Below are 41,099 nucleotides of genomic sequence, written 5' to 3' on the forward strand. Positions count from 1 at the left end.
ATATTATCCATAAGAGACTTTCCTTCTTTCTTTGTATATTTTGTTTTTGCTTACTTAATATATTATCAGAGGAAAGTCTCTTTTTCCATTTCTTATCTCAAATAACCCTACAGTAATTTTACACTAATCCATTAAGTTTTATATAATTGACACCCAATTAATATTTCTGGATAAATTGTTTTGAATATATACATCTAAATGCGGAATACTATATCTGATTAATAAGGAGGGAATAATTATGAAGCTAATTGCTATAGGAGATACTGCACCAAACTTTTCATTAGAAGACAATCATGAGCAATTTATAAATTTATCAAATTATAGAGGTAAAAATATATTGCTTTCCTGGCATCCTCTTGCCTGGACACCTATATGTACAGATCAGATGAGATCACTTGAAAACAACTGGGATAAATTTCAAAAGCTAAATACAATACCCTTTGGCATAAGCGTCGACGCCCAGCCGTCAAAAAAGGTATGGGCAACTGCACTTGTACTTGAACATCTAAACATTCTTGCGGATTTCTGGCCCCACGGTAAAGTCACTCAGGATTATGGGCTGTTTGTTGAAAAAGACGGTACTTCTCAAAGAGCAAATGTACTAATAGATGAAAACGGTATTGTAAAATGGGTTAAAGTATATCCACCAAATCAATTACCTGATATAAATGAAGTTTTTCAGATATTATCCAATATGCGGCTGGCTGTAAAATAGTTATTTGCAACACAGAATTAATGCTTACGGTGAAATCTTCAAAGACATACAGTCTATATTCTGTAAGCATTATATTTTTTCTGTTAAATATTTTTGGGTTCAGTTACAGTTTTCTTAAACAAAACATTTATTCACCTGAGTCCTAAAATAATTTATTCAGAAATATAACTATCAAAGCCTTACTCAACTACCACCGCTGTCCCAGAAGCAGTTACCATAATCATATTTCCACCCTGTCCCAGCACTTCATAGTCAATATCCACACCAATAACTGCATTGGCTCCAACGTTAGATGCCCTGTTCTCCAATTCCCTCAATGCCTGCTCCCTTGCCTGTATGAGTTCACTTTCATAAGATTTTGAACGTCCCCCAAAAAAATTGGTAAGCCCTGCTGCAATATCTTTGACAAAATCCACCCCGGAAATCACTTCACCAAAAATAATTCCCCTGTATTCCAAAATCTTCTTCCCTTCTATGATATTTGTAGTCGTAACAATCATTTTTTCATCTCCTTATTTTAAAATCAAGCGTTTATTTTGATTATTTTTAGATTAATTTTCAACTGAGCTGTGTATCAGAATCATAACATATTTTCCCCAGGAAATCCATCTATATTCTCTTTTATTATTCCAATGCACCAATAACAGCCACAAAAAAACTCAAGGTTACTTACCTTGAGTTTTGATATAATCATGTTGTTAACATGAACTCCCACATGTAGCTATAGCTCCCAACGTTGCATTGTTGATAGCAAGTGTACCAACGGTAACTGCACTAGTAACAGTTGCAACTACAGTATAGTTGCAGCAGTCATCAAAACAGTTGCAGTCACAGTCGCAAACGAAAAATGAGAATGTCTCGCTGGCAACTAATGCCACCAAATCAAAAGTTGATGCCGGTCCTACAGGAATAGGAGTAACTTGATTTCCACACTGTTTAAACACCTGGAAGCTCACAGTACCAGTAAAGGCAACAGCTGCAACAAGATTGCTGGAAAATTCAAGTTTAACACACGGATCCTTTAATCCCCCGGTATTCAATGTCAAAGATGTGAGGGTAAAGGTAGTACCCAAAACTGTGGCAGCAGGCAGAGTAGTTGAATTAGGGCAACTGCATTTTATAATAGTCTTACAATTGTTTTCTTTTTTTATATTATTACACGGATCACAGTTGTCTTTATAAGATCTAGACAAATAATTCATAAATGAAATCCTCCTTTTTAAAATAAAGTAAAGTATTTATAAATGTAATTGACAATTTTGTCATTGGCTTCTACTATAATATATGATGTGGTGAAAAAAAGGTGATGGTAGTTAAGATTATTTCTCTATTTTCAGTACTGATTACAAATTTTTATAAAAATCTGTAAAAATAAAAAAGCTAACATATCATCAGCTTTTTTATCCCTAATTATAAATTTATAGTTTATTCTATTCTGTGAATTTTTTCAATAATTCAGCTGCAAAATCCTCTGCTGCTTTCATATCTTTTTCATTTGGTCTTCCTTTGGCTATACCCCCCAAAATTTTGAAGGGCCCGAAAGTATCAAAGCCCTTGCAGGCAAAACTTCCAATTACATCAAAACCTTGGGTTACAAGTATACTCTTAAGTGAGTTGTTATAGTTTTCCTTACCCTGTCCACTGGTGGAAAAAATAAATGCCTTCTTATTTTCAAATTTTCCAAGGTGATCTATAAGATCCAATATGCCTTTGTGAAATCTTCCATAAAATATCCCCGACCCAAGTCCTATCAGATCATATTTGCTGAATTCAATTTCATCAGCTTCCTCTGCCTTAATCAAATCTCCTTTTAAAACATCATTAATTTTAAAGGCAATTTTTTCTGTATTCTTATGTTCCGTAGATTCGTAGATTATCAGGCTGTTCACTGCACATCAATCCTTTCCTTAATTTATTATATATTAAAATATCCACCATCTGTCTCCTGTCACTTAAATTCACTCCCCAAACTGGCTTGGTTTATTTTTTTGCTTTGAAGTATATCTCAAGGCCAAAATCAATAATATACAAACATATTTAAAGCCTGCTGCATAACATATATTAGTATATTATTGTAGAGGTGATTTAATGTATAACATACGGCCTGAAACTTTCGATTTCAGATCTATAAAGGGCATTTCTTCAAAGCAGCTGGATGAACATTATAAATTATATGTAGGTTATGTAAACTCACTAAATAAAATCTGGAATACTCCCTATATAGCTGCCAACTATGAAGACAGCAATCCAACCTATTCAACCATGCGAAGTCTAAAACGTGGTGAAACATATGCACTGGACGGTGTAAAACTTCACCAGCTCTATTTTGAAAATATGACCGGGGGCAGTAATACTCCGGGAGGTTCCATACTCAATATTATAAAAAATCAATTTTCTTCCTATGACAATTTTATATCCTATTTTACAAATGTAGGTTTATCCATCAGGGGCTGGGCAGTACTATCCATTGACTCCCTTGATAACAAACTTCATATAATAGGAAGCGATTCCCACGATAATGGAGCTGTATGGCTTTCCTACCCCATACTGGTCATGGATGTATACGAACACGCATATTTCATGGATTTCGGGACAGACAGGAAAAAGTATATTTCCACATTCATTAAAAACATAAATTGGAGTGTACTGAATAGTAGGTTCAAAAAATACATTTCAATGCAGTCCATGAATATAAAGCCCTATAGATACTGCCCATTTAAATATTTCAACATGTAAATATGTAAACAAAAGCAAGGCCTGAGAATCACTCCATATTTCCAGGCCGAATTGTTTAACTTTTTTGTTTATCCTTTATGTCCTTTATATTGTTCAATGTCTCTTTTACGTTTTTTTCAAAGCCTTGCTCTGAAGGAGCATAATATTTCCTATCTTTTAAATTATCCGGCAGACACTGCATATCTGTTGTTTTTTCCTTAAAATCATGGGCATATTTGTATCCTTTGCCATATTCCAAATCACGCATAAACTTAGTTGGTGCATTTCTAAGATGCATAGGAACTCCCTGGGAGATGGTATCCAGTGCATCTTTTTTTGCTTTATTATAGGCCAGATAAAGTGAATTTGACTTCGGGGCATAGGCCATATACACCACTGCCTGAGTAAGATTTACGCTGCATTCGGGCATACCTATAAAATGAACTGCATTGTATGCAGAAACTGCCACGGCCAGTGCTCCAGGATCCGCCATTCCTACATCTTCCGACGAAAAACGTATTATTCTCCTTGCCACATACAGCGGATCTTCTCCGGCTTCCAGGATTCTTGCCAGCCAGTAGATGGATGCATCCACATCACTATTCCTCATGGATTTGTGCAGTGCTGAAATCAAATTGTAATGTTCTTCTCCATTTTTATCGTAGAGAAGTATCTTTTTACCTATACACTGCTCTACTGCTTCCCTTGTTACCTGAGATGTACTCACATTGTCCAGACAACTCATTACTGAAATTTCCAGTACATTTAAGGCACATCTTGCATCTCCATTGGAATACATGGCTATGGTTCTCAATATTTCATCCGTAATACCTACCTTTAAATAGCCGAATCCCCTTTTATCTTTTATCGCCCTTTTCAGCAGACTCACAATATCTCCTATATCAAGGGGATGAAGTACAAAAACCCTGCACCTGGACAAAAGAGCTGAATTTATTTCAAAAGAAGGATTCTCAGTAGTTGCACCTATCAAAATTATGTTTCCCTTTTCTACATGGGGAAGAAAGGCATCCTGCTGGGCTTTGTTGAATCTATGAATTTCATCTACAAAAAGAATGGTTCTCACGCCCATACTTCTATTTTTTTCCGCTCTTGCCATAACTTCTTTTATTTCCTTTATTCCAGAAGTAGCTGCACTGAAATTTATAAATTTAGCTTTGGTAATAGAGGCAATTATCATGGCCAGGGTGGTCTTTCCAACTCCCGGAGGTCCCCAGAATATCATGGAACTTATATTGTCTGTATGTATCAAGTTGCTGAGTATTTTCCCTTTTTCCAGTATATGACGCTGTCCAATATAGTCCTCCAGTTTTCTGGGTCTGACTCTCTCCGCCAGTGGAGAAGAGAATTTTTTATCAAACATTGAATTTTGAACATAATCCATATTAACCACCTACTTTTTTGATGTTGTAAACAGCATAAATGACCATAGCTGCACCAATGACTTGAAGCCAGCTTATGGATTCCCCCAATATTAAAAAGGAGAGCAGCATAGCTGTGGGTATCTCAAGATTTCCTATTATTGAAACCTTTAAAGAACCTATCTCCTTAATTGCTGCATACAACAAGGTTACCGGTATAATTTCACATAACACAGCAAGCATTATTACACATACAATCAATTGAACACTTAAATCCATTTTAAATGATTGGGCTGGAAATCTTAGAACCATCAAAGACAGCAATGAAAAAATAATTGAATAAAAATTCATGGTAAGAGGGTTCAATTCTATCATATATTTTTCCGAATATATATTCATAAAGGTATAAAATAGTGCAGCTAAAATTCCGAATATACATCCTTTTATAGGGAAATTCCCAACTCCATTGATAAGTCCCAGAGTTAGAAAACAACCTGCAAAAGCTATAAGAACATCACATAGCTTATTGAAATTTAAAGTGTTTTTTTCAAATACAAGAGAATAGGTGAAAACCATTATAGGATAGGTATACAGCAGAATGGTCACCACTGAGACATCTAAATAATTAAATGCACCATAGTAAAAAACAGTCATAAACGTATTCCCCACTATCCCCAGCACAGCAGTATGATAAAGTCCCTTTCTGTCTATCTTCAACATACTTTTATCTATAAAAAGCATGGCAAAAAACATTATGGGAATTGATATTATGTACTGAAATATCAATATATTTATTGAATCCATACCTTCTTCAAAAGCTATCTTTATTATAATACCGCAGGAACCAAACAATACAGCAGACAATGCTCCATATAAATACCCTTTTCTCATGAGCTACCTCTAATCATCAGATACATTTCAATATTACTTATATCCTATATGATATCATAAGAAATATATCAATTAAAATATATTTGTATTTTACCGCAATAATTACAGATATAAGGATGTATTTGCAGCTATTTCATCATAATCAGTTTCTATTATATATTTTGCCCTTTGTACTACAAATAATTTTATCTTATAATCAAATTTATATAACAGGTGAAGATGGAAAGAAGTAATCAAGTATATCACAAAGAGAAGCAGTGGTTGGTGTAAACTGCTAGGTGTGCTTTATGAAATACATTCCTGAACTGCAGGTTGAATTTAAGTAGACTGAGCCGTTTAACTCGCGTTAAGAGTAAGAGATAGACAATAATTTGTTTCTAAAATAGGGTGGTACCACGATTAAGCTTCGTCCCTTAATCAGAGGTACTTTTTTTATTTTTACTATCAAATGATTCTTAGGTTCAGATGGAATTTGCTTGTTCGGACAAAATTTTAGAAACACATTATGGTTTAATTAGGGTGGTACCACGAATATTCGTCCCTTGGCCAGGGGCGTTTTTTTTATTATCCAATTAACAATGGACGATTGACAATACTCTATAATTTGATATTTGAATTTATATAAAAGGGGGTTATAAAATGAATATATCACTAATAATCATAATTCTATATATATCAATGCTGTTTGTAATAAGTTTTTTTGCCAGGAAAAGAGCCTTGAAGGGGGGTGAAAGCTATACTTTAGCTGGAAGACAGCTGACCACTCCTCTTGTAACCTGTTCTCTAATAGGGCTTGCCATAGGTGGTGCATCCACTATAGGTGTTGCTGAACAGGCCTATAACATAGGTATGTCCGCAGGCTGGTACAATGTGGCCTGGGGGTTTGGAGCCATTGTAATGGGAATCTCAGTTGCGGGGAAATACAGGGAGTTCAACGTATCCACAGTACCGGAATTATTTGGAAAATTTTATGATGAAAAGGGAAGAATTATATGCGTTGTATGTCAGATAATTATTCTCCTGATAATTGTGTCACTTCAGTACATCGCAGGAGGATCCATTTTGTCTTCGCTGCTTCCCGGAGTATTCACATTAAAAACGGGTATGATAATAAGTGCCTGTGTATTTATAGGCATAACTTTCATAGGCGGGATGTGGTCTGCAGGATTGTGCAATATGTTCAACGTTCCCATAAAATATGCGGGAATCATATTGTGCACCATACTGGCAGTAGTTTCAACGGGAGGATTTCAAAACATAAAGCTTCACCTTCCTCAAAATATAAATTATTTCAGCCCCGTAGAAGGTACTGGAATATGGATAATCTTAAGCTGGTTTCTCATAATGATCACACAGGTTATGTCCATGCAGGGACCTGTACAATTAGCTTTTGCCGCCAAAGATTCCAGGACAGCAAGAAGGGGATTTATAATAGCAGGACTTCTAATGATTCCCATAGGTTTTTTGTGTGCCATAATAGGAATTGCTGCTAAAACTGCTTTTCCCGACGTAAGTGCCACTCTGGCACTGCCTAAGATGATATTGTCCCTGAACCCTGTAGCAGCAGGTCTGACTTTGGCAGCTCTATGGGCTGCGGATGTATCTACAGCTTGTAACTTACTTTTAGGCGCATCTACATTATTTACCCAGGACATATATAAGTCCTTTGTAAATCCAAAAATAGATAGTGAAAAGCTCATTGTAATGAACAAGATATTTGTAGTTTTAATAGGCATACTGACCTTCATGCTGGCTTTATCCATGTCAGGCATATTAAAGACCATATCAATAGGTTTGAGTCTCTGTACATCTTTTACCATAGTATTTTTATTTACCGTATTTATTCCCAAGCTGTGCAGAAAAAGTTCCGCTTTTTATACCACTTTAGCCAGTATACTAGTACTGTTTTTATGGCAGATTATGCCTTCCTTTAGAATTTTTCCACATGTGATATTTATGGAATGGCTGGTGTGCCTCTGCACTTTTATGCTGATATCACTACTGGATAAAAGGACTATATCCATGGATAACCAAAATAAATCCATTGAAAATATAATATAATTTAAATGGATAAAAAATAATTTAAAACAGCACTGATTCCCAAACTTTTGAAAAGTTTGGGAATCAGTGCGTTCGGATCACTTAATCGATTATAGTTCCTGGATTAAGAATTCCATTGGGATCAAATGTCTTTTTAATTCCTTCCATAACTTCAATCTCTTTTTGGGTAAATTGAAGAGCCATATGTTTCTTTCTTGTCTTTCCAGTTCCATGTTCTGCCGTTATTGTACCACCGTATTTTATGGCGGTTTTATACATATCTTCTTTTAATTTCTCATAATAGGAGGGCAGTTTCCCATTTTCCCCCATGATGAAATTGTGGATATTTCCATCCGCAATATGTCCAAGAGAGACAATATGGTTGTTGTACTTTTCCCCCAATTCGGTTATGTCATCAAAAAAATCAGGTACGGCTGATGGAGGAACAGCTATATCAAGAGCATCTGATATATTGTCCTTGTATGGCCCATAGGCATTGCTTCTTATTTCAAGGATATTCCTCTGTTCCTTTGCGGTCTCTGCTATAATGCTGTCCACTGCATTGTACTTTTCGCATATTTCTACAATTTTTTCACTATTTGAATACAGCTCATCCTCAGTGGGCTCATCCAGCATAAATATCAAATCCACCGCACCCTTTTGGGCAGGCCATGTACTTCCCAGCTGTTCTGCAGCTTTATCTGCAATAACTCTGTCCATGTATTCCACAGCCAGAGGCGTAATGCCTTCCTGCAGTATTTTAGGAACTGCATCACAAGCTTCTCTTCTCGTATTGAATGAAACTAAAAGTGTACCGTTGTATTTGTTTTTCGCATAGAGTTTCAAAGTGGCTTTTGTAATTATTCCCAGAGTACCTTCATTGCCAATCATCATATGAAGCAGATCATAACCCATATTATTTTTTATAAGTTTTCCTCCAAAATTGACTATTTCCCCTGTTGGAAGAACTACCTCCACCGCCTTGACATGATTTCTCATAATACCGTGCTTTACAGCTTTTGTTCCTCCTGCATTTGTTGCAACCATTCCACCTATTTGTGCTCCCTCGTCTCCCGGATGTATGGGGAAAAACAATTTGCTTTCATTTTCCAGTACTTCCAGCAAATCAGCTAAGGTAACTCCTGCCTCCACGGTTATCATTAAATTCTTTTCATCCAGCTCGACAATTTTATTGAGCCTTTCAAGAGATAAAACCATACCTGGTTTTACAGGTATCGCTCCACCTACGACTCCAGTACCGCCGCCCCTGACGGTTACCGGGATCAAAGTTTTATTTGCATATTTCAATATCTGTGATATTTCCTCAGAAGATCCGGGTTTCACTACAATAGAATCCCTCGATGCTTCAGGTCTGAGCAAGGGCTCAGTTTCATCATAGAGATAATTTTGCATTTTAGACAGATCATCTATGACCCAATCTTCTCCTACAATTTGTTTTAAACTTTCAATTACTTCCTTTTTCAATATTGTTGCCCCCTTTTTACTAATTGTTGTTTTAATTCTTGTTTTTTATACTGTTTATCAATTCAGGTATTACTTTATACATATCAGCTACTATTCCATAATCAGCTACATTAAATATGGGAGCTGATGGATCTGTATTAATTGCCAGAATAAATTCCGATTCCTTCATTCCAGCCAAATGCTGCGGTGCCCCTGAAATTCCACAAGCTATATATATTTTAGGTTTTACTCTGTTTCCACTATACCCTACTTGAAAGTCCTTGGAAATAAATCCATCATCCACAATACTTCTGCTGGCTCCCACCAGACCTCCAAGTAAATCCGCCAGTTCCTGAATCATTTCAATATCTTCAGCTTTCTTAAGCCCCTTGCCTGCTGCCACTACCACACTGGCATCTGAAATATCAACCTGCTGCTCTTTTAATTCACTTATAACTTTTACCAATTGCTCTTGCGGCTTCACTGCATCTACCTTTACTATCTCACCTTCGTTCTGCTCATTTCTTTTTGCCTCATCAAATTCCTTATACCTTACTGTAGACATCTGTGGATAAGTATCTGTCTTTATATGTGCCAGTATATTTTCACTAAAAGCAGGCCTTATCTGCACCAGCTTCCCATCTTCATCTATTTCAAGGCCTGTACAGTCTGCAGTGAGCCCCGTATTCAATGCTGCTGCCAGTCTTGGTGCCAGAGATCTTCCAAGACTGGTAGCTCCTATGAGAAAAATTTCCGGTTTTATCCTGTCAATAAGTTTAACCAGATTTATCTTATACACCAATTCCTCAGGTTCATTGAATATATCATCTTCTATATAAAATACTTTATCAGCACCTCTGTATATAAGCTCTTCGGCTCTTATTCCATTTGGTCCCAGAAGTACACTGTAAACGGGAGCATTCAATTTATCTGCAAGTTGTCTGGCTTTCCCAAGAAGTTCATAACTTACATTATGGATTTGACCTTTTTTTTGCTCTGCAAATACCAATACACCACTATATTCCTTTCCCATAATATCAATCCACCACCTTTTTTTCTTTAAATATGTTCACAATTTCCTCTATTGCCTGAGAGACATTCTCTCTATATATCTTTCCTTCTCTTTTTGCTATAGGGGGAACCTCTATCTTTTTAACCTTCGTAGGGGATCCATTGAATCCAACTTTTCCCGCATCCAAACTCTCATCTACCAAATCTTCAAATTTTATAATTTCTATTTCAGCTTTTCTGGCCTTCATCTTGTTTTTAAAGGAAGGAAGTCTTGGAACATTTATATCTTTCGTAACTGTAATGAGGGCAGGAAGCTTTATACTTTTCAAATATGTCCCCTCCCATATTTCAGAACATACCTTGATTTCATTCCCGTCTGCATCCTGAATTTTACTTATGTAACTTCCATGAGGTATATTCAAAAATTCCGCAACTTCAGGCCCGACCTGTCCTGTATCACCATCTACAGTTTTCTCCCCTGCAATTATCAAATCATAATCACCTATTTTTTTAATTGCACTGGACAAAATGGTGGAAGTGGCCTTGGTGTCTGATCCTCCAAATTTCACATCACTTACAAGTACTCCACGGTTAGCTCCTCTTGCAATGCACTCTTTTAAAGCTTCTTTTGCACTTGGTGGTCCCATGCTTACAGCTGTGACGGTGGAGTCAATTTTTTCGCTTATCTGCACCGCTGCCTCCAGGGCATTCAAGTCAAAAGGATTGATTTCTGTGCCCGCAGATTTTCGATCTACCACCCCTCTTTCACTGTCAAATTTTACTTTTTCCATATCTGGAACCTGCTTAATTAGAACTATGATATTCATGAAATATCCCTCCATCTTTTCTATAGTCTTAATAATACTGTAATAGATATACTAATTAACTCTTATAGATTAAACAACTAACATGCAGATTAATGGATTCCCTGCTGAATTAAAAGCATAAAAAAAACAGCTCTTTCTCGCTGGGGCGAAAAAGTCTGTCGCGGTACCACCCAAATTTTATACTTAATTTACATAACGGTTCATACAAAACCGGCTAGACCTACCAATACTTCAATATCTTCAGCCTGCAGCTCCTGGGTGAGTTTCAATATGCTCATTTATGGGCTTTCACCTGACCCCATTCTCTTTAAAATATACACATATCTACTTAGTCCTATCAAAGCTTTTGTTCATTAAGTGGTAGTTTACTATAGATTTTTGCCAATGTCAACATATATTTTAAAATTTTCATAAATCCCCATATCACAATACAGATAAACACTTTTTTCAATATGAAATATATACTGAATCCAGCTTCTTTTTATCCATAATATTACAATTCGTTTATAAAAACTTGAGTTTTCACATATATTAATGGTATAATAGAAAACATTAGTAAGCTTTGAATTTATTTTTAAGGCTTAATAACAATTTAAGGGGGAAAATAAATTGAATAAAAAAACCTTAGCTGTTATTATGAGCTTTGCATTGGCAGTAATGACATGCGGAAACGTTTTTGCTTCACCATCCGCAAATACATCAAGTGAATTAAAGCAGGCTCAGGATAACAAAAGGCAATTGGAAGCAAAGGTGGGGAATTTAAACGAGCAAATCAATTCAGTGATAGAAAAAATTGAAGCGAATAAAAAAGATATGAATTCGATTGCTAATAATATAAAAAACACACAGGCTAAACTGGAAGATGCTAAAAATAATTCCCTAACACAAAACAAACTTTTCAAAGAAAGAATACGAGCCATGTATATAAATGGCACCGATGGATATCTGGCCATCATGTTGTCTTCCAAAGATTTAAGTGATTTTTTATCTAGAGTTGATACTATTACAAGAGTTATAAAATTCGATAACAGCATTATCGCTAAACTGAAGAAAAATGAACTGACTATAGAAAATGAAAAGAAAACTTTAAATGCTGAAAACAACAGGTTACAATCTTTAAGGGCAAGCAATGAAACTGTTCTTGCAAAATTGAATAATGACATAAAACAGCAAAAACAACTGCTTTCCAATGCAACGAAAAAAGAGCAGCAGCTGCTTGCTGAGCAAAATTCAGAAATTGAACAAGCTTCTCACTCCACCGTAGCTATGGCTGGTTCCCAGAGTTTATCCCGTGGAAGCATCGGGTCGGCTCCTGCCTCTTCTTCCAGAGTCATTACAATGCAGGCAACTGCTTACTGTGATAATGGTTATACTGCTTCTGGAATGCAGACGAGAAGAGAACCAGGTGGATATAGTACTATAGCTGTGGATCCAACGGTTATTCCCCTTGGTTCCAAAGTATATGTAGAGGGATATGGCTATGCTATTGCAGCAGATATAGGCGGAGCTATTAATGGAGGCAGGATAGATTTATTTGTACCTTCTCAGGCTGAAGCCCAGAGCTGGGGAAGAAGATCCGTAAATGTATATATACTTAGCTAATTAAATTTTTGATGACCCGTCATTACGTATATAATTACGTTTTTTCATATCAGATGACAAGTGAGTGTTTCTCTCATCTGACAATATACTCTCAATGTATTTCGCATATCATCATATATTGAGGGTATATAAAAAAAGAGCTGTATGTCTTCGTAAAAGATATACAGCTCTTTCTATATACCCATTATCTCGTACACATATGCTTTACTAATATACAATACAAGTTTAAAATGATATTAAACAGTTACATATTTGATCAAGTGATTCTTAGGTTCAGATGGAGTTTGCTAATAAGGAATACTTATCTCCAACTTTGAGAAAAGCAGATGTCCCAAATCTTTGATTTGGTGACAGTCGCTTTCACAGAGTGCGTGGGAGTATTAGCAATGGTAGCGTTCGGATAAAACTCAGGAGGTTGTATTATGAATATTGAATTAGATAAAAAGGCACCGGATTTTTCTCTAACAGGATCTGATAAAAAAAATCATAAATTAAGTGATTATCTCGGTAAAAAAGTAATACTATATTTCTATCCCAAGGACAACACTCCCGGCTGCAGTAAGGAAGCCTGCTCTTTCAGGGACAATATGGAGAGCATAAATAATTTAAATGCGGTTATTTTAGGAGTAAGCAGAGACTCCCTGGACTCCCATGACAAATTTATAGATAAACTAAATATTCCATTTATTCTACTCTCAGATTCAGAAGAAAAAGTATGTAATTTGTATGGAGTCCTTAAGGAAAAGAACATGTTTGGAAAAAAGAAAATAGGAATTGAAAGAAGCACCTTTGTAATAGATGAAAACGGCATAATAAAAAAGATCTTTAGAAAAGTCAAGGTAGATGGACACATAGATGCAATTATGAATTTTTTGAAGGGGACTGACCCCATAACAAAAAATGGCAAATAATATTTGCCATTTTCTGTAAGAGGGTCAGTCCCTATTTTGTCCTATCATATCTTGCATACATCAGAAGTGCTACTGCTGCAAAAAACAGCGGTCCCACTATCATCCAGATGGTATCTTGAAGATCTCCATCTACTGCAGGTTGAATTATGGTAAAAAAATTGGCAAATCCTACCGTAAAAGTAACAACTATAGTGGCAATCCAGGTTGAAGCTTTGCTCTTGTAAATTTCAAAAGGTTTTTCTATCTCCTTTTTCTTCTTGAAAGCTATAAATGCACCAGACAGAAAAATATACGGCAGTGTCATTGCTACATTGGTCATCAACACAATTCTTGAGAAGAACTGGGCGGCAGCATCTCCTCCAAAAGATACCAGTGCTACAAATAACACCACCACTATACACTGTATCCACATGGCATTTATAGGCATTCCATCTTTGATTTCTGACATTTTCCCCGGCCACAATTCTCTAGGTGTGCCTTCTATAATTTGTTTTAAAGGCGAATAACACAGAGTAAAGAAGGCTCCTGTCAATGCCAAAAACATGGACAATCCTACAAACCTGGCCACCCAGGCTCCCATAACAAGAGAAGCAGCCTGATCCATATTGAAACTCTGTCCCAATTGATAACCTAAATTTTGCATTACCACATAGGCTGCATTGGCCATATGAACTCCTTTTGTTGACAATACATCATTCCAGTTGGTAAATATACCACACAAAAATATGCCCAGTGAATATCCCACTGTAATAATTAAAGCCGCTATAGTAACTCCCTTGGGGAAGGTCACTTCAGCTCTCTCAGTCTGATCAACCAATCCCCCGGTTACCTCAATGCCTCCATAGGCAAATATGGCAAAAACCAAAAAAGATAACATTCCAATTGATGATTGATATCCCGGATTAGGGGATTTTATGAAAGATTGAGTTGAAGTCACTGCTTCTGCCAGATGACCTCCATTTGCTGCAAGTACAATCAGAGCTCCAACCAACAATACTATATTCAAAAGTACAACTGCAGTTCCTCCTATAGAGGTCACCTTCGTAATTTTCTCCAAACCCTTTGAGGCTGTAAATGTTACAGCTATTATCCAGATTATTCCTAAAATTCCTATGGTCTGTGTAGAATTAAGCCCGAAGATTCCCCAGGTAGAAGTTACATCTTTTCCAAATATGGCATTTGAAAATGGAATCCATATGGTAGAACATATATTCACCATCCATATTATATAAGAAGCAAACCACATAAATGTTCCCACAAAAGCATATTTAGGCCCTACCGATTTTTCCATCCATGAATATATGCCGCCTCTTTCATTTTTGAATGCCGCACCATATTCCGCCATCATGAAAGCATATGGTATAAAAAATGTAAGCCCGGATAAAATATACCAGGGGATTGCTCCATATCCCATCAGATAAAATGATCTGGGCATATTGGCGAAACCAAACACAGAAGTGAATATCATCAATATAAGAGCCATCATTTTCATCTTCTTCTGGCTGTTTACGTTTACATCTGATGATGCCATCATATTACCTCCTTTACGATACTATATTATTTTTATCTCCTTAATTATTATATCTTGTCTCATTTTTTTTGCAATACTTAATTTAAATTAAGTATTGCAAAATATTTTCCAATTGTCCATAGCACCATAAAGATGAGTTTTTGATAGGATTAGGAAATAGTTTCCCCTTATTCTGAATATTATGTAAAATTTACAAGATAGAAATTTACAAGAAACTTTCATATCTATTTTATTTCAACACATCTAAAATAAGATGTCTATAAAGTTTCGGCACCACATTCAATGAATATGGCAAGTTCAACCTTTCAGTATATTTATGCAGATCTTTCCCAGAGCCCCCAAAAATTATTACCGGAATATCAAAATTTTTTAATTCATTTATTGGAAGTCTGTAAATCATATCGTATCCCACCATGTCGGAAAGAAGCTTGTCTATTGAAATATCATCTGCACTGATACCCGTATAACTTGCATCAGATATGCCCATGAAAAAATTTGTTTTTATAATCTTCTCCTGCAGTTTTTTTTCAGCATATTCCAGAGTATCTTCTACAGCATTCATAAATCTGCTGCTGTTGTAATTTTTACTTTCCAAATATTTATGCGGATAATAGGGTGGAATTATGGAAATTATTATCATTGGCTTTTTCTCTTCATATAATTCGTAGGTCTCTCGTACTATATTTACAGCTATAGTTTGATTGTCTTTTTTTTCATTTTTCCATATTTGAATTTTTTTTCTCATATGATTGCTAAAGTCTTCGTGTTTATCCTTAACTTCAGAAAGAATTTCACTATAAGTCATCACACAAGGATGGATGGACTTTATTTCTATTTTTCTGGAAGATTTTTCTGAAAACCCTTCTTTTTTTCTTAAAAGATTATCCAATGCATTTGAAAAAGCTTCAACAGCCAGATCTTTCATACTTTCAATAAATTCTTCATACCCCATTTTAAGGGTCAATACATTATAATAAGCTGCAGCATAAAGAGGACTCTGAACTGAGTAGAGCTCTTTTAAATCCATCTGTTTAAGACACATGGGAGGTGGAGTTATTTCACCATAGGCAGCATCTGAGAATTTTTCACTGCATTCAAGTAGCCTGTTTATTTCCGATACCATCAAATTAGGATTTATTCCGTTTAAAGAATCTCCCACATGAGTTTCTTTACCCACGCAAAAAAACAGCGGCATAATTTTTCCTACACTTCCTATGTACAACCTTTTGCTTATTTTTTCACTTTTTTCAGGTATACTAGGTTCAGATATTACCATACCACAGTACTCATACTTTCTATTTTTTTTCAATTTAAGAAGAAAAGGCAATGCTGCAAGCATCCCTTCTGAATTGCTTTCTTCTCCTGGAACTATCAGAAGTATCAGGTTTCCTCTAAAATTTCTGTTTACGCTAAACTCTTTTATAAGTTCCATATTAAGAGCCAGTCCAAATTTCATATCTGCAGTTCCTCTGCCAAATATCCAGTCGCCGGATTTAGCATCTTCTGCAGCATCTTTATCTAATTCCAGCTCTGAAATTCTCTCCGTACACTTTTCCACATCAAAAGCTATGGATTTCAAATGCCCAAATTCCTCTACACCAACCACATCCAGATGTCCTGACAGAATAAGTGAATTCGGAGAATTTTCTTTTCCATTCACCACCGCCCATATAAAACTTCTTCTCAGAGGATCATCAGGAATGTTTTCCCTGCCGATATTATGGCTGTTTTCCTTAAAATAGGGTATTTCAAAAAGTTCTTCATATATTTTATCTGCCATAAAACTTTCCTGCCTTGTTCCAGATAGGCTTGGTATAGCCACCAGCTCTTTCATCCTATTGTAAACATCTGTCTGAAAGCTCATTTTCCATTCTCCTTTTCATATCCATTACAGAATATCAACTACGATTTAACAGCACATATACAAAGATTAACTATGCATATTTTTTTATAAATATTATCAATATACCTATTTTACAAGATAGTATCCAGAAATTCAATGAGAAATATTTATATGAGAAAATTTTATATATGTCAGTAAAATAAGTTTGAATATCCATACATAATTTATAAATTTATCATGACACTAAGATAGAGCAAATGAAATTTATATGGAGATTTTATTCATAATTACAAACTGCAATTATAAATTCTCAGAAAAAATCAAATTCTCTCTTCTTGAAAATAAATTTTCTTGCAATAAATCAATCATTTTTGTATTAATTTATTAAATTTTGCTGAAAAAATTTATTTTATAAATTTCTATTTTTTGCTCAATATTCTGCCCAGAAGGAGTTCATACACTGGTTTAGAATTCAACATGTCTGAAAATATATAAGCAACCATAGAGACCAGTGATACAGATAGAAGATTGGTAAAAGCCCCCGTCATTTCCGTGATGAGCACAATACCTGTAATTGGAGATTTTACAACTGATGAAAAATATCCAGCCATGCCAAGTATTATCAAATTATTTATATAACTGGAATTAAATCCAAAAGCAATATGAATTATATCCCCATAAATGCCGCCTATAAGTGCCCCTATTACCAAAAGTGGTAAAAATATTCCCCCTGGAGTTCCCGAACCATAAGATGACATGGTGAATAAAAATTTTGCCACCAGTATTATGACCATCATCTGCAGAGTTACATTTGAATTTGCAAGCATGGCAACCAAATCATGTCCTCCCCCCAATACCTGAGGTAAAACAAGTCCCACCACTCCTGCTATTAGAAAAGCTATTATAGGCTTGTTCTTTGCAGTAAGCCATTTTTTACTATTGTAAATATCCTGGGATTTTAAAAGTGCTTTATTAAATAGAACCCCACATAAAGCTAAAATTATTCCAAGTACTACTACATAACCATAGCTTTCTAGCGGTATCACTTTTATGTACTTAAAATTAAATACAGGTGACATCCCCACAAATTGTTTAGCTATAAAATCTGAAATAATAGATGCTGAAAAAGCAGAAACCAGTATTTTAGGTGAGAAACTTTTATGCATTTCCTCCAAAGCAAAAATGCACCCTGCCAGAGGCGCATTAAAAGCAGCTGCAAGTCCCGCGCTGGCACCACCGGTCATTAAAAATTTTTCTTCCAGATCCGTTCCTCTAAACAACCTGCCAACGCCTTGTCCTACTGCTGCCCCTATTTGTACGGAAGGCCCTTCCCTTCCCAGGGATAAGCCTGCCCCGATAGCCATAACTCCTGTTATGAATTTTTTCAATAATACCTTGTACCAATTCATACTCAGTTTTCCTATCAAAATCCCCTCTACCTGAGGTATGCCACTCCCAGCTACCATGGAATCACTCTTTACTATACATCCCACTATGTAGCCTGCAGCTATAAGTGCACCAGTAACTACAGGAACAAGCCACAGGTTTTCAAGCTCCCTCGCGTAAATAAAATGAGCAAAGACAAGAGATTTTTCAAGAAGGCACCTGTAAAATACTGCTACAAGTCCTGCCAGGACACCTACCAGCATACTTTCTAAAATTATTTTTACCCTGCAATCATACCAAAGCTCTATTCTATCTACAGTGCTGCTTTTCATATATACCTCCGCAAAATCCGTACTAAAAATCGAATCTTAAGTACAAAATAACTTAATTTATTCTTCATTATATCCAAGTGCTGCCGATATTTCAGCAGCACATTCAATTACAGCCGTAATTTTTTGATCAACATCTTTGTTTAAAAGTCTATTCATAGGACCGGTCATGGAAAGTGCAGCAATAACCTTACCATCTACAAAAAAAATAGGTGTAGCTATGGCACCCAGCCCTTTCTCCCTTTCTCCTCTACTTACGGCATATTTGTTTTGGCGTACTTCCTCTAAGGATTTACTCAAAGCTTCATCATAACTTCCCAACAAAGTTTTTATTTTTTCATCTGGTAAGGCAGCCAGCAACACCTTACCAGGTGCTCCTTTTTCCAGGGGCAGTATACTTCCAATATTCATAACCAGTCTCAGACTCTGTTTAGATTCCACTCTCTGCACGCAAACACGCTTATTGTTATTTCTCACATACATGGTGACACTTTCATTAAATTTATCCCTCAATTTTATCATATATGGAAGTGCAACCTGAGTGAATTCTTTTTTCAAAATACTTATGCTTATATTTCCCAACTGAACAATTAAGCTACCCAAATAATATTTTTTACTTATTGGATTTCTCTGTAAATATCCCCTTCTCTGAAGAGTACCAATAAGTCTGTGAACCGTACTTGGAGATAAATTAATTTTATTTGCTATTTCCATCAAAGATAATTCCATACCATCAAAAATGAAACACTCCAATATGTCAAAAGCCCTCTCTATGGATCTGGTACTCGAATTTGATTCCGCCATATTAATTCACCTCTTAATAATTTTACTTACATTTATTAATATACCATCCATATAATTAATATTTCATCCTAATTTTCCAATTATCAATATAACATTCATGTCTATCTGTGTCAAGCAAATACAATTGGAGCTTAAAAATAGGCATAAGCAAACAAAATTACCTAAATAAATATTCAGGAAAATATATTAAGAATTTCAAACTAATGGTCTATTCTCAATAACTAATTTAAACACTCCATTTTTTCCATCCTGCATTCCCTTAGGTAAAGTTATATCAACTTGTACTTTTTCTTCGGGAATAATTTTGCCATTTTCGATTTTCATCCAGCAGTCATGACCTGGTAAAACACGATCTGCAAGGCCTTTTATCCTACATATACTCTGCCTGCTCTGTTCATTATTCAAGGACATATCCACTTTTTCTCTTAACAGCTCCACCCTGTTTTTTACTGCATCACCAGCAATAATCCACTTTTCGCCATCTGCTTCGAGTACCAATGACATCCCTCCAGAAGTATGTCCTGGTGTAAATATAGCCTTCATACCAGGATAAACTTCATCTCCATCTTCAGATATAATGATTTTTTTCCTATCTCTCAAATATTTTACAGATTCCTCTGTTGTAAAAATGTCTTCTTCCGTAGTAGCATATTTCCACTCAGCCTCACTTATAATAAAACTTGCATTTGGAAACAAGGACGCATTGCCGCAATGATCAAAATGCAAATGACTTAAAAAAACACTGTCGATTTGATTTGGTTCTATTGATAATTTTCCAAGTGCCCTTAAAATATTCGGGCGAATTCCCTGAGCTCCCGTATCAAATAAAATATTCTTGTCTTTAGTACGTATAAGTACTACATTGCTCCATCCCAATGCACTTATAGTGGACTTGCCTGGAAATGCCTTACATAATATATCCACCTTAAAATTCATATATACAACCCCCCGATTTTTAAATAGTATTTACTTAAAATTATTATACATATAGTTAAAAATCATGCTTCAACTTTAACTTTAGATTCTTTTATTTTTCTCAATGATTTTACCAGTTCAGGCAGAACTTCAAGGCAGTCTCCTACTATTCCCAAATTTGCAATTTTGAAAATAGGGGCATCCTTGTCTTTATTTATGGCTATTACATAAGCTGAAGGTGCTATACCTGCTAGATGCTGGATAGCACCTGAAATTCCACAGGCAATGTATATCTTAGGTGCTACTGTTTTACCTGTTTGTCCAACCTGTTGGCTGTACTCAGCCCACCCCAAATCCACGATAGCTCGTGTAGCTCCTACAGCTCCACCTAAGACCTGAGCAAGTTCCTCTACAAGTTTCATATTTTTAATACTGCCCATTCCCATTCCTGCAGAAACTACAATATCTGCATCAACTATGTTAATTTTTTGAGAATCAGACAAAATAGTCTTTAAAATATTCAATTTAATATCCTTGGGAAAATTTACCTTAGGGTATATGATCTTACCACGCCTGGAATTATCCGCTTTTGATGCTTTCAACACCTTAGGCCTTACCGTGGCCATCTGCGGTCTTCTAAAAGGGCAGGCAATTGTAGCCATTAAATTCCCTCCAAAAGCGGGCCTAGTTTGAAAAAGCAGGCCTGTCTTACTGTCTATTTCCAGTTTAGTACAATCAGCCGTCAAACCTGTATTCAATTGTGAAGCTATTCTAGGTGCTATGGATCTACCAAAAGCCGTAGCTCCGATAAGCAATATTTCCGGCTTACACTCTTTTATTATCTGCGTCGTCAATTCAGGATAAATCTCTTCATTTAAATCTTTCAACATGATGTTATCTACAGCAAGCACTTCATCTGCACCGTGGGCAATAAGAGCTTTTGCATTATCCTTAACATTATATCCTAAGAAGATAACTGAAACCTTAGTCTTTAAACTTGAAGCCAGTTCTCTGGCTTTTGCCAGTAATTCATAAGTCACAGTTTTGGTGTCTCCGTTAAACTGCTCCGCTAACACACAAACTCCACTATAACTGCCTCCGCTTTGTTGCCAATTACCATTATCTTTCTCTATTAGTATTGCATCAAATTTACATGCTTCTATACAAGCTCCGCACAGAGTACAATTTTCTCCTATTTCTGCTTTTTTATCTTTCATGCTTATAGCTCCATATGGACATTGGCGCATACAACTTTTACATCCTACACATTTTTCACTTATAATAGAAATACTTGACATATGCTACTTCTCCTCTCTTTAAATTATTGAATATCCATTATCATGAGTTTTTTAGCAAGTGCTTCCGCTTGCTCATGAGATGTACCATTTAAAAATTCAGTCTTTATATTATGATCCGGCACAAAAGTTTTCCTGACTTGAGTAGGTGAACCTGTCAATCCTATAAAATTATCAGATGCCCCAATATCAGAACTATCCCATACAGATATCTTGGCACTTATAGATTTTCTGAGACCTGCTATGGTAGAAAGTCTTGGTACATTGATCTCTTTTACTACAGTTATGAGAGCTGGAAGCCGCAACTGCACTTTTACATATCCCTCATCTGCATTTCTTCTACATATAATCCTGTTATTTTCTATACTATCTATTCTGCTTACATATGTGGTATGTGGAATCCCCAACTTCTCAGCAAGATTAGGTCCTACTTGTGCAGTATCACCATCCGTAGCCTGTTTACCGCAAATAATAAGATCATAATCCCCTACTTTTTTTATTGCTTTTTCCAGTGCATAAGCTGTAGCCAAAGTATCTGAGCCTGCAAATTTTCTATCGCTTAAAAGTATCGCCCTGTCAACTCCAAGGCTTATAACTTCTCTCAACATATCTTTAACTCTAGGTATACCCATACTTATGGCAGTAATTTTACCACCATATTTTTCTTTTAATCTTAGAGCCTCCTCTATGGCATAAGTATCAAGAGGATTAATTATATTGTCATTTCTATCACGAATTATAGTATGAGTTTCAGGATCCAATTTTATTTCAGTAGTTGAAGGAACCTGTTTCACACAAACCAGTATATTCAATCAAATCACCCACTTTTCATTAATATTAATTTTAAAAAATATTTCCCGAATTTAGTATAAAATCTGGATCAAATATCTTTTTAATTTGTTTCATTTTTTCAATATTATCTTTACCATACATTTCAAATAACATGCTGGTTTTCAGTTTCCCAACCCCATGCTCTGCAGATATGGTTCCCCCAAGTCTCACTACATGATCTGACCATTTAAGGTACATTGATTTTCCCTTGTTATAATCATCATCATTCCTCGGAAGTATGTTCACGTGGATATGATTGTTTCCAATGTGCCCAAACATTACCGCTTGAAGTCCCGATCTAGAGATAAAATCATTATAATAATCCACTATTTCATTAAGCTGGCTATCAGGAACAGCCATGTCTGTTCCCAGCTTTGTAATATGCGGGTTTTTCTTTTTTCTTTCACTTATAATAAGATTAACGCATTCCGGAGTAGCGTGTCTAAACGCGATAAGCCTGTCTAAATTTACTGGATTAGCAGCTAGCCAGGTATTTTTCTCATTTCCACCACATTTTACAATTATATCGCCAACTTTCAGCATGGCTTCGGCCATTTTTTCAGTCGTACCACCATGAAGTTCAATATAAATAGCCGTATGATAATTAACAGGTATATCCTGCATTTGCGAAAAAGCCATCGTAACTTCCTTTTGTTTTCGTATAAGCTCAAGGGCATTACTATTAAAATATTCTATAGCTGCAATTTTTACATCTAGTTCAGCTTCTCTGACAGCATATACAAAATCTATTGCAGATTTTTCAGAAGGGAAAAATGAAGTAACTCCCCATATTTGATCTGGAAGAGGAACAAGTTGTAATTCCAACTCGGTGATAACACCAAGGGTTCCTTCAGAACCTATGAAAAGATCTAAAAGATCCATATCTTTTTTTACATAGTATCCTGATGCATTTTTTACATCGGGCATAGTATAATAAGGAAGCTTTCCCTTTATTTCTCTTCCTGAATCCGTTTTTAACGTGAACTCCAAATTTTTAACTTTATCAGCACCTCTTGTCAAGGTAGTCCTAGAACCATCGGTAAGTACAACACGAGCTGAATTTACATAATTTCTTGTTGCTCCATAGTGAAAAGATCTGGCACCTGAAGCATTACAAGCCGCCATGCCTCCTATGGATGCTGAAGATTCTGTAGGATCCGGAGTAAAAAACCATTTTCCACTTTTCTGAAACAATTTAAGTGCATTGATGGAATCCTCTGACCATTCCTCAGTATCAAAATCTACATCGCCTAAAGCTTTACGAATTTCAGAAAGCAAAACTCCAGGCTGTACTGACAGCATGAAGCATTTTTTCGTTTTATCATACCTGAGGCCCTTAATTTTATTCATTTTGCTGATATTAAGTATAATTCCCCCAGAGGGCACTGCTCCTGCTGTAATTCCCGTAAGTGCTCCTTGAACTGTAATTTTCATCTTATTCTTTTTGGCATAAGATATTATTCGTACTATATCATCTTCACATTTGGGAAATGAAATATAATCAGCTTTTCCTACAGTACGGGATTCATCATTTAAATATTGCTCATATTCACTTTCCATATTTTTAACAAGCATATCATTCATAATATTCCTCCTTGTAAACTTTTGATATTTTAACTTTTCATCAAGAATAAGTTAGAGCAATTAAATTGAGTGAACGACCTTCAAATAATTTTCTATTAAATATTGATTTCTGTCAAACCTGCTTATTTGGTATAATCTCATTTCTATCATACTTCGCTTGATTTTGTCTCCATTTCTTATCAAGATATCCAACCATTAGAGGACATAATATAGCACATACTATTACCGATGCTGCGATTTGGGTAGTTGCAACAGCTGCATATGGTAGCAGGCTTTTATCAACTTCAGCTACGAGTCCGGGTACAACCATTGAAGTTCCAGCCGTATTCGCCACTCCAAAACCAAGAGCCCTGTTACTTCCTGTAAATATCCCATACAAAGCATATGTAACAAAACCAGTTACCACAAATGTAAATAATCCAAGCAGGATTCCGGAAATTCCTGCATTAATGACATTTGTGAGATTTATTCCACTTCCAAGTGCAAATCCAAAGAATGGAATCAGCAGTCCTGAACCGCTAGCTAAAAATTCCCTCATATTTTCATCTGCATTTCCCAAAAATATACCAACTGCAACTGGAACTAGAATAGCTATAAATGAATATATAGGAAAATCAGCCAAACCACCTACCCCCATGAAAAGCATGGTGACAAATGGTCCCACATTCAATGCCACTAGAGATATTGCACCTTCATCTGTATCATTTCCATATTGGGCTGCCATTGCTCCATACATTCCTCCGTTTGAATTGGCCACTGCCGGAATTATTGCAAGAGGAGACAACCCCAATATACCTGAAAGTCCAAATTCCCTTCCAATAAACCAGCCTAAAATTCCACCTATTAGTATTTTAGGGACAGTTAATATTAACCCTTTATATATAGGTGTACCCAGCTTATGTATATTTATTTTAGCGGAAGAACACAATATAAAAAGAGCTATTAAACAAGGTGATCCGTTTTTAAATAAAGCTGTAGTAAAACCTCCTATTTTTAGTGCATTTGGCAAAAATGTATTTATCAGAGCACCTAAGATAAGAGGTACTACAATCATTCCTCCCGGTACCTTTTTCATTGTTTTTAATATCTGCATTATAAATTCCCCACCTTTCAATTTTACATTTTACTCAATATACTTTGTTTAAGTTTATTTGTAATATTGTTGTATACTGGCAAAATGTTAGATAAAGCTACTCCCCTATATGACAAATCAGAATTATGATTTCCCCTAACCATCGATTTACATAGATATTTATGAAATCGTTTTTATCAAACGTCAAAAAATATACTTATTTTAAATTCATAAAACTACCTCTGTTTTCACTTTCGATTTAATGTACATGAGCTACACTAAATCGAAAATAAAAAACAATATATCAGAATAATTTAAAACATTTTTACTATAATTTTTCCACTCTTTTTGTCGTTATAATGTCGGAACCCAGATTTAAAATATTTTTTACCACAATCTGATGCATTTCCACTGGTGCTTCTAATTCTACTTTTTTTATTTCTTTTTCCACATCAAATATCCTATCTTTAGGTATTGGATCCTTTGTTCTCACACTTACTAAAAGTTCCTCTCCATTTTTAACTTTTACCAGAGTTGCAATAGTTCTCCTGGGATCCTGTATCTCTTGTCTTGCATATTTTTCCCCTCTTTTACAGGTTGCCCCATTGACACTTATGATATTTCTGTCATCATAATCAATTGTAATCTCACAACTATTAGGACATACTATGCACGTCAAATCTCTCTTCATACCTCTACCCCCACCTTAATATCTTCTTGAGACTTGATATCTTCTCTTTCAACTTTCAAATGTATCATTACTGCAGGATTAAGTTTTTTCAATTTAGCAGTTTTTATAACTTTCTCTCCCTGCATAACTTTTATGATTTTATCTTTAAATGGTTTTCTCACTCTCAAGGACAATTCCAAATCTTCATTTCCGCTTATTCTATTTGGTATAATATTACCAATAGTCCCATCCGAGCCTACATTTATTGCACTTCCTTCCATAACGCCACCCTTAAGTTGTCTGGCAACGGATTCAGCAGCTTTTTCTCCCTCCAAAGATACATAGTCCACCAGATCATGGACATGCAGCACATTTCCTGCTGAATATATTCCGAGAACACTGGTCTGCAAATTTTCATCTACAAGAGCACCGTTACTTCTTTTATCAAGTTCAATACCAGCTTGCAGTGACAATTCATTTTCAGGTATCAACCCAACTGACAAAATCAGAGTATCACATTTATAGTTTTTTTCAGTACCCACTATAGGCTTTCCGTTTTCGTCAAGCTCACTGACTGCAACCTCCTGAACTCTATCCTTACCTATTATATTGGTAACAGTATGACTTAAATAAAGTGGTATATTGTAATCATTCAGACACTGCTGAATATTTCTCGGAAGGCCACTGGGGTAAGGCAGCTTTTCAAATACTGCAATGACATGAGCACCTTCCAGTGTAAGTCTTCTCGCCATTATGAGACCTATATCGCCGGAACCAAGGATAATAATATTTTTCCCGACCATAAGATTATTTAAATTTATATAGGACTGGGCAACTCCTGCCGTAAAAATTCCCGCGGGTCTTGTTCCCGGTATACTTATAGCTCCTCTAGTTCTTTCCCTACATCCCATTGATAAAATTACAGCCTTTGCTTTATACTTTTTTAATCCATTCCTGGTTGCAGCCGTAACTTCTTTATTTTTTGTAAGTCCTATAACTGTGGCTTCTGTCTCTATTTCTACATTTTTTTCTATTGCTTTTTGTATAAATTTATCCGCATATTCAGGTCCGCTGAGTGCTTCCTTAAATCTTAAAAGCCCAAAACCATCATGTATACACTGCTTAAGTATTCCCCCAGGAGCTTTTTCCCTCTCCAATATAAGTACATCATCTATTCCATCTTCTTTTAGTTTCACAGCTGCAGCAAGTCCTGCAGGGCCTCCGCCTATAATAATTACATCTTTTTCTATTATATCCATTACCTAACCCTCCCTTCAAATAGATATCCATTCTTCCTTGAGTACCTCATTTCCTCTGGTTTTAAATTATGTTCTCTCATCAAAAGTTTTACAATTCTTGTCTGGCAGTATCCTCCCTGACATCTTCCCATCATGGACCTGGTTCTATTTTTAATTCCTGTCAGTGTCTTAACTCCCAATGGATTATGAACTGCTTCTAATATTTCATGTTTTGTCACCGTTTCACATCTGCAGAATATTTCACCGTAATCTGGATCCTGCTTTATGAGTTCAGCTTGTTTCTCATCCGATTGTTCATTGAATTTCAATATTCCCCTTCTAATTGGATTGAATTTTTCATTTTCCTGCAGAGTTTCTCTTTTAGCTATAATATTCACTACATCTCTAGCTATTGGAAGGGCACTTGTAAGCCCAGGAGATTCCATTCCTATTAAATTGATTACATTCGGCACATTCTTTCTCTCTCCAATTACAAAATCTGCATATCCACCTTTTTCCTTGCTTACCAATTTGGGTCTTATACCTGAAAAATTCCTTATAAGGTATTTCCTCTCTATTTGTGGAAGTATTTTCCTACCGCCTTCTATAAGCATATCCATTACTTTCTGGGTAGATGAATAATTGTCATTTTCATCTATATAAACTGCGCTTGGTCCTATAAGCACATTTCCATCTACTGAAGGAGTAAGATGAATACCAAGTCCCCCTTCCTTTTTATTTGGTACAGGATAAGCCGGCATAGTTAGATATTTACTAAAATTTTTATCCAGTATAAAATATTCGCCTCTGCAGGGATATATTGTATAATCTTCTATTCCAACCATCCTGGCAATCTTATCTGAATTTAGCCCTGCACTGTTTATCACCCATCTGGTTTGAAAAATTTCATCTTCTGTAGATACTTCATAGCCTTTTTCTATCCTCTTTATTCCCCTTACTTCTCTTCCCAGGAAAAATTCTACTCCATTTTGACACGCATTCTCTGCCAACGCTATAGTATAAATTATGGGATTTACTATACCTGTCATCGGTGAAAACAATGCTGCTTTTCCTTTTATATAAGGCTGCTTTTCCCTTATTTCTTTTTCAGATATTATTTTTAATCCCGGGACTCCATTTTTTTCACCTTTTTCTTTTAATTCTTCCAGTCCTTCTAAATCATCCTTTGTAAATCCTACTACTAATTTTCCTGTTCTTTTAAACGGTATGTCCAATTCTTTTGCTACCTTGTCAAATCCAAGACATCCCTCTACACAGTATTTAGCCATAAGTGTTCCCGGCCTGCTGTTAAATCCTGCATGAATGACACCACTATTTCGGCCGCTTGTTTCACAAACTACATCTAATTCCTTTTCCAGAACAGCTACCTTAAGCTTATAGCGTGAAAGCTCTCTGGCTATCGAACTGCCTATTACACCAGCTCCTATTATTAACACATCATATTTATCCCTCATAATTTCACCTCATCTTAATGTTTTAGAATGCTTTTTAAAACATTTTCAAAAAATAATAATTTACGTCTTCTAATTTCCACACCATAAAAATCGTTTTCATCATGTATAAAAACATATCATTTCCTCTATAATTTTTCAATTGTCTTTAATACATTATCAAAATTATACACCTAAAATTTAATCATTTGTAATGTTGATTGAATATTACAAATGATTAAACAATATAATTATAATATTAAAACTATGAACTTTCATTCAAAAGCCTATCCTACCAGCTGACAATTTTCCTTTAAGGAGTTATAATTCTTAACCAGCTTGTAACCTGCTTCCAAGGCGCGTTTATTCAAATCCTCTGTTCCTTTTGGAACCCTGCTTAATACAGCAAATTCAAGAGATTTTTCTGAAGCTATATGCAAAATACTATTAATAGCTCCCACTGCAATTATATTAGCTACCATTGATTTACCTATTACCTCATTGGCAGTTTTCAATATAGGAACTTGAATAACCCTCTTAGCTTTATTAGTACTTGGTACCATTACCGACGAATCTATGAGCAGTATTCCATCTCTATCAAGTGATCCTATATATTTACTACATGATTTTTGAGTTAAAGTCAACAAAAGATTTGTTCTTAAAACTTTGGGAAAATCGATTTCCTCATCACTTATGATAACTTCAGCCTTGCTGGAACCACCCCTGGCTTCCGGACCATAAGATTGGGATTGAATAACTTTCTTACCCTCCATTATTGCAGCTTCTGCTAAAATAACTCCACCTAATATAAGTCCTTGTCCTCCTGAACCCGTCAATCTCAATTCTAATTGATTACTCATAATTCACTTCTCCTTTATAAATTACTTACTTACAAATTTATCTATTATTTTTTGATATTCTTCAGTATACTCAGGCTCTGTAGTATTCTTAAACTCACCAATTAAAAATTTTCCTCTAAGTTTTTCTGGTGAAAACTTTTTTGCTGTACTAATACTAACAGCATTATCCCTCTGCCACTTCATCATGTTTACTGCAGAACCCTTTTTATTTTTTCTTCCATAATAGGTAGGGCATATGCTTACACCTTCTATTAATGAAAATCCCTTATTTTGAATGCCCTTTTCTATGAGAGAAATCAACTGCTTTGTATGATAAACAGTACCTCTGGCTACATAGGTTGCTCCTGCACCTATAGCAAGCTGTGGAATATCAAAAGGTCTGTCAACTGTACCATAAGGTGCAGTAGTTCCTTTATCCCCTCTTGGTGTAGTTGGAGAATACTGTCCTCCGGTCATTCCATAAATATTGTTATTGAAAATAACCGTTGTAATATCAATATTTCTCCTAGCTGCATGAATCAGATGATTCCCTCCAATAGCTGCAGCATCACCATCTCCTGAGATTACAATAACCTCAAGCTTGGGGTTGGCCAATTTTACTCCCGTAGCAAAAGCCAATGCCCTGCCGTGAGTAGTATGAAGCGTATTAAAATCCATATACCCTACAGCTCTTGAAGAACAACCTATTCCCGATACAATACATACTTTATTTTTATCCAGTTTTAAATTATCTATAGCCTGTATAATGGCTCTCATTAATATCCCATGTCCACATCCCGGGCACCATATATGTGGTAAATTTTCCATTCTTAAATAATCTTCCACTAATGTGCTAGCCATTTTAAAATACCTCCTTGATTTTAGATAGTATTTCCTGCGGAGTAATAACTTCACCATTAATTTTTCCTAGTTGAAAAATATTCGATTCATTTTTTACCACTCTCTCGACTTCCAAAGCTAATTGTCCATGGTTAAGTTCTGACACAATTATATTTTTGGCCTGCTCTCCAACCCTTTTAACCTGTTTTTCAGGAAAAGGCCAAATGGTTATTGGTCTAAACAATCCAACTTTTAAGCCATCTTTTCTTGCCTGCTTTACTGCACTTTTGGCACTTCTAGCCGTCCCCCCATAGGCAATTACCACAGTTTCAGCATCTTCCATGTACAGTTCATTATAGGTTACAATATCATTTACATTGTCTTCAATTTTACTTAAAAGCCTATTACAGAGAACTTCAGCTACTTCAGTGCTGTTAGTAGTAAATCCGGATTCTGTGTGTACAAGCCCTGTCACATTAAACCTAAATCCTTCACCAAAAGCTGCCATAGGAGGAACAAACTTTCCTTTTTCAACATAATAAGGTAAATAATTTTCATCCTTTTTTTTAGGCTTTTTACGGTCAATAATCTTTAAATCTTCTATTTTAGGAATTTTAATTCCCTCTCTCATATGAGCTACGACCTCATCCATCAACAGTATTACCGGCGTTCTATATTTCTCAGAGAGATTAAAAGCCCTGACAGTTAAATCAAAAGTTTCTTTAACTGAAGAAGGTGAGATTGCTATTATTGGATGATCCCCGTGAGTACCCCATCTTGCCTGCATTACATCTCCCTGGGATGGCGATGTGGGAAGGCCCGTACTAGGACCATGCCTCTGTACATCTACAATTACACAGGGTATTTCAGCCATTGCTGCATACCCTATATTTTCCTGCTTTAGCGAAAATCCAGGCCCGCTTGTAGCTGTCATCGATTTTACTCCTGTAAGTGAGGCTCCTATGGCTGCTGCAATTCCTGCAATTTCATCTTCTGTCTGAATAAATTTTCCTCCTACCATAGGCAATCTTTTGGCTGAAAGTTCTGCTATTTCAGTAGAAGGTGTTATTGGATATCCTGAGTAAAATCGCATTCCTGCTGCAATTGCTCCTTCTACGCAGGCTTCATTTCCCTGTAGCAATTTAATATTGTTATCCACTTTTACTTACCCCCTAAAAAAACTGCATAATCCGGACACCGCAGTTCACATAGTCCGCATTTTATACATTTATCTTCATCTACAATTGAAATTTTCCCATTTTTTAAAGCCAATACATTTTTAGGACAAAACTCTATACATATCCCACAACCTTTACACCACTCTTTTTCCAGTTCCACATGTACATTATTTTTTATACTAATCAATTAAATATTACCTCTTTTCCAACTCTAATTGCTTAACTTAAATTGTCCCCAATATTTCTGAATTTTATGAAATATTCTGTAATTGCAAGTTCTTTTTCATTTCCACCATATGAAAATAGTTTCCATTAATTTATGTTCAGTATATCATATTGGTTTTGAAGTTTCAATGTGCTGTGGAAAAAAATCTTTTTCAAAAACCTAAAAATTACATGATTATAATTAAAATTTACAAACTTAACGTTATATTAACATTAATATTATATGAAATTTGTTATCAATTCTTGAATTTTTATATATATACATTTATAATTTAACCTATGTAATATAGTAATCGTATCTTTAAAATATAGTAATTATGTCTTTAAAGATATAATTACTGAAACTAAATAACTGCACAAAGGAGGCTAAAATGAATTTAACAGAATTATCCGTAAAAAGACCAGCTGCTATAACTATGGTAATACTTCTTCTATTGGGTCTTGGCATATTTGGTTATACCCATATCGGAGCAGATCTGATGCCATCTATCAATGTGCCTATAATCTCTATATCTACTACATATACTGGTGCCAGTGCTGAAGACATTAAACAGGACGTAGTAAAGCCCATTGAAAATGCCGTATCAGGTATAAGCGGCATCGATAAAATTCAATCTACATCCAGGGAAGGCATTGGACAAACTATCATAACATTTAAAGATAGCACAAATATGAATACAGCTTTTTTAGATGTACAAAAAGCCGTAGATAATGCTCAAGCTCAGCTTCCTAAAAATGCAGATAAACCCAACCTATTTAAAATAGATACAAATTCCATGTCTGTATTAATGCTGTCCATATCAGGAAATGTATCCTATGATGAACTCTATAATGAGGCAAACAATATAGTTGAATCTCTCCAAAAGGTACAAGGTGTCGGAAATGTAACTCTGCAGGGAATACAAAAAAAACAGCTTATAATAAAACTGAATAAAGCCGCTCTTGAATCCAACGGTGTAAATGTGAATACACTGCTTTCAAAATTACAGTCCGACAATATAAATATTCCGGCCGGACAGATAAAGCAGGAAAATTTAAATCAATCTGTAAGAGTTATGAGTGAATTTCAGAATATAGATGAAGTAAAGAATTTATTGGTACCTACCTCTTCAGGGGGTACAGTTCGCCTGTCTGATGTAGCAGATGTCAATCTTGAATATCCTGAGGAAAGTCAGCATATGAGGATAAACGGCAAAAACACCATAGGGATAAGCGTTCAAAAGCAAAGTGATGCAAATGTAGTGGAAGCCGTAGACAACATAAAAGCAGAACTTGAAAAAAGTAAAAAGCTGCTGCCAGCCGGCATCAAACTTGAAACTGCCTATGACAGCACTACCTTTATAAAATCTTCCATTGAGCAAATAAAACACACTTTGCTGGAAGGTATATTTACAACCGCCGTAGTATTATTGATATTTTTAAGGAGCTGGAAATCCTCACTTATAGTTTTAGTAGCAATACCTACTTCTCTTATATCAACTTTCTTTATGATGTATGTTATGAAATTCACCATGAATATGATGTCTCTCATGGCATTGTCGCTTTGCATAGGTATTTTGGTGGATGACTCAATCGTTGTATTGGACAACATACAGCGGCATTTGGCCATGAAAAAGGATCCAAAAACTGCTGCTATAGACGGACGTATGGAGATAGGCCTTGCGGCCATTGCAATAACTCTCTGTGATGTAGTTGTATATACTCCTGTGGCATTTATATCCGGTATGGTAGGAGAGTTCTTCAAGGAATTTGGACTTACCATAGCTTTTGCATCCCTATTTTCACTTTTCGTATCCTTCACAATAACCCCTATGCTGGCATCCAGGTTCTTCGGCAAGGTAGATGAAAGGCGCAAAATATCTTCTCAAAGGATGGAAAAATTCAAGGCAGGAAAGTTATATAAAATTTTGAATGCAATTTCTTCTTCCCTGGACAACATAACAGCAGTGTATAAAAGGGCACTCATCTGGTGCCTGGATCACAGGAAAAGGGTTCTCCTGCTCAGCATAGCAGGATTAATAGGCAGCATTTTATTGATACCCGCTGGTGCCATTGGCACGGAACTCATACCAGTTACAGATCAAAGCATGTTTACTATAAATATGACATTTGACTCAGGTTCCACCTTAAATCAAATGGATAAAACTGTCAAGCAGGTAGAAAACCGTCTGCATAAAATTCCTGAAATATCCATGTATTATTCCTCTATAGGCTCCGACATAAGCAGTATGACAGGAGGGGGGAATTCAAGTTCTGCAAGCATATATGTAGAACTTAAGCCTAAAGGTGAGAGAAAAAAATCTCAGTCAGAGGTGGCAAAAGAAGTCCGAAACTGGGGTAATTCTTCTCTAACTGGAACAGATTTTTCTGTGACTGAATCCGATACGGGAGGTGGAAGTTCCAAACCCATATCAATTCAGATATTAGGTAAAGATACTGATACAATAAATGAAATATCCAACAAAGTTGAAGGCATAGTTAAAAATGTTCCTGGAATTATAGATGTAGGTAACTCCTCTAAAGCCAGTGAAAGTGAATTGAGAGTGCAAATAGACAGATTGGCCGCCTCTCAGTATGGAATATCTACATCGGATATATCTTCAGTCCTCAGGATGGCCATTCAAGGTTCCTCCGGAGGCATATACAGGACAAATGGAAATGATTATGACATAACAGTGAAATTTCAGGACGGAGATATAAAAACTCCATCGGATATAGGATCCATAAATATACTCAATCAATCAGGTGAATCTATACCTCTAAATGAAATTGCCACCGTAGTAAAAGCGGATAGTCCTCAATCCATATCAAGGGAGAACAGACAGGATGTAGTTACCATCTCCGCAAATATTCAAGGAAGAGCTCTTGGAGAAGTAAATGCAGATTTATCCAAAAAATTAAAATCATTTTCCGTGCCAAACGGATATGAAATCAAATTTGGTGGAAATCAAGAAGACATGGCAACCAGCTTCAACTCTCTCATAATAGCATTGATTGTTTCATTGGTTTTAATCTATATGATACTTGTTGTACTTTATGAATCCTTCTTAACTCCATTTATAAGAATGATATCTCTGCCTTGTGCTCTGATTGGAGCTTTCGTTATACTGGCCATTACTGGAAAGACCTTGAATATAATGTCCATGATAGGACTTATAATGTTAGATGGACTTGCATCTAAAAATGGTACACTTTTAATCGACTATACAAATACACTTATGAAACGTGGAAAAAGTTTAAGAGAAGCCTTGATAGAATCCGGTGAAAGAAGATTAAGACCTATCATAATGACCTCTGCAACTATGATTGTAGGTATGCTGCCCTCTGCTTTTTCCATAGGGGAAGGCAGTGAATTAAAATCAAGCATGTCCGTTATAGTTATTGGTGGTATGATTGCTTCTACTATTTTTACTCCTATAATATTGCCTATAGTTTATACACTGATGGATGATTTGAAAAACCGGATATTTAAAAAGAAAAAGCATGTAGAAATTGAGGAGGTATAATTATGAAGCCCGATATTTTGAAATCCAAAAAAATCATATGGAAAATAGTATTGCTTGTATTAGTAGCCTTAATGGCATTTGCCATAGTTCACAATATAATTAAAAATAAAAAAACAGAATCCCAAAATCAAATTAAAAATGTAAAAGTGATCCAGGCAAAACTCGGTTCCATATCCACAACTGTAGATTATCCTGGAGAATTGGATGTAGATAAACAAGTTTCTATATCTCCTAAATCACCTGGTAAAATTCAAAGCTTAAATGTAAAAGTTGGCAGTTCAGTTAAAAACGGTGATACACTATTCACTCTTGATTCAAGTTCACTTCAAGCCCAGCTGGAACAGCAGCAGGCAAGCGTGGACTCTGCCAATGCAAGTTTGAACAAGACACAGAGTTCTGGAGTTGAACAGCCTGTAGTACAGGCTCAGCAGTCTTTGGAAACCGCCCAGATAAATTACAATGATGCCAAAACCAGTTACGATAGGACCCAAAGTCTGTACTCTGCTGGAGCTGTGTCAAAGCAGGATTTGGACACTGCCAGCACAAAACTAAATACTGCATCAGCAGCATTATCTGCAGCACAGCAAAATTTAAGTTTACTGCAGCAAAAAGTTGGCCCTGAATCAGTTGCAGTTGCACAGGCTCAGGTGGATCAGGCAAAAGCCGGCCTTAAATCAATTCAGTCTCAAATTGACGATACCATAATTAAAGCTCCAATTTCCGGAATTGTATCTGCCGTGAATATACATGAGGGGGAAATTTCTTCTGCCACGGAGCCATCTATAACTATACTGGATTTGAGTTCGACTATTGTAAAAGTCAATCTGCCTGACAGCATGCTTTCTAAAATTAAAGTGGGACAATCTATAGATATAACTATCCCCTCTGCCAAAAACAAAAAGATCTCCGGTACTATAGATAACATAGCTTCCAATATAGACAGCAAAACTCAAAAATATCTGGTTAAAATAAAAATAGATAATTCCGACGGCAGTTTAAAACCGGGTATGTTTTCTAAGATATCACTTTCCGATACAAAAAAAGACGACATACTTGTAGCGCCAAATGAAGCCATAAAAGTTGAGAATGGAGTTTCTTACCTGTACACAGTAAAAAATAACAAGATAAAGAAGATATCCGTGAATACAGGACTTTCAGATGATAAAAACACTGAAATAGTATCTTCAGGAATAAAGTCAGGAGACAACATAGTACTGGGAGGACTGACTTTCTTAAATGATGGTGACAAAGTTAAGATTCTAAATTGATGTTACAGATAAATATATATAAGACATGAACTGACTAAAACAGCTTCATGTCTTTTTATTATATTATACTTCCTTTAAAATTTTTAAATTGATGTCACAAATCAACTTTATATCATATTATGAATTAAGGCTTAAATTCTGTAACCTGCAATTAAAAACAGTAAAATATTATAAAGATAGTAATCTTCCACTATTTACAGAAAGGAGTTGAGTATATGAGCAGACACCACAGAAGACATTCTAGAAATCACCGTTCGGATATTATAGATGAAAATTACTATGTTCCAGACGAAAGATCAAATTCTAATTCCATAGACATGGACGAAAAAGACAGTGAAGAAAATAACTTATGGCAAAACCCCGTTTATTCAAAAATAAATTTGGAAGATAAAAATCAGGGAGAAGACGATGGCAACATCCCCAATAGAGAGGATCCACCAGAAAATTTATCTGAAAGTACCCCCTTTGCTAAAGTCAGCAATTCCTCAAATCGCAGCCGTAAAAAACATCATTTGGATAAATACAACGGTATAGGGGCTATTAGTTTTACAGAAATGCTAAAAAAATATATAGGACAAATGGTGACTATACACACAGTAGGAGGAAATACCAGCAGATGTAATTTTAGTGGAATATTACTAGGTGTAAACAACCATTTTATACGGCTTATATTAAGAGTAGGTTCAGCTCCATTTTATCCTGCGAAAAATGATTTTATCAATGATCTAAATACCTATAGTGATCCTTATTCCTCGGCAGATAATTGTAATTCAGAATCTAAACCCTGCCCGGAAAATAACAACATGAGTGCCTTTGTAGATATACCTATTAATAAAATTACTGCTTTCTTCCACGGTAATAATTAAAAAATATGCTGGTACAGACAAGTAAGTGCCAGCATATTTTTTATACAATTTATTTTATGTTTTAGGAATTTTGACAGTTTATCGGTTCAATGCTTTTAATACCGCCAGTTTAGCCATATCAAATATAGAATTTCTCTCTTCCACTATGGTTATCTCTTCCTCTATATATTTTCCATCCTCGCTTAGCGTAAACAGCGAAGCTAAATTTTTTTCAAAAGAATTTTTCATTAAATCCCTGAGAATATGTTTTGTTTCCTCCTTAGAATGAAGTATTTCACATAATTTTTCTATGGTATGATCGATTTGTGAAATATACTTATCCTTTAATAATTTTTTTCTCTTTATTTTATTCAATGCCATAATGGACAATTTTACAATATCAGATCTTACAGCAAAATTTGCAGCATCATAACTTTTACATATAAAAGCAGCAGCTTTATTCAATTGATTGTTATAAATATTTATCTTTTCATCTCCCATAATAAAGGCAAGCACTACCATGGATGTAGTTTCTATTTTATCTTCTATATTACTGTCCTCATAATCCACAAAGGCCCCATCTGCAAATTGATTTTTGGCAATTATCCTCAGAAGTTTTCCTCTGGTATATTTTTCATCCAGATATCGGTTGTCGCTTAGATTTTCATTTTCTTCAGCATTAAAACTTCTATACCAGAAACCAGATTCAACATTCTCATTTATCTTCTCTCCCAAAGTGGTTTCATCAACCTTTATGGGTATTATGTTCTTGAGCTGAATTCCAAGCACAGGCTCTTCTCTAAGTTCCATCAATATAAAAGTGGTTTCAGGGCTTATGAATCCATTTTCCTTAGAAAGTTTTATTAAACTTTTCCTCATCTCTTCTTTTTGCTGTCCCCGCTGTAATTTCATATTCATCTTTAAAGATTTTATTTTCTTTCTTGCCCATACCTTCTTCAGCAGATTGGCATTTTCCTCCGTATTGAAATTATCTATATCTATTTTTCTCACATACTCTTTCCCATCAACTTCTCCACTTAAAGTTATACTTCCTTCCACCTCCCCAAAAACATCGGCAAATATGAAAAATGGTTCCCTGTCATACATGTAGTCAATAGTTCTTGGATAAGATGATCTCACCTGCAATTTTCCCCAATCAATTTTTATATTGTCCACCTGAGGATTTTGAATCCTGTTGAATTGCCTGAGTACTATATCCTCAATTCTCTCTCCTATGTCAATAAATTCAGCCTTCCCATAACTTTCATGAGCCAGTTTATTGAGAAAATAATTATTGGTTGAGGAATCTATTCCAAAAGTAAATATTCTGTTGTCTCCTATATTTTCTCTTACATAAGAAAGTATATCCTCCTCTTCATCTACCTGATCATCTGTAAAAATCAATATGGTATTTTGAGAACCCTCTTTTTCCAAACTATATCTTATGCCTCCAAATATATCTGCATCTTCTTCCGTCTCTAGATTGTCTATCCAGCTGGAGGCCTCTCTTAGAGAATTCTCATTAAATTCTATTAATCCATTTTTAGAAAAACTAATTAATTTTACACCCATGGCTATTATGTCAAAAGTATCTCCTTTTGATAAATTTCTTATGCAAAGCTGAAGTGCATTTTTAGCCTGTTCCAGTTTCTCACCTTTCATAGTATCTGAAATATCAATTAAAAATACGTAATTTTCCTTGATTTCCTCTTCATAAGGATCAAGTTTTGGAATCATCCTTATATACACTATACCTTTTTTTTCATCATTTTCTTCATATTCATATATCATTCCATCTGCTTCCAGGGTCTCTCTTTCATTTATGAAAAGCACAAAATCCCTATCCATCAAATGATAGTTTTCATCCAAACTTATTCTGGCTACCGTATCACCCTCCCTTTCAACTTTTATCTTATGATAAGGAGATCTGAAATCCACCCTACTCAATGATTCAACTATTATATTGACCTTAAACTCAAAATCCTCATCTTTAACTCTTTTTATTCTCAACTTATTTGCGAGATTAGTTGTCAATTCTTCAATTTTTGATCTGCTCTTTATTATTTTAGGTTCTGAAATCGCTGGAACTGTGAGTCTAAAAGTACTGTCTTTATAATCCAATTCTTCTACATAAGAAAGCTTTATTTTAACAGTTTCGCCAGAAATTATCTTGCCTATATTTATCTTGAAAAAATGTGGACTGAATTCCTCCAGCGAAAAAACACTGTCACCATGGTTTTCTGCATTTTCATAAATTTGAAGCGCCTTATCCTTTTCTTCTACCACAGCCTTTAAAGTTCTTCCTCCTATTTCCGCCTCAAAACCGGATATAACAGCTGTAGTAGGAAGTGGAAATATGTATACTCCCTCTATATCCTCGCTGCTGCAATTTTGATACATCTGATTTATTACAATCTCTCCATAGCCGGCACATAGATTCCCTATAACATTGACTTTTCTGAGTAAAATTCCTTCTTCAACTGCCTTATTTTCCTTAATATGCTGGAACATATTATGCTGACCTCCTTTTCAACTTTATTTTATTTGCAAAATATCTATTGACCACCCATATTTTATCCAAAGGCTGCCATTGCTATTTTAAGGCACAAAGAGCAAACCTATAGTAAAAGTACAAATACCAAACTTAGTTGATTTTTGGACCTGCCCAAAAATTTTCATTACCTGACATTTGAACTCTGAACTTTAATATTCGAATATAGCTTAAACTCTGAACTTTGATATTTGAAATGGATTTATTTCATATAATAAACATATATATTATTATATCATATTTACCAATATTTATTTTATAAATAAATGTATCTAATAGGTAATTTGAAAAAACTTCAAAAATACTATGATGATAGCTGCTATAGTACTCTTAAAACAATATTGCAGATGTCCTTGGAGAGGGACATAAATAACTACTGCTATAATAATACGAAGGTGGGAATATTAAATGAAATCACATATGAATTCTTTTGTAATAGCGGATCCAAATAAATGCATAGGCTGCAGAACTTGTATGGCAGCCTGTGCTGTTGAACATTCAGGAGAGGATTTTTTTCATACGGATGTTGATAATATAAATTTTAATCCGAGACTCAATGTGGTGAAAACGGTAAAAGTAAGTGCTCCGGTACAATGCAGGCAGTGCGATGATTCGCCTTGTGCTGTTGTTTGTCCTGTAAAGGCCATCAGCAATAAAAATGGATATGTATATATAAATAAAAACTTATGTATAGGGTGTAAAACTTGTATGGTAGCTTGTCCTTATGGAGTTATAGAATTGATCAACCAGTATAATGACGGTCAGAAAATTTTTCAACAAAATTTAAAAACCATGGGAACTGGTAGAAATACAATGAATTTGAAAGGAAAAATAGTGGCAGATAAATGCGATCTCTGTATAAATAGGGAGAATGGTCCTGCCTGTGTGGAAGTATGCCCAACTAAAGCTCTTAAGTTAGTGAGTTATAAAAACAAAAAGTAAGTAATGAACTTATTAAGTGTAAATATAAAAAACAAGCGACTATTGGGTAAACAAGTCCCAAAATAGTCGTAATTTATTGCTTATATTGAGAAGGCAGAAAATATCAGACAATAATATAATAGGTACAATATTAAATTCAAAATAGAATATGGACAAATCAAAAACAATGCATAGAAAAGAACCCCTAAATAAATTAGGAGTTCTTGTGGGGTATTAATAACTTAACCATCAAGCAATTTCCAAAAACATATGCTCAGGAAATAAGCTTTTAATAATGCACCTTTATTTTATCACTATAACAGAAAAAATCAACAGTTTAAAACATTGAGAATAATTCAACATATTATCTGGAAAGTTTTTATGAATTTAAAAAATAATAAAAACTATTGTAAATAATTATT

At 35.3% G+C, this 41,099-nt stretch carries 34 protein-coding genes and 2 other annotated features; of the genes, 9 read left to right on the top strand and 25 right to left on the bottom strand.

Annotation, left to right across the window (positions count from 1 at the left end; translation table 11 throughout):
* Positions 1-238 precede the first annotated feature (238 nt).
* Positions 239-715, top strand: a complete 477-nt coding sequence (locus tag CLLU_RS09870; RefSeq protein WP_106009579.1) for a redoxin domain-containing protein — start codon at positions 239-241, stop codon at positions 713-715.
* A gap of 179 nt (positions 716-894) precedes the next feature.
* Here CLLU_RS09870 and CLLU_RS09875 read toward each other — a convergent pair whose 3' ends face one another.
* The 3 genes from CLLU_RS09875 to CLLU_RS09885 all read right to left on the bottom strand — a co-directional run bounded on the left by CLLU_RS09875 (position 895) and on the right by CLLU_RS09885 (position 2,604).
* Positions 895-1,215: a putative heavy metal-binding protein gene (locus CLLU_RS09875; RefSeq protein WP_106009580.1), complete on the bottom strand. Its 321-nt coding sequence runs from the start codon at positions 1,213-1,215 to the stop codon at positions 895-897.
* 198 nt (positions 1,216-1,413) lie between these two features.
* Positions 1,414-1,917 (bottom strand): DUF4489 domain-containing protein, encoded by a 504-nt coding sequence (locus CLLU_RS09880; RefSeq protein ID WP_106009581.1) that lies wholly within the window; start codon positions 1,915-1,917, stop codon positions 1,414-1,416.
* Positions 1,918-2,145: 228 nt separating this feature from the next.
* Entirely contained in the window at positions 2,146-2,604 is a 459-nt protein-coding gene (locus CLLU_RS09885) for a flavodoxin family protein (protein WP_106009582.1), read from the bottom strand.
* Between the two features lie 199 nt (positions 2,605-2,803).
* On the opposite strand from CLLU_RS09885, the gene CLLU_RS09890 reads away from it, so the two are divergent.
* On the top strand, positions 2,804-3,451 hold the full coding sequence (locus CLLU_RS09890; protein ID WP_106009583.1) for a superoxide dismutase: 648 nt from the start codon (positions 2,804-2,806) through the stop codon (positions 3,449-3,451).
* A gap of 55 nt (positions 3,452-3,506) precedes the next feature.
* On the opposite strand, the gene CLLU_RS09895 is transcribed toward CLLU_RS09890, so the two are convergent.
* Both CLLU_RS09895 and CLLU_RS09900 read right to left on the bottom strand, forming a co-directional pair.
* The gene (locus CLLU_RS09895) at positions 3,507-4,832 is read right to left on the bottom strand and encodes a replication-associated recombination protein A (RefSeq protein WP_106009584.1); all 1,326 of its coding nucleotides are present in this window, start codon (positions 4,830-4,832) and stop codon (positions 3,507-3,509) included.
* A 1-nt stretch (position 4,833) separates the two neighbouring features.
* On the bottom strand, positions 4,834-5,700 hold the full coding sequence (locus CLLU_RS09900) for a DMT family transporter (protein ID WP_106009585.1): 867 nt from the start codon (positions 5,698-5,700) through the stop codon (positions 4,834-4,836).
* 207 nt (positions 5,701-5,907) lie between these two features.
* Positions 5,908-6,117 (top strand) — a binding site (T-box leader).
* Positions 6,118-6,339: 222 nt separating this feature from the next.
* Between CLLU_RS09900 and CLLU_RS09905 the strand changes: the two genes are divergently transcribed.
* Complete coding sequence (locus tag CLLU_RS09905; protein ID WP_106009586.1) at positions 6,340-7,761, top strand: sodium:solute symporter family protein; 1,422 nt, start codon at positions 6,340-6,342, stop codon at positions 7,759-7,761.
* 81 nt (positions 7,762-7,842) lie between these two features.
* On the opposite strand, the gene CLLU_RS09910 is transcribed toward CLLU_RS09905, so the two are convergent.
* The 3 genes from CLLU_RS09910 to CLLU_RS09920 are packed head-to-tail and all read right to left on the bottom strand — an operon-like array spanning position 7,843 to position 11,042.
* Positions 7,843-9,225: an FAD-binding oxidoreductase gene (locus CLLU_RS09910; protein WP_106009587.1), complete on the bottom strand. Its 1,383-nt coding sequence runs from the start codon at positions 9,223-9,225 to the stop codon at positions 7,843-7,845.
* Positions 9,226-9,256: 31 nt separating this feature from the next.
* Positions 9,257-10,237 (bottom strand): electron transfer flavoprotein subunit alpha/FixB family protein, encoded by a 981-nt coding sequence (locus tag CLLU_RS09915; protein ID WP_106009588.1) that lies wholly within the window; start codon positions 10,235-10,237, stop codon positions 9,257-9,259.
* A 4-nt stretch (positions 10,238-10,241) separates the two neighbouring features.
* Complete coding sequence (locus CLLU_RS09920) at positions 10,242-11,042, bottom strand: electron transfer flavoprotein subunit beta/FixA family protein (protein ID WP_106009589.1); 801 nt, start codon at positions 11,040-11,042, stop codon at positions 10,242-10,244.
* 138 nt (positions 11,043-11,180) lie between these two features.
* Positions 11,181-11,392, bottom strand: a binding site (T-box leader).
* A gap of 259 nt (positions 11,393-11,651) precedes the next feature.
* Between CLLU_RS09920 and CLLU_RS09925 the strand changes: the two genes are divergently transcribed.
* Both CLLU_RS09925 and bcp read left to right on the top strand, forming a co-directional pair.
* Positions 11,652-12,644: a 3D domain-containing protein gene (locus CLLU_RS09925; protein ID WP_106009590.1), complete on the top strand. Its 993-nt coding sequence runs from the start codon at positions 11,652-11,654 to the stop codon at positions 12,642-12,644.
* Between the two features lie 422 nt (positions 12,645-13,066).
* Entirely contained in the window at positions 13,067-13,555 is a 489-nt protein-coding gene (bcp, locus tag CLLU_RS09930) for a thioredoxin-dependent thiol peroxidase (RefSeq protein WP_106009591.1), read from the top strand.
* 31 nt (positions 13,556-13,586) lie between these two features.
* Here bcp and yjeM read toward each other — a convergent pair whose 3' ends face one another.
* The 16 genes from yjeM to CLLU_RS10010 all read right to left on the bottom strand — a co-directional run bounded on the left by yjeM (position 13,587) and on the right by CLLU_RS10010 (position 31,548).
* The gene (gene yjeM / locus CLLU_RS09935) at positions 13,587-15,086 is read right to left on the bottom strand and encodes a glutamate/gamma-aminobutyrate family transporter YjeM (protein WP_106009592.1); all 1,500 of its coding nucleotides are present in this window, start codon (positions 15,084-15,086) and stop codon (positions 13,587-13,589) included.
* A gap of 229 nt (positions 15,087-15,315) precedes the next feature.
* Positions 15,316-16,950 (bottom strand): M20/M25/M40 family metallo-hydrolase, encoded by a 1,635-nt coding sequence (locus CLLU_RS09940; protein WP_106009593.1) that lies wholly within the window; start codon positions 16,948-16,950, stop codon positions 15,316-15,318.
* Between the two features lie 398 nt (positions 16,951-17,348).
* A complete protein-coding gene (locus tag CLLU_RS09945; protein WP_106009594.1) occupies positions 17,349-18,647 on the bottom strand; it encodes a ClC family H(+)/Cl(-) exchange transporter in 1,299 nt (432 codons plus the stop codon).
* Positions 18,648-18,704: 57 nt separating this feature from the next.
* Positions 18,705-19,448 carry an IclR family transcriptional regulator gene (locus CLLU_RS09950; protein ID WP_106009595.1) on the bottom strand — a complete coding sequence of 248 codons (744 nt, stop codon included), beginning with the start codon at positions 19,446-19,448 and terminating at the stop codon, positions 18,705-18,707.
* A 195-nt stretch (positions 19,449-19,643) separates the two neighbouring features.
* Positions 19,644-20,384 carry an N-acyl homoserine lactonase family protein gene (locus tag CLLU_RS09955; RefSeq protein ID WP_106009596.1) on the bottom strand — a complete coding sequence of 247 codons (741 nt, stop codon included), beginning with the start codon at positions 20,382-20,384 and terminating at the stop codon, positions 19,644-19,646.
* A gap of 62 nt (positions 20,385-20,446) precedes the next feature.
* A complete protein-coding gene (locus CLLU_RS09960) occupies positions 20,447-21,661 on the bottom strand; it encodes an electron transfer flavoprotein subunit alpha (RefSeq protein ID WP_106009597.1) in 1,215 nt (404 codons plus the stop codon).
* A gap of 23 nt (positions 21,662-21,684) precedes the next feature.
* Complete coding sequence (locus tag CLLU_RS09965) at positions 21,685-22,470, bottom strand: electron transfer flavoprotein subunit beta/FixA family protein (protein WP_106009598.1); 786 nt, start codon at positions 22,468-22,470, stop codon at positions 21,685-21,687.
* Positions 22,471-22,501: 31 nt separating this feature from the next.
* Positions 22,502-24,073 (bottom strand): FAD-binding oxidoreductase, encoded by a 1,572-nt coding sequence (locus CLLU_RS09970; RefSeq protein WP_106009599.1) that lies wholly within the window; start codon positions 24,071-24,073, stop codon positions 22,502-22,504.
* Positions 24,074-24,185: 112 nt separating this feature from the next.
* Entirely contained in the window at positions 24,186-25,166 is a 981-nt protein-coding gene (locus tag CLLU_RS09975; RefSeq protein ID WP_106009600.1) for a 2-keto-3-deoxygluconate permease, read from the bottom strand.
* Positions 25,167-25,473: 307 nt separating this feature from the next.
* Positions 25,474-25,836: a DUF1667 domain-containing protein gene (locus CLLU_RS09980; RefSeq protein WP_106009601.1), complete on the bottom strand. Its 363-nt coding sequence runs from the start codon at positions 25,834-25,836 to the stop codon at positions 25,474-25,476.
* Positions 25,833-27,074, bottom strand: a complete 1,242-nt coding sequence (locus CLLU_RS09985) for an NAD(P)/FAD-dependent oxidoreductase (protein ID WP_337955804.1) — start codon at positions 27,072-27,074, stop codon at positions 25,833-25,835. The genes CLLU_RS09980 and CLLU_RS09985 overlap by 4 nt, the downstream gene beginning before the upstream one ends.
* The gene (locus tag CLLU_RS09990; RefSeq protein ID WP_106009602.1) at positions 27,074-28,528 is read right to left on the bottom strand and encodes an NAD(P)/FAD-dependent oxidoreductase; all 1,455 of its coding nucleotides are present in this window, start codon (positions 28,526-28,528) and stop codon (positions 27,074-27,076) included. The genes CLLU_RS09985 and CLLU_RS09990 overlap by 1 nt, the downstream gene beginning before the upstream one ends.
* 263 nt (positions 28,529-28,791) lie before the next feature.
* A complete protein-coding gene (locus CLLU_RS09995; protein ID WP_106009603.1) occupies positions 28,792-29,364 on the bottom strand; it encodes a 2-oxoacid:acceptor oxidoreductase family protein in 573 nt (190 codons plus the stop codon).
* Positions 29,365-29,385: 21 nt separating this feature from the next.
* Positions 29,386-30,204 carry a 2-oxoacid:ferredoxin oxidoreductase subunit beta gene (locus CLLU_RS10000; RefSeq protein ID WP_106009604.1) on the bottom strand — a complete coding sequence of 273 codons (819 nt, stop codon included), beginning with the start codon at positions 30,202-30,204 and terminating at the stop codon, positions 29,386-29,388.
* Between the two features lies 1 nt (position 30,205).
* Positions 30,206-31,342 carry a 2-oxoacid:acceptor oxidoreductase subunit alpha gene (locus tag CLLU_RS10005; protein ID WP_106009605.1) on the bottom strand — a complete coding sequence of 379 codons (1,137 nt, stop codon included), beginning with the start codon at positions 31,340-31,342 and terminating at the stop codon, positions 30,206-30,208.
* Positions 31,343-31,344: 2 nt separating this feature from the next.
* Positions 31,345-31,548 (bottom strand): indolepyruvate ferredoxin oxidoreductase subunit alpha, encoded by a 204-nt coding sequence (locus tag CLLU_RS10010; RefSeq protein ID WP_242977548.1) that lies wholly within the window; start codon positions 31,546-31,548, stop codon positions 31,345-31,347.
* 409 nt (positions 31,549-31,957) lie between these two features.
* On the opposite strand from CLLU_RS10010, the gene CLLU_RS10015 reads away from it, so the two are divergent.
* The 3 genes from CLLU_RS10015 (at position 31,958) to CLLU_RS10025 (ending at position 37,226) form a co-directional block, all read left to right on the top strand.
* A complete protein-coding gene (locus tag CLLU_RS10015) occupies positions 31,958-35,092 on the top strand; it encodes an efflux RND transporter permease subunit (protein ID WP_106009606.1) in 3,135 nt (1,044 codons plus the stop codon).
* Positions 35,093-35,094: 2 nt separating this feature from the next.
* Positions 35,095-36,360, top strand: coding sequence for an efflux RND transporter periplasmic adaptor subunit (locus CLLU_RS10020; RefSeq protein WP_106009607.1), 1,266 nt, complete (start codon positions 35,095-35,097; stop codon positions 36,358-36,360).
* 215 nt (positions 36,361-36,575) lie between these two features.
* Positions 36,576-37,226 carry a hypothetical protein gene (locus CLLU_RS10025; RefSeq protein ID WP_106009608.1) on the top strand — a complete coding sequence of 217 codons (651 nt, stop codon included), beginning with the start codon at positions 36,576-36,578 and terminating at the stop codon, positions 37,224-37,226.
* A 78-nt stretch (positions 37,227-37,304) separates the two neighbouring features.
* Here CLLU_RS10025 and CLLU_RS10030 read toward each other — a convergent pair whose 3' ends face one another.
* Entirely contained in the window at positions 37,305-39,716 is a 2,412-nt protein-coding gene (locus CLLU_RS10030) for a VIT and vWA domain-containing protein (protein ID WP_106009609.1), read from the bottom strand.
* A 448-nt stretch (positions 39,717-40,164) separates the two neighbouring features.
* On the opposite strand from CLLU_RS10030, the gene CLLU_RS10035 reads away from it, so the two are divergent.
* Positions 40,165-40,698, top strand: coding sequence for a 4Fe-4S dicluster domain-containing protein (locus CLLU_RS10035; RefSeq protein WP_242977550.1), 534 nt, complete (start codon positions 40,165-40,167; stop codon positions 40,696-40,698).
* The last annotated feature ends 401 nt before the right edge of the window (positions 40,699-41,099 follow it).

The sequence above is a fragment of the Clostridium luticellarii genome (genome assembly GCF_002995845.1).
Taxonomy (GTDB): domain Bacteria; phylum Bacillota; class Clostridia; order Clostridiales; family Clostridiaceae; genus Clostridium_B; species Clostridium_B luticellarii.

Coding starts and splice junctions, on each gene's coding strand:
- CLLU_RS09870 (WP_106009579.1), top strand. CDS start 239: ATGAAGCTAATTGCTATAGGAGATACTGCACCAAACTTTTCATTAGAA.
- CLLU_RS09875 (WP_106009580.1), bottom strand. CDS start 1,215: ATGATTGTTACGACTACAAATATCATAGAAGGGAAGAAGATTTTGGAA.
- CLLU_RS09880 (WP_106009581.1), bottom strand. CDS start 1,917: ATGAATTATTTGTCTAGATCTTATAAAGACAACTGTGATCCGTGTAAT.
- CLLU_RS09890 (WP_106009583.1), top strand. CDS start 2,804: ATGTATAACATACGGCCTGAAACTTTCGATTTCAGATCTATAAAGGGC.
- CLLU_RS09895 (WP_106009584.1), bottom strand. CDS start 4,832: ATGGATTATGTTCAAAATTCAATGTTTGATAAAAAATTCTCTTCTCCA.
- CLLU_RS09900 (WP_106009585.1), bottom strand. CDS start 5,700: ATGAGAAAAGGGTATTTATATGGAGCATTGTCTGCTGTATTGTTTGGT.
- CLLU_RS09905 (WP_106009586.1), top strand. CDS start 6,340: ATGAATATATCACTAATAATCATAATTCTATATATATCAATGCTGTTT.
- CLLU_RS09915 (WP_106009588.1), bottom strand. CDS start 10,237: ATGGGAAAGGAATATAGTGGTGTATTGGTATTTGCAGAGCAAAAAAAA.
- CLLU_RS09920 (WP_106009589.1), bottom strand. CDS start 11,042: ATGAATATCATAGTTCTAATTAAGCAGGTTCCAGATATGGAAAAAGTA.
- bcp (WP_106009591.1), top strand. CDS start 13,067: ATGAATATTGAATTAGATAAAAAGGCACCGGATTTTTCTCTAACAGGA.
- yjeM (WP_106009592.1), bottom strand. CDS start 15,086: ATGGCATCATCAGATGTAAACGTAAACAGCCAGAAGAAGATGAAAATG.
- CLLU_RS09940 (WP_106009593.1), bottom strand. CDS start 16,950: ATGAGCTTTCAGACAGATGTTTACAATAGGATGAAAGAGCTGGTGGCT.
- CLLU_RS09945 (WP_106009594.1), bottom strand. CDS start 18,647: ATGAAAAGCAGCACTGTAGATAGAATAGAGCTTTGGTATGATTGCAGG.
- CLLU_RS09950 (WP_106009595.1), bottom strand. CDS start 19,448: ATGGCGGAATCAAATTCGAGTACCAGATCCATAGAGAGGGCTTTTGAC.
- CLLU_RS09955 (WP_106009596.1), bottom strand. CDS start 20,384: ATGAATTTTAAGGTGGATATATTATGTAAGGCATTTCCAGGCAAGTCC.
- CLLU_RS09960 (WP_106009597.1), bottom strand. CDS start 21,661: ATGTCAAGTATTTCTATTATAAGTGAAAAATGTGTAGGATGTAAAAGT.
- CLLU_RS09970 (WP_106009599.1), bottom strand. CDS start 24,073: ATGAATGATATGCTTGTTAAAAATATGGAAAGTGAATATGAGCAATAT.
- CLLU_RS09975 (WP_106009600.1), bottom strand. CDS start 25,166: ATGCAGATATTAAAAACAATGAAAAAGGTACCGGGAGGAATGATTGTA.
- CLLU_RS09980 (WP_106009601.1), bottom strand. CDS start 25,836: ATGAAGAGAGATTTGACGTGCATAGTATGTCCTAATAGTTGTGAGATT.
- CLLU_RS09985 (WP_337955804.1), bottom strand. CDS start 27,074: ATGGATATAATAGAAAAAGATGTAATTATTATAGGCGGAGGCCCTGCA.
- CLLU_RS09990 (WP_106009602.1), bottom strand. CDS start 28,528: ATGAGGGATAAATATGATGTGTTAATAATAGGAGCTGGTGTAATAGGC.
- CLLU_RS09995 (WP_106009603.1), bottom strand. CDS start 29,364: ATGAGTAATCAATTAGAATTGAGATTGACGGGTTCAGGAGGACAAGGA.
- CLLU_RS10000 (WP_106009604.1), bottom strand. CDS start 30,204: ATGGCTAGCACATTAGTGGAAGATTATTTAAGAATGGAAAATTTACCA.
- CLLU_RS10015 (WP_106009606.1), top strand. CDS start 31,958: ATGAATTTAACAGAATTATCCGTAAAAAGACCAGCTGCTATAACTATG.
- CLLU_RS10020 (WP_106009607.1), top strand. CDS start 35,095: ATGAAGCCCGATATTTTGAAATCCAAAAAAATCATATGGAAAATAGTA.
- CLLU_RS10025 (WP_106009608.1), top strand. CDS start 36,576: ATGAGCAGACACCACAGAAGACATTCTAGAAATCACCGTTCGGATATT.
- CLLU_RS10030 (WP_106009609.1), bottom strand. CDS start 39,716: ATGTTCCAGCATATTAAGGAAAATAAGGCAGTTGAAGAAGGAATTTTA.
- CLLU_RS10035 (WP_242977550.1), top strand. CDS start 40,165: ATGAAATCACATATGAATTCTTTTGTAATAGCGGATCCAAATAAATGC.